The 57671-nt window shown below is 54.6% G+C and carries 53 protein-coding genes, 2 tRNA genes, 1 other RNA gene and 1 pseudogene (1 of these 57 running past the window's edge); 13 read left to right on the forward strand and 44 right to left on the reverse strand.

All coding sequences use genetic code 11. The features are described from left to right. Positions 1-127: 127 nt before the first annotated feature. The 14 genes from rpsO to rlmE all read right to left on the reverse strand — a co-directional run bounded on the left by rpsO (position 128) and on the right by rlmE (position 13576). Positions 128-397 carry a 30S ribosomal protein S15 gene (gene rpsO, locus INT20_RS05035; protein WP_018917553.1) on the reverse strand — a complete coding sequence of 90 codons (270 nt, stop codon included), beginning with the start codon at positions 395-397 and terminating at the stop codon, positions 128-130. A 144-nt stretch (positions 398-541) separates the two neighbouring features. Further along, entirely contained in the window at positions 542-1462 is a 921-nt protein-coding gene (truB, locus tag INT20_RS05040; RefSeq protein ID WP_193053251.1) for a tRNA pseudouridine(55) synthase TruB, read from the reverse strand. Next, a complete protein-coding gene (gene rbfA / locus INT20_RS05045) occupies positions 1462-1872 on the reverse strand; it encodes a 30S ribosome-binding factor RbfA (protein WP_193053250.1) in 411 nt (136 codons plus the stop codon). Before rbfA ends, truB begins: the two co-directional genes overlap by 1 nt. Positions 1873-1890: 18 nt before the next feature. Beyond that, positions 1891-4422, reverse strand: coding sequence for a translation initiation factor IF-2 (gene infB / locus INT20_RS05050; RefSeq protein WP_172117593.1), 2532 nt, complete (start codon positions 4420-4422; stop codon positions 1891-1893). 27 nt (positions 4423-4449) lie between these two features. Further along, positions 4450-5964 carry a transcription termination factor NusA gene (gene nusA, locus INT20_RS05055; RefSeq protein ID WP_172117594.1) on the reverse strand — a complete coding sequence of 505 codons (1515 nt, stop codon included), beginning with the start codon at positions 5962-5964 and terminating at the stop codon, positions 4450-4452. A 72-nt stretch (positions 5965-6036) separates the two neighbouring features. Next, positions 6037-6498 carry a ribosome maturation factor RimP gene (rimP, locus tag INT20_RS05060; protein WP_172117595.1) on the reverse strand — a complete coding sequence of 154 codons (462 nt, stop codon included), beginning with the start codon at positions 6496-6498 and terminating at the stop codon, positions 6037-6039. Between the two features lie 307 nt (positions 6499-6805). Next, positions 6806-6882 (reverse strand) — tRNA-Met (locus tag INT20_RS05065). Positions 6883-7034: 152 nt separating this feature from the next. Beyond that, positions 7035-7121 (reverse strand) — tRNA-Leu (locus INT20_RS05070). A gap of 34 nt (positions 7122-7155) precedes the next feature. Next, the gene (secG, locus tag INT20_RS05075) at positions 7156-7515 is read right to left on the reverse strand and encodes a preprotein translocase subunit SecG (RefSeq protein ID WP_172117596.1); all 360 of its coding nucleotides are present in this window, start codon (positions 7513-7515) and stop codon (positions 7156-7158) included. Positions 7516-7519: 4 nt separating this feature from the next. Beyond that, positions 7520-8269, reverse strand: a complete 750-nt coding sequence (gene tpiA / locus INT20_RS05080; RefSeq protein ID WP_193053249.1) for a triose-phosphate isomerase — start codon at positions 8267-8269, stop codon at positions 7520-7522. 78 nt (positions 8270-8347) lie between these two features. Beyond that, positions 8348-9697 (reverse strand): phosphoglucosamine mutase, encoded by a 1350-nt coding sequence (glmM, locus tag INT20_RS05085; RefSeq protein WP_172117598.1) that lies wholly within the window; start codon positions 9695-9697, stop codon positions 8348-8350. Beyond that, on the reverse strand, positions 9694-10608 hold the full coding sequence (gene folP / locus INT20_RS05090) for a dihydropteroate synthase (protein WP_226912055.1): 915 nt from the start codon (positions 10606-10608) through the stop codon (positions 9694-9696). The genes glmM and folP overlap by 4 nt, the downstream gene beginning before the upstream one ends. A gap of 97 nt (positions 10609-10705) precedes the next feature. After that, complete coding sequence (gene ftsH / locus INT20_RS05095) at positions 10706-12724, reverse strand: ATP-dependent zinc metalloprotease FtsH (protein ID WP_193053248.1); 2019 nt, start codon at positions 12722-12724, stop codon at positions 10706-10708. Positions 12725-12928: 204 nt separating this feature from the next. Further along, entirely contained in the window at positions 12929-13576 is a 648-nt protein-coding gene (gene rlmE, locus INT20_RS05100) for a 23S rRNA (uridine(2552)-2'-O)-methyltransferase RlmE (RefSeq protein ID WP_172117600.1), read from the reverse strand. A gap of 115 nt (positions 13577-13691) precedes the next feature. Between rlmE and yhbY the strand changes: the two genes are divergently transcribed. Continuing rightward, positions 13692-14018 carry a ribosome assembly RNA-binding protein YhbY gene (yhbY, locus tag INT20_RS05105; protein WP_087108709.1) on the forward strand — a complete coding sequence of 109 codons (327 nt, stop codon included), beginning with the start codon at positions 13692-13694 and terminating at the stop codon, positions 14016-14018. Between the two features lie 129 nt (positions 14019-14147). Here the strand turns inward: yhbY and greA are convergent, their stop codons facing one another. From greA to INT20_RS05130, 5 genes are all read right to left on the reverse strand, one after another. Then, positions 14148-14624 (reverse strand): transcription elongation factor GreA, encoded by a 477-nt coding sequence (gene greA / locus INT20_RS05110; RefSeq protein WP_172117601.1) that lies wholly within the window; start codon positions 14622-14624, stop codon positions 14148-14150. Further along, positions 14621-17851, reverse strand: a complete 3231-nt coding sequence (gene carB / locus INT20_RS05115) for a carbamoyl-phosphate synthase large subunit (protein WP_193053247.1) — start codon at positions 17849-17851, stop codon at positions 14621-14623. Before carB ends, greA begins: the two co-directional genes overlap by 4 nt. A gap of 69 nt (positions 17852-17920) precedes the next feature. Further along, complete coding sequence (carA, locus tag INT20_RS05120) at positions 17921-19066, reverse strand: glutamine-hydrolyzing carbamoyl-phosphate synthase small subunit (protein ID WP_193056612.1); 1146 nt, start codon at positions 19064-19066, stop codon at positions 17921-17923. Positions 19067-19580: 514 nt separating this feature from the next. Further along, positions 19581-20384: a 4-hydroxy-tetrahydrodipicolinate reductase gene (gene dapB, locus INT20_RS05125; RefSeq protein ID WP_172117603.1), complete on the reverse strand. Its 804-nt coding sequence runs from the start codon at positions 20382-20384 to the stop codon at positions 19581-19583. A gap of 170 nt (positions 20385-20554) precedes the next feature. Beyond that, entirely contained in the window at positions 20555-20839 is a 285-nt protein-coding gene (locus INT20_RS05130; RefSeq protein ID WP_193056522.1) for a DUF2218 domain-containing protein, read from the reverse strand. A 283-nt stretch (positions 20840-21122) separates the two neighbouring features. Between INT20_RS05130 and INT20_RS05135 the strand changes: the two genes are divergently transcribed. The 3 genes and pseudogenes from INT20_RS05135 to INT20_RS05145 all read left to right on the forward strand — a co-directional run bounded on the left by INT20_RS05135 (position 21123) and on the right by INT20_RS05145 (position 24054). Beyond that, the gene (locus tag INT20_RS05135; protein WP_193056523.1) at positions 21123-22250 is read left to right on the forward strand and encodes an ABC transporter substrate-binding protein; all 1128 of its coding nucleotides are present in this window, start codon (positions 21123-21125) and stop codon (positions 22248-22250) included. Further along, a pseudogene (locus INT20_RS18360) lies at positions 22240-23311 on the forward strand (FecCD family ABC transporter permease). Before INT20_RS05135 ends, INT20_RS18360 begins: the two are co-directional and overlap by 11 nt. Next, positions 23305-24054: an ABC transporter ATP-binding protein gene (locus tag INT20_RS05145; RefSeq protein WP_193056524.1), complete on the forward strand. Its 750-nt coding sequence runs from the start codon at positions 23305-23307 to the stop codon at positions 24052-24054. Before INT20_RS18360 ends, INT20_RS05145 begins: the two are co-directional and overlap by 7 nt. Here the strand turns inward: INT20_RS05145 and INT20_RS05150 are convergent. The 4 genes from INT20_RS05150 to grpE all read right to left on the reverse strand — a co-directional run bounded on the left by INT20_RS05150 (position 24032) and on the right by grpE (position 28982). Further along, a complete protein-coding gene (locus INT20_RS05150; protein ID WP_193056525.1) occupies positions 24032-24931 on the reverse strand; it encodes a DMT family transporter in 900 nt (299 codons plus the stop codon). The genes INT20_RS05145 and INT20_RS05150 overlap by 23 nt on opposite strands. Positions 24932-25029: 98 nt before the next feature. After that, positions 25030-26181: a molecular chaperone DnaJ gene (gene dnaJ / locus INT20_RS05155; RefSeq protein ID WP_172117607.1), complete on the reverse strand. Its 1152-nt coding sequence runs from the start codon at positions 26179-26181 to the stop codon at positions 25030-25032. A gap of 111 nt (positions 26182-26292) precedes the next feature. After that, positions 26293-28224: a molecular chaperone DnaK gene (gene dnaK / locus INT20_RS05160; protein ID WP_172117608.1), complete on the reverse strand. Its 1932-nt coding sequence runs from the start codon at positions 28222-28224 to the stop codon at positions 26293-26295. Positions 28225-28355: 131 nt separating this feature from the next. Beyond that, positions 28356-28982: a nucleotide exchange factor GrpE gene (gene grpE, locus INT20_RS05165; protein ID WP_193053241.1), complete on the reverse strand. Its 627-nt coding sequence runs from the start codon at positions 28980-28982 to the stop codon at positions 28356-28358. A 222-nt stretch (positions 28983-29204) separates the two neighbouring features. Here grpE and recN point away from each other — a divergent pair, with 222 nt between their 5' ends. Continuing rightward, entirely contained in the window at positions 29205-30878 is a 1674-nt protein-coding gene (gene recN, locus INT20_RS05170; RefSeq protein WP_193053240.1) for a DNA repair protein RecN, read from the forward strand. A gap of 124 nt (positions 30879-31002) precedes the next feature. On the opposite strand, the gene fur is transcribed toward recN, so the two are convergent. Then, on the reverse strand, positions 31003-31455 hold the full coding sequence (fur, locus tag INT20_RS05175; protein WP_172117611.1) for a ferric iron uptake transcriptional regulator: 453 nt from the start codon (positions 31453-31455) through the stop codon (positions 31003-31005). 72 nt (positions 31456-31527) lie between these two features. Between fur and INT20_RS05180 the strand changes: the two genes are divergently transcribed. Then, on the forward strand, positions 31528-31998 hold the full coding sequence (locus INT20_RS05180; RefSeq protein WP_193053239.1) for an outer membrane protein assembly factor BamE: 471 nt from the start codon (positions 31528-31530) through the stop codon (positions 31996-31998). A gap of 5 nt (positions 31999-32003) precedes the next feature. On the opposite strand, the gene INT20_RS05185 is transcribed toward INT20_RS05180, so the two are convergent. Next, entirely contained in the window at positions 32004-32315 is a 312-nt protein-coding gene (locus tag INT20_RS05185; RefSeq protein WP_172117612.1) for an RnfH family protein, read from the reverse strand. Then, complete coding sequence (locus INT20_RS05190) at positions 32305-32739, reverse strand: type II toxin-antitoxin system RatA family toxin (protein WP_087108740.1); 435 nt, start codon at positions 32737-32739, stop codon at positions 32305-32307. The genes INT20_RS05185 and INT20_RS05190 overlap by 11 nt, the downstream gene beginning before the upstream one ends. A 126-nt stretch (positions 32740-32865) precedes the next feature. On the opposite strand from INT20_RS05190, the gene smpB reads away from it, so the two are divergent. Together smpB and ssrA are read left to right on the forward strand one after the other, a co-directional pair. After that, positions 32866-33357, forward strand: coding sequence for an SsrA-binding protein SmpB (gene smpB / locus INT20_RS05195; protein WP_087108742.1), 492 nt, complete (start codon positions 32866-32868; stop codon positions 33355-33357). A gap of 45 nt (positions 33358-33402) precedes the next feature. Then, positions 33403-33781, forward strand: a transfer-messenger RNA (tmRNA) gene (gene ssrA, locus INT20_RS05200). Positions 33782-33963: 182 nt separating this feature from the next. On the opposite strand, the gene INT20_RS05205 is transcribed toward ssrA, so the two are convergent. The 3 genes from INT20_RS05205 to INT20_RS05215 all read right to left on the reverse strand — a co-directional run bounded on the left by INT20_RS05205 (position 33964) and on the right by INT20_RS05215 (position 36783). Then, positions 33964-35325 (reverse strand): GntP family permease, encoded by a 1362-nt coding sequence (locus INT20_RS05205; protein ID WP_192537983.1) that lies wholly within the window; start codon positions 35323-35325, stop codon positions 33964-33966. A 208-nt stretch (positions 35326-35533) separates the two neighbouring features. Beyond that, entirely contained in the window at positions 35534-35932 is a 399-nt protein-coding gene (locus INT20_RS05210) for a lysozyme inhibitor LprI family protein (RefSeq protein ID WP_192537984.1), read from the reverse strand. Positions 35933-36081: 149 nt separating this feature from the next. Continuing rightward, positions 36082-36783 (reverse strand): metal-binding protein ZinT, encoded by a 702-nt coding sequence (locus INT20_RS05215; protein WP_192537985.1) that lies wholly within the window; start codon positions 36781-36783, stop codon positions 36082-36084. A 366-nt stretch (positions 36784-37149) separates the two neighbouring features. On the opposite strand from INT20_RS05215, the gene INT20_RS05220 reads away from it, so the two are divergent. The 3 genes from INT20_RS05220 (at position 37150) to INT20_RS05230 (ending at position 39864) form a co-directional block, all read left to right on the forward strand. Then, a complete protein-coding gene (locus tag INT20_RS05220; RefSeq protein ID WP_192537986.1) occupies positions 37150-38175 on the forward strand; it encodes a CNNM domain-containing protein in 1026 nt (341 codons plus the stop codon). Positions 38176-38298: 123 nt separating this feature from the next. Then, complete coding sequence (locus INT20_RS05225; protein ID WP_192537995.1) at positions 38299-39258, forward strand: calcium/sodium antiporter; 960 nt, start codon at positions 38299-38301, stop codon at positions 39256-39258. Between the two features lie 60 nt (positions 39259-39318). Beyond that, the gene (locus INT20_RS05230) at positions 39319-39864 is read left to right on the forward strand and encodes a hypothetical protein (protein WP_192537987.1); all 546 of its coding nucleotides are present in this window, start codon (positions 39319-39321) and stop codon (positions 39862-39864) included. Positions 39865-39893: 29 nt separating this feature from the next. Here INT20_RS05230 and INT20_RS05235 read toward each other — a convergent pair whose 3' ends face one another. After that, positions 39894-41684: a TRAP transporter permease gene (locus INT20_RS05235; protein WP_193053213.1), complete on the reverse strand. Its 1791-nt coding sequence runs from the start codon at positions 41682-41684 to the stop codon at positions 39894-39896. An 85-nt stretch (positions 41685-41769) separates the two neighbouring features. Next, positions 41770-42738 carry a TAXI family TRAP transporter solute-binding subunit gene (locus tag INT20_RS05240; protein ID WP_193056526.1) on the reverse strand — a complete coding sequence of 323 codons (969 nt, stop codon included), beginning with the start codon at positions 42736-42738 and terminating at the stop codon, positions 41770-41772. Between the two features lie 494 nt (positions 42739-43232). On the opposite strand from INT20_RS05240, the gene nhaD reads away from it, so the two are divergent. Continuing rightward, positions 43233-44708 carry a sodium:proton antiporter NhaD gene (gene nhaD / locus INT20_RS05245; RefSeq protein ID WP_193053211.1) on the forward strand — a complete coding sequence of 492 codons (1476 nt, stop codon included), beginning with the start codon at positions 43233-43235 and terminating at the stop codon, positions 44706-44708. An 80-nt stretch (positions 44709-44788) separates the two neighbouring features. On the opposite strand, the gene INT20_RS05250 is transcribed toward nhaD, so the two are convergent. The 4 genes from INT20_RS05250 to INT20_RS05265 form a co-directional block, all read right to left on the reverse strand. Then, positions 44789-47395: an EAL domain-containing protein gene (locus tag INT20_RS05250; RefSeq protein ID WP_226912056.1), complete on the reverse strand. Its 2607-nt coding sequence runs from the start codon at positions 47393-47395 to the stop codon at positions 44789-44791. A 7-nt stretch (positions 47396-47402) separates the two neighbouring features. Next, positions 47403-48074 (reverse strand): glutathione S-transferase, encoded by a 672-nt coding sequence (locus tag INT20_RS05255; RefSeq protein WP_193053210.1) that lies wholly within the window; start codon positions 48072-48074, stop codon positions 47403-47405. Positions 48075-48201: 127 nt separating this feature from the next. Beyond that, positions 48202-48780, reverse strand: a complete 579-nt coding sequence (locus INT20_RS05260) for an antibiotic biosynthesis monooxygenase (RefSeq protein WP_172117621.1) — start codon at positions 48778-48780, stop codon at positions 48202-48204. Between the two features lie 194 nt (positions 48781-48974). Continuing rightward, positions 48975-49202, reverse strand: a complete 228-nt coding sequence (locus tag INT20_RS05265; RefSeq protein WP_193053209.1) for a DUF2835 family protein — start codon at positions 49200-49202, stop codon at positions 48975-48977. A gap of 126 nt (positions 49203-49328) precedes the next feature. Between INT20_RS05265 and INT20_RS05270 the strand changes: the two genes are divergently transcribed. Beyond that, positions 49329-49919 carry a putative metalloprotease CJM1_0395 family protein gene (locus tag INT20_RS05270; protein WP_193053208.1) on the forward strand — a complete coding sequence of 197 codons (591 nt, stop codon included), beginning with the start codon at positions 49329-49331 and terminating at the stop codon, positions 49917-49919. A 191-nt stretch (positions 49920-50110) separates the two neighbouring features. Here INT20_RS05270 and INT20_RS05275 read toward each other — a convergent pair whose 3' ends face one another. From INT20_RS05275 to INT20_RS05315, 9 genes are all read right to left on the reverse strand, one after another. Continuing rightward, positions 50111-50599, reverse strand: coding sequence for a C40 family peptidase (locus INT20_RS05275; RefSeq protein ID WP_193056527.1), 489 nt, complete (start codon positions 50597-50599; stop codon positions 50111-50113). Between the two features lie 64 nt (positions 50600-50663). Continuing rightward, the gene (locus INT20_RS05280; protein WP_193056528.1) at positions 50664-51293 is read right to left on the reverse strand and encodes a histidine phosphatase family protein; all 630 of its coding nucleotides are present in this window, start codon (positions 51291-51293) and stop codon (positions 50664-50666) included. A gap of 37 nt (positions 51294-51330) precedes the next feature. Continuing rightward, positions 51331-52146, reverse strand: a complete 816-nt coding sequence (phnE, locus tag INT20_RS05285) for a phosphonate ABC transporter, permease protein PhnE (protein WP_193056529.1) — start codon at positions 52144-52146, stop codon at positions 51331-51333. A 16-nt stretch (positions 52147-52162) separates the two neighbouring features. Beyond that, entirely contained in the window at positions 52163-52999 is an 837-nt protein-coding gene (gene phnE, locus INT20_RS05290; protein ID WP_193056530.1) for a phosphonate ABC transporter, permease protein PhnE, read from the reverse strand. Continuing rightward, positions 52996-53832 (reverse strand): phosphonate ABC transporter ATP-binding protein, encoded by an 837-nt coding sequence (gene phnC / locus INT20_RS05295; protein ID WP_193056531.1) that lies wholly within the window; start codon positions 53830-53832, stop codon positions 52996-52998. Before phnC ends, phnE (INT20_RS05290) begins: the two co-directional genes overlap by 4 nt. Positions 53833-53911: 79 nt before the next feature. Beyond that, positions 53912-54877 carry a phosphate/phosphite/phosphonate ABC transporter substrate-binding protein gene (phnD, locus tag INT20_RS05300; RefSeq protein ID WP_172117627.1) on the reverse strand — a complete coding sequence of 322 codons (966 nt, stop codon included), beginning with the start codon at positions 54875-54877 and terminating at the stop codon, positions 53912-53914. A 100-nt stretch (positions 54878-54977) separates the two neighbouring features. Beyond that, positions 54978-55232 (reverse strand): hypothetical protein, encoded by a 255-nt coding sequence (locus INT20_RS05305; protein ID WP_226912057.1) that lies wholly within the window; start codon positions 55230-55232, stop codon positions 54978-54980. Positions 55233-55345: 113 nt separating this feature from the next. Further along, positions 55346-56881, reverse strand: coding sequence for a TolC family protein (locus INT20_RS05310; protein ID WP_193056532.1), 1536 nt, complete (start codon positions 56879-56881; stop codon positions 55346-55348). Beyond that, positions 56865-57671, reverse strand: the final stretch of a protein-coding gene (locus INT20_RS05315; protein ID WP_193056533.1) for an FUSC family protein. Its footprint extends 1098 nt past the window's final position; the window shows 807 of its 1905 coding nt (coding positions 1099-1905); its start codon lies off the right edge, out of view; its stop codon occupies positions 56865-56867. The genes INT20_RS05310 and INT20_RS05315 overlap by 17 nt, the downstream gene beginning before the upstream one ends.

The raw sequence follows: 57671 nt of genomic DNA on the forward strand, positions 1-57671 counted from the left end.
AGTCATCCTGAGGCACCACCCTCAGGAATAGCGCCTGTTAAGGCGCTGCGCGCCATGCCTGGCGCACCATAAAAAAACGGGCAGCTCACAAGGAGCTGCCCGTTTCTCAATCTTCGCCAACAATAACTTAGCGGCGCAGACCTAAACGCTGGATCAGAGACTGATAGCGTTCGAAATCTTTACGCTTCAGGTAGTCCAGCAGTTTACGACGCTGGTTTACCATGCGGATCAGACCACGACGCGAGTGGTGATCCTGCTTGTTGGTTTTGAAGTGGTCCTGCAGGCCATTGATGTTGGCGCTCAGCAGTGCAACCTGCACTTCAGGGGAACCGGTATCGTTATCGCCGCGGCCGTATTCGTTGACGATTTCGGCTTTCGTTTCAGCGGTTAATGCCATCTGTCTCTCCAGTAAGCAATATGCCTAAAATTTAATGGGTGAGACCACGCATATTTGCAGTCTCAGGCGACTCTTTTCGACGTACTGTTTCCAGTACTATTTTCGCGCAAACCGTCACATCCTTGCAACGTTTTACCCAGACTCTTACGAGATAGCGACGGTACTTAACAGCCGCTTGGGCGCTACTTCCTGAGCACCTTTTACAACACCGAGGCCGATAAACGTCTCGGCATAATAAAGTCTTGCCAATGCATCGGGGGCCAGCGCACCAATACTCAAGTTGGCCGATTGACCGTGGGCTAGACGCCCGTAAGCCGTTTCGTCCACCTCAAGCGTCGGCAGGTGATCCACCAGCACATCAGCGGGCATTAATTCAGCCTCACGCGAGGCCTGATCCGCCAATGCTTCAAGCGCTTCCAGCGTCCACATCGCATCGCCCGTAAAAGGCCCGGTCTTGAGCCTGCGGAGCTGACTGATGTGGGCACCACACCCAAGCGCCAAACCGATATCTTCGGCCAGCGTACGGATGTAAGTCCCCTTACTGCAGGTGACTTCAAGCTCGAAGGCTTCGCCGTCAAACGCAAGCTGGCGCGCATCATACACGCTTACCCGCCGCGCTGCACGCTCTACCTGCTTACCCTCGCGGGCCAGCTCATAGAGCTTTTTGCCCTGATGCTTGAGCGCTGAATACATCGGCGGCACCTGATCGATCTCACCACGAAAGCGCGCAATAGCAGCTTCAATGTCATCCGCTGTTAACGACGGCACATCGCGGCGTTCAATCACCGTGCCTTCTGCATCACCGGTGTCGGTGATCACACCCAGCTCAACGCGGGTGCGATACATCTTGTCGGCTTCCAGCAGGTGCGCGGAGAACTTGGTGGCCTCGCCCAGGCAAATCGGCAATAAGCCGGTTGCCATAGGGTCCAGCGTGCCGGTATGTCCGGCTTTTTGGGCCTCGAACAAACGACGCACACGCTGCAAGGCATGGTTGCTGGAAATGCCCTTGGGCTTATCCAGCAGTAACACCCCATTGACCGGTAAACCGCGACGGCGACGGGCCATTAGCGCGTCTCCTCACCTTGATCAGAATCACCTTCTTCACCTGCTTGACGAGCCCGGTCAGTCGACACGGCCTCTTCAATCAGGGAAGAGAGGTGCTGCCCACGCACCACGCTCTCATCGTAATGAAAACGCAGTTCAGGGACATGGCGCAGCTGAATGCGTTTGGCAATCTGGCTTCTTAGAAAACCGGCGGCACGCTTAAGCACCTGCAGGTTCTCCTTGATACGCTCAGGCTCCTGCTCACCCAACAGGGTGACATGGATATCGGCGTAGCCAAGATCACGGCTAACGGTTACGCCGCTCACCGTGATCATGCCCAAACGCGGGTCTTTCACTTCGCGTTGAATAAGTACCGCCAGCTCCTTTTGGAGCTGGTCGGCTACTCGGTCGGTACGCTTAAATTCGCGCATGGTTGTCTCCTCGCGGCCTTACAGGCTGCGCTCGACTCTGACTTGATCGAAGACTTCGATCTTGTCGCCGACCTGGACATCGTTGTAGTTCTTCACGCCGATGCCACACTCCATACCGTTACGCACTTCTTGTACGTCGTCCTTGAAGCGGCGCAGCGATTCGAGCTCGCCTTCGTAGATGACCACGTTGTCACGCAGTACGCGGATGCGTTTGCTGCGAGACACGGAACCTTCGACGACCATACAACCCGCCACTGCACCGATCTTCGGCGCACGGAACACATCGCGCACTTCGGCAACACCGACGATCTCTTCTTTCCAGTCGGGGGCGAGCATACCGCTCATCGCCTGCTTGACCTCATCGATCAAGTGGTAGATGACGCTGTAGTAACGCAGATCCAGGCCTTCACGCTCGATAATCTCGCGGGCAGCGGCGTCGGCACGGACGTTGAAGCCGACCACGATTGCCTCAGAGGCCAGCGCCAGGTTGGCGTCAGTACCGGTGATACCACCAACACCTGAAGAGACCACAGCCACTTGTACTTCATCAGTGGAGAGTTCTTCCAGGGCACCTTTAATCGCCTCCAGAGAGCCTTGTACGTCGGCTTTAAGAACGATATTAACCTTGGCCACTTCATCCTGACCCATCTGGCTAAACATGTTCTCAAGCTTGGCTTTCTGCTGACGCGCCAGACGTACTTCGCGGTACTTGCCTTGACGGAAGTTAGCCACTTCACGGGCTTTCTTCTCATCGGCCACGACCATGAAGTCATCACCCGCATCCGGCGTACCGTCCAGGCCCTGAATCTCAACGGGCATGGCCGGGCCGACGCTCTCAACCTGCAGGCCAAGTTCGTTGGTCAGCGCACGTACACGGCCGTAGTGCAGGCCAGCCAGAACGATGTCGCCTTTCTGCAGCGTACCGTTTTGAACCAGTACGGTGGCAACGGGGCCACGACCTCGGTCAAGGCGCGACTCAACGACAACGCCTTTAGCAGGTGCCGACGGCACTGCTTTCAGCTCAAGCACTTCAGAAACCAGCTGAATCGCCTCCAGCAGCTCTTCAATACCGTCACCGGTCTTGGCGGAAACGTGTACAAACTGCGTATCACCGCCCCACTCTTCGGAAATCACGCCGTGCTGCGAGAGTTCGTTACGAATGCGGTCAAAATCAACACCAATCTTATCGACCTTGTTCACCGCAACGACCATGGGTACTTCAGCCGCTTTGGAGTGCTCGATCGCCTCAATGGTCTGGGGCATCACGCCGTCGTCAGCAGCGACCACCAGGATAACCACGTCGGTTGCCTTGGCACCACGAGCACGCATGGCGGTAAACGCCGCGTGGCCAGGGGTATCCAGGAAGGTCACGCCACCATGGCTGTCTTCAACGTGGTAGGCACCGATATGCTGGGTGATACCACCCGCTTCACCGGTGGCCACTTTGGCACGGCGAATGTAGTCCAGCAGTGAGGTCTTACCGTGGTCAACGTGACCCATAACGGTCACGACGGGAGAGCGGGTGATCTCTTCGCCTTCATAGGAGATGCCTTCAAGCATTTCCGTTTCCAGCGCATCATCTTTCACCAGCTTGACCTTGTGGCCCATCTCTTCCACTACGATGGCCGCTGTATCCTGGTCAATCGTTTGGTTGATGGTCACGGCCGCGCCCATGTTAAACATGGCCTTGATGACTTCGTTGGCCTTGATCGACATTTTGTCGGCAAGCTCAGCCACGCTGATTGACTCAGGGATCGATACTTCACGTACAATCGGCTGAGTCGGCTTTTGGAAGCCGTGCTTGCCATTGCCGCTCTGACTTGGGCCACGGCGGCCGCCACGACGCTCGGCACGTTTTACTTTCTTCGCCCCGCCGCCGCGCTTACGCTCTTCGCGATCACCACGGTCATCTTCGTCATCACGACCTTTTTTCTTCGCGACAGCTTTCTTGGGCGGTGCAGTACGACGGTCGGTACGGCCTTCTTTCGGCGGTGCTGGCGGCATTTCCTCTGTCGCTGGCGCAGCTTCGATCTGAAGTTCGGGCACTTCAAGTTTAGGCTCAGCCGCTGCTTTCGCTTCGGCTTCTTTACGCGCGGCGTCTTCCGCTGCCTTGGCTTTAGCGGCGGCTGCTTTCTCGGCAGCTTCACGTGCTTCGCGCGCTTTACGCTCGGCTTCGGCTTCGGCCATATCGCCTACCAACTGACGCGGACCTGAATGCTTAGGCTCAGCGACTTTCGGCTTATCCTCTTCGGCGCTTTTGACGTACGTTTTTTTCTTACGTACTTGCACTTCAATCGTTTTACCGCGTTCGCCGGTTTTAATACGGCTGCGCGTTTTACGGGTCAGCGTGATACGGTTTTTGCTTGTATCAGTGTCGCTGTCGCCGCCATGGCTTTTCTTCAGAAAAGTCAGCAGTTTCTGCTTGTCTTCTTCAGACACGGCATCGCCTTCAGAGGCGTGCTTCAAGCCAGCTTCTTTCATCTGTTCTAGTAGGCGGGGCACATCACGGCCCACCTTTACTGCAAAATCTTTAACTGTCATATCTGACATAGTGACCCTCCTCAGCCCGTGACCTGTTTACTGTGTGTTCGAATCCGATGCGTTATCGTCTTCAAACCAGGGCGCACGGGCAGTCATGATCAGTGCCGCTGCGCGCGCTTCGTCCAACTCCTCGATATCGACCAGATCGTCGACAGACTGCTCGGCGAGATCTTCCATAGTGACAATGCCACGGCTAGCCAGAATGAAGGCCAGATGGCGCTCCATGCCGTCCATTTCCAGCAGATCAGTTGCTGGCTGGGCACCGTCTAGCGCTTCTTCCGAGGCAATCGCCATCGTCAGCAGCTCGTCTTTCGCACGTGCACGCAGCTCTTCAACCAGATCTTCATCGAACTCTTCGATCTCGAGCATTTCTTCAAGCGGCACGTAGGCAACTTCTTCCAGGGTAGTAAACCCTTCTTCTACCAGCAGGCGGGCCACGTCTTCGTCCACTTCAAGGTGCTGAACGAACGTGTCCACCAGGCTATCAATCTCCTGCTCGCGCTTGGAGTCAGCTTCTTCTTCGGTCATCACGTTGATACGCCAGCCGGTAAGCTCTGACGCCAAGCGTACGTTTTGACCACTACGCCCAATTGCCTGTGCCAGGTTATCCTGAGCAACCGCCACGTCCATTGCGTGGGCATCCTCGTCGACAAGGATAGACCCAACATCAGCGGGCGCCATGGCATTAATGACCAGCTGGGCGGGATTGTCGTCCCACAGCACGATATCGACACGCTCATTTTGCAGCTCAGACGAAACAGCCTGAACGCGTGAACCACGCATCCCCACACACGCCCCTACCGGGTCGATGCGGCGATCATTGGTCTTAACGGCAATTTTGGCACGTGAGCCAGGGTCGCGCGCAGCCCCTTTAATCTCAATCAGCTGTTCAGCGATTTCAGGTACTTCAATTTTAAACAGCTCGATAATCAACGCCGGGTTGGTACGCGACAGCTGCAGCTGGGCACCCCGTGCATCCGGGTCAACTTTAACCAGCAGTGCGCGAACCCGCTCGTTCATGCGGTAACGCTCGCCGTGGATCATCTCATTGCGCGGCAAGAAGGCTTCAGCATTCTCGCCCAAATCGATAATCAGGCCGTCGCGAGTGGTCTTTTTGACAATACCGGCCACCAGCTCGCCTTCACGGTCCGCATATTGGCGAACCACTTCAGCGCGCTCAGCTTCACGCACTTTTTGTACGATGACCTGCTTGGCAGTTTGGGCGGCAATACGTCCAAACATCGCGTTTTCGATCTGCTGTTCAACAACGTCGCCAAGCTTCAAAGGCGGGTCGCGCTGCTCGGCGATGGTCTCTTTGATTTCGTAATCTGGCGTTTCGAATTCGTCATCTTCAACCACTGTCCAGTAGCGGAAGGTGTCGTATTCCCCTGTACGGCGGTCGATACGCACCCGTACATTGGCTTCTTCATTTTCAAAACGCTTGCGTGACGCGCTCGCAAGAGCCGCTTCTACCGCCTCGAAGATGACATCCCGGGGGACGCCTTTTTCGTTGGAGATCGCGTCAACGACCATTAAAATTTCTTTACTCATGCGTTTGCCTCGCCAGAAAACCTGTCCTTTTGTGCATCACCCCGGCAGCCTGCCGGCAGCGCCGCCACCCGGTTAATCGTCGAACTGCGGTACGATGTGCGCTGAATCAATGCTTTCAATCGGAAAGCAGAACTCCTCGCCATCCAGTTGTAGCAGTACTTCATCACCCTCGACACCTGCCAAGAGCCCCTGGTATTTGCGCCGTCCATCAAACGCCACGCGCAGCTTAAGTGCGACATGGTGGCCTTGATAGCGGGTAAATTGATCCAGGGTATATAAAGGGCGTGCCATACCGGGCGAAGAGACTTCCAGCCGGTACTCACCGGGAATGGGATCTTCCACGTCCATCACAGCACTGACTTGGCGACTAATATCAGCGCAATTTTCCACACTGACACCGCTTTCGCTTTCGATGTAAACCACCAACCGCGAATGCTTGCCTTGGGAAACATGATCGATGCCCCATAGCTCAAAGCCCATGGCGGCGACGACAGGTTCAATTAGCGCATGTAGCGCTGCGTGTTTAGTGGCCACAGACAAAGCTCCTATAGCCGTTGCATCAGGCACCTGGCCAGGAGTTATTAGAGAAGCCAGGAGGCTGATTGGCGTTACCCGGAATGTGTCTCCGGCAACTCGGACGATATCCGCTCTTGAGACACGCTTGTTAACAAAAAGCTTGCTAACAAAAAGCCCCTTCACAGGAAGGGGCTTTTCATAAGAAACCTGTAATACCAACCAGGAAACACAGCGCAGGATTTACCTACTTGGCAATTAACCCTTATCGACATCTCATTACCATGATCTGTCAGGCTAGTCGCCTATCTAACGTGCTACCAGGAAATGGTAGCGGGGACCGGATTTGAACCGATGACCTTCGGGTTATGAGCCCGACGAGCTACCAGACTGCTCCACCCCGCATCAATCTAGGTCGACGATAATAGACACTTGAACCACTTACGTCAAGAACTCTTTTCGTCTCAGGCGCTAAACCTGGGTTTCTTTATCAAAACGTTTTTTGACGAACGTTGTTTGATAAAGAGTCTGGGAAGCTGGCGAGCCAGCAAAACAGATGGTGCCGAAGGCGGGACTTGAACCCGCACGACCATACGGTCACTACCCCCTCAAGATAGCGTGTCTACCAATTCCACCACTTCGGCATCAGGGGAGGCTAAAGAAAGCGACATCAAGCATTTACTCGCTGCTTTCCTCTAGCACTGGCGCGGTATTATCCACACTTGCAGGGCTATCGTCAAGCGTTGGAACGCTTTGCTGTTGCTCGATCAGGCGTGAATCAGGAATACCCGCTTCCGGCGCCTGGCCTGCTTGCGTTGCAAAGTACGCCAGCGCCATAGAGGTTACGAAAAAACCTGCTGCCAGAACCGCGGTGGTACGCGACAAAAAGCTACCGCTACCGCGCGAGCCAAATACCGTTTGCGAGGCACCGCCTCCAAACGCGGCACCCGCTTCGGCACCTTTACCCTGCTGAAGCAGGATCAATACAACCAGGGCGACCGCAATCACCACGTGGACCATAAGAATTGCAACTTGCATGGCGTTATCCTGCTGACTGACAAATGGCGTAAAAATCATCGGTTTTGAGCGAAGCACCGCCCACTAAACCGCCGTCGATATCCGGCTGGGCAAGTAGCTCAGCCGCATTTTTTGCGTTCATACTGCCGCCGTAGAGCAACCGCATCTGCTCAGCGAGCGCTGCACTAAACTCTGCGAGGTAGGCGCGGATTCCGGCCATTACGTCCTGCGCCTGCTCGGGCGTTGCTGTCCGCCCGGTACCAATCGCCCATACGGGTTCATAGGCAATCACGACCGCTTGGCGCTGCTCGGGCGCTAAACGCGTCATCGCATAGCCTACCTGGCGCAATACCACATCCATGGTCTTCTCGGCATCGCGTTCGGCAAGTGACTCACCCACACACAGAATGGGTGTCAGGCCATTATCCAGCGCCGCCAATAAGCGATCAAACACCTGCTCATCGCTTTCACAGTACAGCTCGCGACGCTCGGAGTGACCCACCAGCACATACGCCACTTCGAACTCTTTGAGCATACATCCGCTCACTTCACCCGTGTGTGCACCAGACTCGATAGGATTGAGCGTCTGGGCGCCTAACGCTAGCGGTGTATTGCGAAACGCCTGACGCGCCGCGTCCAGATAAGGAAAGGGGGGAATAAGCACAACGTCCAAGGCTGCAGGTAACGAGACATCAGCAAACGCGCTGCCAAAATCATTTATCAGTGCAGCGGACCCGTTCATTTTCCAATTACCGGCAATTAATGGCGTACGCATGAACTCTCCTCACTCAAGGTGGAGCGAAATGGTATAGGAGCGGCCTTGACAAGACAACCGCTGACAAGCACAGCTGCCTTATTTGAGCAAGGCTTGAACACGATCAGCCAGCCCCTGAGTCAACTGATCAACATTCAAGTGACCGCAGCCTTCTACCATCACGCGAATCAATGGCTCGGTGCCGGAGGGCCGCAACAGCACCCGCCCTTGATCACCCAGCTGTTTTTCAACGTCAGCAACAGCGTCCTGCAGGGCGCTTAATGCCATGACATCATGCGCCAAGGTCCCAGCGGGCAAGCGCACATTCACCAAGGCCTGCGGGACTTTCTCAAACCCTTTCAGCAATTCCGGCAGCGATGCTTGCTCACGGATCATCAATGCCAACACCTGTAGAGCAGCGACAATGCCGTCTCCAGTGGTTTGCACATGACCGCATACAATATGCCCCGACGCTTCGCCACCCAGCTCCCACTCGTTAGCCGCCATCATCTCCATGACAAAGCGATCGCCCACCTTGGCCCGTTTAAAGGGGATACCCAGCTTTTCAAGCGCGACAGCAAGGCCAAAGTTACTCATTAAGGTGCCGACCACGCCGCCTGCTAACAGGCCTCGCTCATGACGGTCACGAGCAATCAAATAGAGAATATCATCGCCATCAATTTCGCGGCCATCACTATCCACCATCAACACTCGGTCCCCATCACCATCAAATGCGATGCCTAAATCGGCCCCCCGGTGGATGACCGCAGCACGTAGCGCCGCAGGATGTGTAGAGCCTACTTGATGGTTAATATTCAAGCCATCAGGTGACGCGCCGATAACGCTGACCTCTGCGCCTAGCTCGCGAAACACGTTTGGCGCAATGTGATAGGTCGCACCGTGGGAGCAATCCAGCACAACGTTTAGCCCATGCAGGCTTAAGCGGTCTGGCAGTGTCGATTTGCAAAATTCAATATAGCGACCAGCGGCATCACCGATCCGAGTTGCCTTGCCTAGCTGGGCCGCTTCAGCGGTCGTTAACGGCGCCTCCAGCATGGCTTCGATACGGTCTTCTGTCTCATCGGGGAGCTTTTTACCCTCTGCCGAGAAAAACTTGATGCCGTTATCATCAAACGGATTATGTGATGCTGAAATCACGATCCCTGCATCGGCACGAAACGTGCGGGTGAGATACGCAATACCTGGTGTCGGCATGGGCCCCAAAAGCGACACATCAACGCCTGCTGCTGAAAGCCCGGCTTCTAACGCCGACTCAAACATGTAACCTGAAATACGCGTGTCTTTACCAATCAACACCCGCGTCCGCCCCTTTTCGCGGCGCAATACCTGGCCCGCTGCCCAACCAAGCTTGAGCATAAAATCGGCAGTGATTGGTGCCTGTCCGACCGTGCCCCGAATCCCGTCGGTACCAAAATAGCGTCGTGTCATGAATATTTTTCCTCGTTTAGCGGCATGTCGCACCCCTCCTGGAGTACCGCCCAGGCCATATTAACGGCATCGACCGTCGGCCCCACATCGTGCACACGTAGAATTTTAGCGCCACGCTCAACGGCCATGGCAGACAGCGCAAGACCACCCGCCAAACGCTCTTCAACCGGACGCCCCAGCACTTTGCCAATCATGCTTTTACGCGACATTCCCACCAACAGCGGCAAACCAAGCGCCTGCAGGGCATCCATATATTTTAGCAGGCGCAAATTGTGTTCAACCGTTTTACCAAACCCAAAGCCCGGGTCGAGCAGCAAACGGCTGCGACGCAGGCCAGCAGCCTCGCACTCCGCGACACGCTGCGCTAGATAATCAGCGACAGCCGCTTCCACCGGCTGGTCATAAGAAGGTGACTGCTGCATATCCTGCGGCTCACCCTGGCGGTGCATTAAACAGACAGGAAGCCCGCTGCCAATGGCCGCCATTAAGGCATCTTCACGCTCAAGCGCACGCACGTCGTTAATCATTCCAGCGCCCAGCGCGCTTGATTCGCGCATCACCAGCGAGCAGCTGGTATCGACTGATACCAACGCATCCAGCTCACGAACCAGCGCTTCAACAACCGGCCCGACCCGATCAAGCTCCTCTTGAGCACTTAGCGGCTCAGCCCCGGGGCGCGTCGACTCACCGCCCACATCAATAATCGCGGCACCTTCGGCAAGCATACGCTCGGCATGACGCAGCGCGTCATCCAGCGCTACGTGCCGACCACCATCAGAAAAAGAGTCGGGCGTAACATTTAAAATCCCCATAACGCGAGGAAAAGAGAGATCCAGTACATGGCGCCCGCAACGCATGTGCACATTCTCATTCATTGCGGGTGATAAAGAGGGGTCAATTATTGATTTCATGCGGCTGCCTATTAAAAAGAAGCACTGCTACTGCCTGAATAACAGCATAACAAAAAGGCGCCCCATATTGGGGCGCCTTTGCAGTGGCCGGAGCGTATCAGGAGCCCGTTGAACCACCTAGCGGGTCAGAGGGGCGTCGGCGAGGCTTGTCATCATCCTCGTCACCCTCATCCCCTGAAGCACCACCACCAGACGCATGATCAGTGGCGTTCGGTGAATCGTTCTGCGTCGTCGGTGCGTCATCGCTAACGGGCGTGCCACCACCAGGTGAATCACCGTCGTTCCAACCTTCCGGCGGACGCGGGTCACGGCCCTCCATGATATCTTTCAACTGGTCGGCATCGATGGTTTCGTACTTCATCAACGCTTCGGTCATGGCTTCCAGCTTATCGCGATTATCGGTCAGGATCTGACGCGCCTGCTCATAACAATCGTCAATAATCTTACGTACTTCTTTATCAAGACGCGTCGTTGTGTCACCCGACTTCATCTTGCTGCCGCCCTGGCCCGGGCCACCGAGAAACTGATGTGACTCATCTTCGTCGTACATGATCGGGCCCATCTCGTCTGACAGCCCCCATTTCGCGACCATGTTATGAGCCAGTTCGGTAGCGCGCTTGATGTCATTAGAAGCGCCGGTGGTGACACCGTTGGCCCCCAGCGTCATCTCTTCGGCGATACGGCCACCGAACAGCGAACAAATCTGGCTAAGAATCTGCTGACGCGACAGGCTATAACGGTCTTCCTCGGGCAGGAACATGGTGACACCCAATGCCCGACCGCGCGGAATAATCGTTACCTTGTAGACCGGGTCGTGCTCAGGCATCACCAGGCCGATAATCGCATGGCCCGATTCGTGATAAGCCGTATTCAGCTTCTCTTTATCGGTCATGACCATCGATTTGCGCTCAGCACCCATCATGATCTTGTCTTTGGCAAGCTCTAGCTCTTCCATGCTGACCAAGCGCTTGTTACGGCGCGCGGCGAACAGTGCTGACTCATTCACCAGGTTAGCCAAATCGGCACCTGAGAAACCTGGCGTTCCACGCGCAATAATCGACGGTTTAACGTCTTCTGCCAGCGGCACCTTACGCAGGTGAACGCCCAGAATATGCTCACGGCCACGGATATCTGGTAAGCCAACGGTCACCTGACGGTCAAAACGGCCTGGACGCAGCAGCGCTGGGTCAAGTACGTCCGGACGGTTGGTCGCGGCAATCACGATAACGCCTTCGTTGGCTTCAAAGCCGTCCATCTCAACCAGCAACTGGTTAAGCGTCTGCTCACGCTCATCATTACCGCCGCCCATACCGGCACCGCGTGAACGACCTACCGCGTCAATCTCATCGATAAAGATAATACAGGGCGACTGCTTCTTGGCCTGTTCGAACATGTCACGTACACGCGATGCACCGACACCCACAAACATTTCAACGAAGTCGGAACCGGAAATCGAGAAGAACGGCACCTTGGCTTCACCGGCAATCGATTTTGCCAGCAGCGTTTTACCGGTACCCGGCGGGCCCACCATCAATACACCGCGAGGGATCGTACCGCCCAGGCGCTGGAACTTGGTTGGATCGCGCAGGAAGTCGACAAGCTCCTCCACTTCCTCTTTCGCTTCATCACAACCGGCTACATCGGCAAACGTGGTTTTGATCTGGTCCTGAGAAAGCAGCTTGGCCTTGGACTTGCCAAAGCTCATCGGGCCGCCTTTACCGCCACCAGCGCCGCCCTGCATCTGGCGCATAAAGAACATAAAGATGGCCAGGATCAACAGAATCGGGAAGCTTGCGATCAGCAGGCGCATCCAGATGCTTTGCTGCTCTGGCGCTTTACCCACCACCGTTACATTATTGCTTAGCAGGTCATCCATCAGCTTGGGGTCTTCAGCCGCCGGACGAATCGTCTGGAACTGCGAACCGTCCGTACGCTCACCGTTAATGGTATAGCCATCAATGGTAACGCTACGCACCTGCTGATTTTGCACCTGCTCCACAAACTGGGAGTAATTGGTGCTTTGGGGAGCACTTTCGGTACTAAAATTGTTGAACACTGTCAGTAGCACAGCCGCGATGACCAGCCACAAAATCAGGTTCTTCGCCATATCGTTCAAGGGGCTACCCTCATTACAAGAATCCGTCAGTTAAACGCCAATACTGAGACCTTACACCAGTACCTGGCGTTCAACCATTGCCAAAGCACTATTAACTTTGGGCCATCTGTATCACGCTTATCTCATGCGTATAATGTGACACACCTTGCGCCTGCCTGTCTGGCAATCGCGATGATAAATCTTTGCTATGCACGACCTGTCAGTTTAGCCGCGAAACCCCTCCGCTAAAAAGTAGACTTCCCGCGAACGAGCCCGCGAGGCATCTGGCTTACGGATCACGACACGATCAAAACTGCCGCGCAATTCTTTAAGGTAGGCGTCAAATCCTTCCCCCTGAAACACCTTGGCCAGAAAGCGGCCTTTGGGGGGCAGTGTCTCACGGGCGAGCTCTAGTGCCAGCTCTACAAGGTACATAGCCTGAGGCTGGTCAATCGCAGCCATACCACTCATATTGGGGGCCATGTCGGACATCACAAGGTCTACCTGACGATTTCCCAGCCGTTCAAGAATCGCATTAAGCACCGACTCTTCCGTAAAATCGCCTTGAATAAAGTCCACCCCTGCCAGCGCGTCCATCTCCAGTATGTCAGAGGCGATCACCACACCGTCCATACCGACTTTTTCAGCGGCGATCTGACTCCAACCGCCAGGTGCCGCGCCTAGATCAATGATCGTCATGCCCGGGCGAAGCAGCTTATCTTTTTCATCCAGCTCCAGCAGTTTATAGCTTGCGCGAGAGCGATAACCATCCTGCCAACTCTGTTTCACGTACTGGTCGTCAAAGTGCTCTTTCTTCCAGTTGTTGCTGGTTTTGCTCACTGAATGTTTACGACTCGGGGGCTTTTGCTGCATATCAGAATCTAACACTGCAATATAGAGATGGGCGCGTTAACGCGATAGCTTTCACTTGGTGGCATTTCACCGTAAGATGGAACGTTAAGCGCTAACCGGGATACCGCAAGATACCATGAGCTTGTCACAGGCACAAAAGAAAGCATTTCGCAGCATTGGCCACCATTTGAACCCAGTGGTCACCGTTTCTGAAAACGGCGTCTCCGAAAATTTGCTCACAGAACTCAACCGCGCGCTCAACGATCACGAGCTTATCAAGGTGAAACTTGCCCTGCCTGAGCGTGACGACCGTGCGGCCATGCTAAACGAACTGGTCACCGGCAGCCGCGCCGACGTCGTGCAAACGATTGGCAAAATGGCACTGCTTTATCGCAAAAACCCTAAAGCCAATCCGAAGCTCTCTAACGTTTCACGCTTCGAGGGTCACCACGGCCGCCACTAACGCGTTACTGTCTGGCTGTTACAAAGAGCGATAAAAAGCCCGCGATTCGGTTGATATCAACCTGATAAGCGGGCTTTTTTTATGGGCGCCCATTAAGTTGGGCACCCACTAGCTCTATAGACCTAGCGCTTAGGCATATTCAACGCTTTCGATCTCATACTCAACGTCGCCACCGGGTGTTTTCACCACGGCAACGTCGCCCTCTTCTTTACCGATCAACGCACGTGCAATAGGGGACGTGACAGAAATGCGGCCAGACTTAATATCTGCCTCATCTTCGCCCACAATGCGGTAGGTCACGCTGGCATCCGTATCCAGGTTGAGCAGAGCGACCGTGACACCAAAGATCACTTTCCCTGTATTCGGCAGCTTGGTGACATCAATCACCTGCGCTACCGAAAGCTTGCTCTCGATTTCCTGAATACGGCCTTCGATAAACCCCTGTTGTTCACGGGCAGCGTGGTATTCGGCGTTCTCCTTAAGGTCGCCGTGCTCACGCGCTTCGGCAATCGACGCAATCACTCGCGGGCGCGCTTCGCCCTTCAAATGATTGAGTTCTTCGCGAAGACTTTTTTCACCCGCAACCGTCATCGGGACCTTGTTCATTGACTTGCTCCTGCATGCAGATCCTGAAGGCGACGCACCGTAATCTCCCTACCGTACTCAAGTGCCATACAAACGGCATTAGCGCCCGCCAAGGTGGTTGCATAGGGCACCTTGCGCGCAAGAGCAGTACGGCGAATGACCGAAGAGTCATTAATAGCCTGACGACCTTCGGTAGTGTTCACGATGTAGGCGATTTCGTCGTTCTTAAGCAGATCGACGATATGGGGACGACCTTCATAGACTTTATTGACGTGCTCGACCGCAAGCCCAGCGGCTTCCAGTGCTTCGGCTGTGCCGCGTGTCGCGCATAGTGTGAAGCCTAATGTTAGCAGAGAACGAGCGACTTCGATAATCCCCGCCTTGTCCGGCTCACGCACGGAAAGGAACGCCTTGCGGTCACCCTCAAGCGCCGGGATTGCTTCGCCAGCACCCAACTGCGCCTTAAAGAATGCTTCGGCAAAGGTCTCGCCTGAACCCATTACTTCACCGGTGGACTTCATTTCTGGCGACAGAATCGGGTCAACGCCCTGGAACTTATTGAACGGGAAAACCGCCTCTTTCACGCTATAGAAGTGCGGAATGATTTCGCGCTCAAAGCCCTGCTCGGCAAGTGTCGTGCCCGCCATGCAGCGTGCCGCAATCTGGGCCAGCGAGGTACCAATGCACTTGGAGACAAACGGTACGGTACGCGACGCACGCGGGTTAACTTCAATCACGTAGATCTCGCCATCCTGCCAGGCCAGCTGCACGTTCATTAAGCCCTTTACGCCCAGCTCCACGGCCATCTGCTTGATCTGCTCGCGCATCTCATCCTGTACATCGGCGGGTAGCGAGTAAGGCGGCAGCGCACAGGCGGAGTCACCGGAGTGAACGCCCGCTTGCTCGACGTGCTGCATAATGCCGCCAATGACTACCTGCTGGCCGTCTGAAACCGCATCAATGTCGATCTCAATGGCAGCACTCAGGAAGTGGTCCAGCAGCACCGGTGAGTCGTTGGAAACCTTGACCGCATTGGTCATGTAGTTCTCAAGCTCAGAGGCGTCGTAGACGATCTCCATGGCCCGACCGCCCAACACGTAGCTCGGGCGCACGACCAGCGGGTAACCAATGGTTTCCGCCTTGGCGAAGGCTTCTTCAAAGCTGCGTGCGGTAGCGTTAGGCGGCTGTTTCAGGCCGAGCTTGTCGATCATCACCTGGAAGCGCTCGCGGTCTTCAGCACGGTCAATCGCATCCGGTGTGGTGCCGATAATTGGCACACCAGCCGCTTCCAGCTCACGAGCCAGTTTCAGCGGCGTTTGACCACCGAACTGAACAATCACGCCAACCGGCTTCTCTTTGTCAGCAATTTCAAGCACGTCTTCAAGCGTCACCGGCTCGAAGTAGAGGCGATCAGAGGTGTCATAATCCGTCGACACGGTTTCCGGGTTGCAGTTGACCATGATGGTTTCATAGCCGTCATCGCGCATGGCGAAGGCGGCGTGCACACAGCAGTAGTCAAACTCGATGCCTTGACCAATACGGTTCGGCCCGCCACCCAGCACCATGATCTTCTGGCGATCAGATACGTCCGCTTCACACTCCTCTTCATAGGTGGAGTACATGTAGGCGGTATCAGAAGCGAACTCAGCGGCGCAGGTATCCACGCGCTTGTAGACCGGACGAACACCAGCGGCCTGACGCGTTTGGCGGAACTCTTTTTCGCTCACGTTCAGCAGCGTGGCCAGGCGCGCATCGCCAAAGCCTTTGCGCTTGAGCTGATAGAGTTCGCGCGCAGAGAAATCGCTTAGTGAGCGCTTGGCAACGGCGGCTTCGGTCAATACCAGGTCTTCCATCTGGACCAGGAACCAGGGGTCGATATTGGTCAGTGCGAAGACGTCATCCACGCTCATACCTGAACGCATGGCATCGGCCACATAGAAGATACGCTCAGCGCCTGCCGCCTGAAGTTCTCCCTTGATCAGGGCCATATTTTCCGGGTTGAAATCGGTAATAATCGGGTCGAGACCGTCGTTACCGGTTTCCGTACCGCGCAGCGCTTTTTGCAGCGACTCTTGGAAGGTACGGCCAATGGCCATGACCTCGCCCACCGACTTCATCTGAGTCGTCAGGCGATCATTGGCCTGCGGAAACTTCTCAAATGTGAAGCGCGGGATCTTGGTGACCACGTAGTCGATAGACGGCTCGAACGACGCTGGCGTGCGTCCACCGGTAATATCGTTTTGCAGCTCATCCAGGGTGTAGCCAATCGCCAGCTTGGCGGCAATTTTGGCAATCGGGAAGCCGGTGGCCTTGGATGCCAGTGCGGAAGAGCGTGACACCCGCGGGTTCATCTCGATCACGACCAGGCGGCCGGTTTTCGGGTCCATACCGAACTGCACGTTGGAGCCACCGGTTTCTACGCCAATCTCGCGCAGCACCGCAAGGCTTGCGTCGCGCATGATCTGGTACTCTTTGTCCGTCAGCGTTTGCGCCGGTGCGACAGTAATCGAGTCGCCGGTATGCACACCCATCGGGTCAAAGTTTTCAATCGCACAGACAATGATGCAATTATCTTTTTTGTCGCGAACGACCTCCATTTCGTACTCTTTCCAACCCAGCAGCGACTCATCAATCAGCAGCTCGTGGTTGTTGGAAAGCTCGAAACCACGCGTACAAATCTCTTCAAACTCTTCCTTGTTGTACGCCACGCCGCCGCCGGAGCCGCCCATGGTGTAGGAAGGCCGAATAATGGTCGGAAAGCCAAGCTCGGCTTGAATTTCCCACGCTTCGTCCATGGTGTGCGCGACTTTCGCTTTCGGGCACTCAAGGCCAATACGCTTCATGGCCTGGTCAAACAAGTCACGGTCTTCGGCCATGTTGATGGCGTCGGCGTTGGCGCCGATCATCTCCACGCCGTGCTTTTCCAACACGCCATGTTTTTCCAGATCCAGCGCACAGTTAAGCGCGGTCTGACCACCCATGGTGGGCAGAATAGCATCGGGCTTTTCAGCCTCGATGATCTTCTCAACGGCCTGCCAGGTAATCGGCTCAATGTAGGTAGCATCCGCCATGGCCGGGTCGGTCATGATGGTGGCCGGGTTGGAGTTCACCAAAATAACCCGGAACCCCTCCTCGCGCAGCGCCTTACACGCCTGGGCGCCGGAGTAGTCGAATTCGCAGGCCTGGCCGATAACAATCGGGCCAGCGCCAATGATCAAAATACTGTTTAAGTCGGTACGCTTAGGCATAACGGTTCCCGCAAAAAATGGTGACGAAGAGCGACAAAAGCGGCATACAGTGATGAAGCAGAGCCTGCGTTAGCGGCGTGCCTGCATCATCGTGATGAAGCGATCAAACAGCGGCGCTACATCACGCGGGCCGGGGCTGGCTTCCGGGTGACCCTGAAAACTAAATGCGGGTCGGTCGGTGCGCTCAATACCCTGCAGCGTGCCGTCGAACAGCGAACGATGGGTGGCGCGCAAATTGGCCGGCAGGCTCGTTTCATCGGCGGCAAAACCATGGTTCTGGCTGGTGATCATCACAGCGCCCGTGTCCAAATCCTGAACCGGATGGTTAGCACCGTGGTGGCCATGGTTCATTTTGACGGTTTTGGCACCCGAGGCGAGCGCGAGCAACTGGTGGCCCAGGCAAATACCGAACACCGGCGTGTCCGTTTCGAGTACGTCCTGAATGGCTTTGATGGCGTAATCGCAGGGTTCGGGGTCACCTGGGCCGTTGGCCAGGAAAACGCCGTCCGGATTCATCGCCAGCACATCAGCGGCGGGCGTTTGCGCGGGCACCACCGTCAGGCGGCAGCCGCGGGCAGCCAGCATGCGCAGAATGTTGAATTTCACGCCGTAATCAAACGCCACAACATGGTAAGGGCGCTCGCCTTTCGTTGCATCCGCATAGCCTTCGCCCAGCGTCCACTCACCTTCTGTCCACTCATAAGCCTCTTTGCAGGAGACTTCTTTGGCCAGGTCCATACCTTTCAAACCAGGAAAGGCGTTGGCGGCCACCAACGCGCGCTCAACGGCGTCATCACCTTGTGCGTCTTCGCCTGCCAAAATCGCACCGTTCTGGGCACCCTTATCGCGCAAAATACGCGTCAGGCGGCGGGTATCAATATCAGCGATACCCACAACGTTTTGGCTTGCCAGGTAGTCAGACAGCGTTTGCTCAGAGCGGAAACTGCTGGCCATCAGGGGCAAGTCGCGGATTACCAAACCGGCGGCGGCAATAGAAGCTGACTCAATGTCTTCAGCGTTAATACCGGTATTGCCGATATGGGGGTAAGTGAGCGTTACGATTTGGCGGGTATAGGAGGGGTCAGTCAGGATTTCTTGATAGCCGGTCATGGCTGTATTGAACACTACCTCACCGCTTGTTAATCCGTCCGCGCCAATGGCGATTCCATGAAACACGCTGCCGTCTTCCAGGGCCAAAATCGCAGGTTTGCTCAATGCGGGGTTATTCAAGTCAAGGTCCTCCCATGCTGGTGGGAGCCTGTGGGCGCAGGCTCAGCGATGCTGGTTGAAAGCATCCGCAGGATGCCCTCACCAGAATCGAGATTAATGTTTGAAGTCTGGTTTTTTTAAACCCGGCGTTGAAACCCAGCTACCAAAACTTCAGTATCAAATGCTTAAAACTCGGGTCGTAAAAAAGCGGGACGAAGCCGATAAAGAAAAAATCGGTTTCATCCCGCTTGTTGTTCTGGGCATCTCAGGTCTGTGATCAGGCCTATATGCCAAAGGCAATACAGACGCTGTAGCTAATTTCGCTGTCACTAAATTCGCACTAACGAACCTGAGCAGGCAGTGGGCTGACCAACGCAACAAGCGCGCCGTCTGTTTTTCATGGGCCACCCGGCCAAAATTTATGGAATGTTACAGCATATTCTGGCCTTTGACTACCCATAAAAACCCGCAACGCGTGGTGCGCTTCTAAAGCGGGCCAAGATCGATGCGATGCTTCTCACTAAAGCCCTAACACATCTTGCATGTCGTAACGGCCATGCTTTTGGCCTGCGACCCAGCGCGCCGCCCGTACAGCCCCTTTGGCAAACGTCATGCGGCTGGAAGCCTTGTGGGTAATTTCGATGCGCTCGCCTTCGGTGGCGAACATCACCGTGTGCTCGCCGACAATATCGCCCGCACGTACAGTGGCAAAGCCAATCTCTTTATCGGTACGCGGACCACACTGGCCTACTCGCTCAAACACGCCGTGCTCTTTTAAGGTACGACCGAGGCTATCGGCCACCACTTCGCCCATTTTAATCGCAGTGCCGGAGGGCGCATCCACCTTGTGGCGGTGATGTGACTCGATAATCTCGATATCGTAACCTTCATCACCCAGCGCTTTAGCGGCGGTTTCCAGAAGCTTGAGCGTGAGATTAACCCCAACGCTCATATTAGGCGCGAACACCATCGCCACTTTATCGCGGTAGCTATCCAACTGGGCCAGCTCATCATCGCTCATGCCCGTGGTGCCAATCACCATGCACTTATCGTGCTTGGCACAAAATGCCAGATTCGCCAGCGTTACCTGAGGCGCGGTAAAGTCAATCAGCACATCGAAGTCGTTAACGATTGCATCAAGGGAGTCGACCGCGCTAACACCGCGCTTGCCCACGCCCGCTAACTCACCAATATCCGCACCTGCCAACGAGCTGCCTGGCTCGACAATTCCACCGGCGAGCGTCGCGCCAGCATCCTGTTCAATAGCGCTTACCAGCGTACGGCCCATTCGGCCAGCCACGCCTACAATGGCAACTCGGGTCATGCGAACTCCTGCATTTTGCGATCAATTACGTCGAATCAAACTGAATAGTAACCAGGCAGCCATTATAACAGACGCTTCAAGCAGTGCTGTGCTTGTGTTTCAGGCAGCCTGACTTTCCTTGCCGCTGGTTTTCAACGCGCTAGCGTCTAAAAGCATGCCTTATAAAAGCGTCAGTTTTGCCAAACGACAATCAGTTCCTCGTCTTTCGCCATGCGCACAAGGTGATCTTCCACCACACCTTCCAACTGATCCAGATGCTCCTCTTCCAGAGCTTCGATAGACACCAGCAACTTGTCAGCTTCTGCGTGCAACAAGCAGGTGCCTTTGTCAGGAAATACAATCCTGCCCTCCTGCTGGCTGTGCTCAACCTCCAACTTATGCGCCCAGTGCTTGCAAAGCCGGTTAATGATGCGCTCGCCTGATGCAGTCGCAATTTCAGCACGTGATAAAGGCATAGTATTCTCCACTGGATAAAGGGTGTTACCTCTAGCTTATGGGTAACAGGGATAGCCGCCAAACAGTTAAATGCCTTGATAGCGCAACAGCGTGTTCAGCATCTCTGAAAAATGTTCTCACCGTAACAGATGTCATCTCGACAGCTACATCGGATTCCATGATAATGCATCACTATGAGAATGCGAATTATACCCAAAAACTTCATGTTCGATGCTATGCGCTGACACCAGCTCCAGCCTGGCGCACTGACAACCGACCCACCCACAAGTGATCAATACGCTTATGACGTCCTCTCTTTTAAAAACGCTGATAGGTACGGCAGCGGTTGTGAGCTGCACTACGGCAGCGGCAGACCCTGTTACCGTTACCGATGTTACCGGCCGTGAAGTCACACTGGAGGCGCCCGCTGAGCGTGTTATCCTGGGTGAGGGTCGTCAGATCTACTTGCTCGGCCTACTGGAGCCTGAAGCCCCGTTTGCGCATATCGTCGGCTGGCGCGAAGATTTTTTCCAAGCAGACCCTGATAACTACGCCCGCTACGCGGAACGCTTTCCTGAAATTGAAGCTCTGCCAACGTTTGGCGGCTTTAAAGACGGCACCTTCGACGTTGAGCAGGCCGCCTCGCTTAACCCTGACGTGGTCTTTATGAACCTTGAGGCCAAAGCCGCCACCGAAGATGCCGCCTATGATGACAAACTTGCTCAATTGGGCATTCCGATCATCTACGTCGATTTTCGTGAAGACCCCATCGAGCACACCATCCCCTCCATGCGCATCATGGGCCAGGTCATGAACGACGAAGCGGCGGCTGAGGAGTTTATTGACTTCGCTGAGGCGCAGCTGGCGCGGGTGACCGATGTCATTAACGAAGCGAACCCCGAGCGCCCCAGCGTCTTTATCGACCGCGCGGGCGGCTACTCGGATGAGTGCTGCATGAGCTTTGGGCCCGGTAACTTCGGCGAGTATGTGACACTGGCAGGCGGCATCAATATTGCCGACGGCATCATTCCCGGCAGTTTCGGCACGCTAAATCCTGAGCAGATCATTGCTGCAAACCCTGATCACGTTGTTGTGACCGGCGGTAACTGGGACGCCTACGTACCCGGCGGTGCCTGGGTAGGTGTAGGGCCCGGCTCTGGTATGCAAGCCGCTCACGCCAAGCTTGAAGCGCTGACCTCGCGTACCGCCATGACCGGCATCCAGGCGGTGGAAGATGGTAACTTTCACGCTATTTGGCACCAGTTTTACAACAGCCCCTACTACTTCGTAGCCATTCAGCAGCTCGCCAAATGGCTGCACCCAGCACTGTTTGAAGATTTAGACCCTGAAGCCACCCTGCAAGAGCTTCACGACCGCTTCTTGCCTATTGATTACGAGCCGGGTTACTGGGTATCGCTCCATGACGACTGAGACTATCGCCGCCGACAGCTACTCACAGGGGCGCGCCTTCTACCGCACTCAGGTATTCCGCCGCCAGATGATTCTTCTGGCGCTGGTGGTGGCGCTGTTATTTAGTCTCTGCGTTGATTTGGCACTGGGGCCAGCCCGCTATAGCCTGGGCGAAGTAGTCTCCGCTCTGCTGACACCCCAAAGCGTCAGCCAGCAGGCACGTGTCATTCTCTGGGAAATCCGCATGCCGGTGGCGCTGATGGCCCTGGTGGTGGGCGCCAGCCTTTCGGTAGCCGGCGCGCAGATGCAAACCATTCTAAGCAACCCGCTGGCCAGCCCCTTTACGCTGGGCATTTCCGCTGGGGCAAGCTTTGGCGCCGCCCTTGGGCTAGCCTTCGGCGTGGCGATTGTGCCCACTGCCATTGAGTTCGTGGTGCCGCTCAACGCCTTTATCATGGCCATGTTCACCGCGTTTCTCATCCACGCGCTGAGCCTTAAACGCGGCGTGACGGTGGAAACCATCGTACTGCTCGGCATCGCCATGGTGTTCATCTTCAACTCACTAATGGCGCTGATCCAGTTTTTTTGCAAGCCAGGAAGCCGTCTCGGCAGTGGTGTTCTGGACCATGGGCAGCTTAACCAAAGCGACATGGCCCAAATTCTGGATTGCGCTGGGCATTCTTGCCGCTGTTATGCCGCTGCTTGCCCGTCACGGCTGGGCGCTTACCGCCATGCGCCTGGGCGATGCCAAGGCCGAAAGCATGGGCGTTAACCCGCGTGCGCTGCGTTTGGAAGTGCTGGTGCTGGTATCGCTGCTTGCCGCAGTGGCCGTGGCGTTTGTAGGTACTATCGGTTTTATCGGCTTGGTGGGGCCGCATATTGCGCGCATCCTGCTCGGTGAAGACCAACGCTTCTTCCTGCCGGGTTCAGCACTTTGCGGTGCACTGATTCTTTCGGTGGGCTCGGTGATCTCCAAGATTATTATTCCAGGCACGATTATTCCCATCGGTATTATCACATCGCTGGTGGGCATTCCCTTCTTCCTGTTTCTGGTGCTCAACCACAAGAAGGCTTCATGGTAACCCTACAGCTAACCCGCGTTTCGGCCCGCTACGGGCGCCGCTCAATTCTGGAAGATATCACGACACCCTGCTTTCAAGGCGGCCAAGTCGTTGCTCTGCTGGGCCCTAACGCCGCCGGAAAATCGACGCTTTTCAGGCGTATTCTAGGCCTGCTGAAAGGCGAAGGTCACGTCGCTATTCGCCATACAAGCGCCGAGCGCCCGGTGGCCTATATGCCCCAGGACACCGGCGCCAAAGCGGTGTTGACGGTTTATGAGTCGGTGCTGCTCGCACGCATGCAAGGACGCAGCCTGAAAGTGCAGCCAGAGGATCTGGCCCAAGTGGACCGGGCACTTGAAGAGCTTAATATCACGCCACTTGGCGAGCGTGACATTGGCGATTTAAGCGGCGGCCAACGCCAGCTGGTCAGCGCGGCGCAGGCACTGGCACAAGAGCCCGAGATTCTGATGCTGGACGAGCCAACCTCAGCGCTGGATCTTAACCGCCAGATCAATCTGCTAACGGTGTTGCGCCGCCTGGCAGATGAGCGCCAGATGCTGATTCTGGTGGCGCTCCACGATTTAGGCCATGCGCTGCGCTTTACCGATGCCTCCATGGTGCTTGAAAACGGCCGCCTGATCGCATGCGGCCCCACCGAAGAGGTCATTACTCCTGAGCTTTTGCGCCAGGTGTACAAGGTGGCGGCACGTATCGAGCCGTGCTCGAAAGGCCACCCCCAGCTTATCGTCGAAGAAGCTGTCTAAACCGCCGCCCTTCCAGGGCGGCGAGCGCCACCCCACTGAGCATCAAGGGAAGCGCCAGCAAGAAATTACTTGATACCGGAATACCGAACAGCACCCAGTCGGCGGCTACTGGCCAAATCAGTGCAATGTACTCAAACGGTGCTAGCCGCGATGCCTCGGCATAGCGAAGTGCCAGCGTCATGGCAATATGCGCCGCACCACCAAACAGCCCCGAGAGCACCAACAGCCAAAGGGCCTTTGTATCCAGCGCCGACCATCCCAACGGCAGCGTGGCCAGCCCTGCAAGCGCAGACACCAAAATAAAGTAAAAGGCGATAGAAGCTGCTGTTTCAGTACGTGAAATGCGCCTAACGGTAAGCAGCGCCCCTGCCGTTAAAAGTGCGCTTAGCGCGCCCAACACATAGCCGGTCATCAGGCCACTTTCAGAGCTGGCATTAAGGCCTGGCAGCACCAGCACCGCCATACCGGCAAGCGCCAACAAAATAGCCCCAGCGCGATAAAACGAGAACCGCTCACCCAGCAATAGCACCCCGCCCACTGCCATAAACACCGGCGTTAGCTGAGCCAACAGCGTTGCCTCGGCAACGGGCAGCAGTGCGACCGCCGCAAACGAGGCAAACATCGCCGCCGCCCCCAACCCCGAACGCAGCGCATGGCCCAACGGACGACGCGTCGCCAGTCCTCCCGGGAATTCCCGGCGAATCATCAGAAAAACCATAATCGGCAACAGCGCAAACAACGAGCGGAAAAACACCGACTGCCCCACCGGCACGTCATCACTCACCGCTTTAATACACACCAACATGCCGGTAAACAGCAGACCGGAAAGAATTCTGAGCCAAATGCCCAACGTGGGTTTGTCCTGCAAGCTATCCATTACGCTTTATGTTCCTTAAACGTCAAAAACCCCCGGCCTGGGCCGAGGGTCTACGGAACCTAACATTGTACAATTACGTTAGGGCAGTCACACCAATATCAGGACTTCATCTCTTCAAAGAACTTCTTCACGCTGTCGAAGAAGCCAGTTTTCTTGGGTGAGTGGCTATTACTGCCTTCCAGGCTTTCCTGGAATTTACGCAGCAAATCGCGCTGCTCTTCACCCAGGTTGACCGGGGTTTCGATAACGACTTTGCAGAGCAGGTCGCCCGGCGCACCACCGCGCACTGGTTTGACACCTTTGCCGCGTAGACGGAAGAGTTTGCCGGTTTGCGTCTCCGGTGGAATCTTCAGCTTCACACGGCCATCCAGCGTAGGCACTTCAAGCTCGCCACCCAGGGCTGCATCAACAAAGTTGATCGGTACGTCGCAGTGCAGGTTTTTACCATCGCGCTGGAAGATATGGTGCGCTTTGATAGAAACCTGAACGTAAAGGTCGCCCGCTGGGCCACCATTAACGCCGCTTTCGCCTTCGCCGTTCAGACGAATGCGATCACCGGTATCAACACCCGGTGGAATCTTCACAGAGAGCGTACGCGTTTCACGCACACGGCCTTCGCCGTTACATTTGTGGCACGGCACTTTGATGTGCTGGCCGCTACCGTGACAGGTCGGGCAGGTTTGCTGTACTGCGAAAAAGCCCTGCTGCATACGCACTTGGCCGTGGCCATGACACGTGGGGCAGGTTTCCTTGGAAGAGCCTGGCTCAGCGCCGTCGCCATCACAGCGGTCACACTCAATGTGGCGTGGCACACGGATGTCGACAGTGGTACCGGCTACCGCACTCTCAAGGTCCAACTCCAGGTTGTAGCGAAGGTCGGAGCCACGTGCGGGCGCATTAGGACCACGGCGGCGGCCGCCGCCCGCGCCACCGAAAATATCACCAAACACATCGCCGAAGATGTCGCTAAAGTCACCCGCGCCACCACCACCGAAACCGCCGCCGCCAAAGCCACCGCCCTGGCCATCAACACCGGCATGACCAAACTGGTCGTACGCCGCACGTTTTTCGCCATCGCTAAGCACTTCGTAAGCTTCTGACACTTCGCGGAATTTTTCCGAGGCAGTATCATCGTCCGGGTTTCGATCAGGGTGGAATTTTTGCGCCAGGCGGCGGTAGGCCTTTTTGATCTCTTTCTGATCGGCCCCTTTATCGACACCCAGGACTTCGTAATAATCGCGTTTGGACATGGGTCCTACGCCTCCTGGTTAACTATGCTCTTGATTAGGCGTCTTGACCGCGGAAACAGCAACGCGGGAGTCTCCTCCCGCGTTACCTTCTTCCTTGGTAGAAAGAGGATGTTACGACTGTTTTTTGTCGTCGTTGACTTCTTCGTACTCGGCGTCAACCACGTCATCTTCCTGCTTGGTGCTGGCATCCTCAGCACCTTCATCCGCCTGCTGAGCAGCTTCCGCCTGTTCGGCGTACATCTTCTGCGCCAACTGACCAGACGCTTCGGTCAGTGCATCCAGTTTCTTCTGGATGTTGTCCGTGTCGTCAGTCTTGACGGCTTCTTCCAGCTCGCTGATGGCGGTTTCGATGGCCTGTTTCTCATCATCCGTCGCTTTGTCGCCCGCTTCTTGCACGGTTTTGCGCGTTGCGTGGATCATGCCGTCGGCCTGGTTACGCAGCTGTACCAACGCTTCGAATTTTTTATCTTCGTCAGCGTGGGCTTCAGCATCGCGCACCATTTGATCGATCTCTTCATCCGTCAGGCCGCTGGACGCTTTAATGACAATCGACTGCTCTTTACCGGTCGCTTTGTCTTTGGCAGAAACGTTCAGAATACCGTTGGCATCCAGGTCAAACGCCACTTCGATCTGCGGAACACCGCGCGGCGCAGGCGGAATATCAGACAAGTCGAAACGACCGAGCGACTTGTTCTGCGTCACTTGCTTACGCTCACCCTGAACGACGTGAATGGTCACGGCCGTCTGGTTGTCATCCGCCGTGGAGAAGGTTTGCGTCTTCTTCGTCGGGATGGTGGTGTTCTTGTCGATCAACGGCGTCATCACGCCACCCATCGTTTCGATGCCCAGAGTCAGCGGGGTAACGTCCAGCAGCAGTACGTCTTTTACGTCGCCGCCCAGAACGCCACCTTGAATCGCTGCACCTACGGCAACCGCTTCGTCAGGGTTAACGTCTTTACGCGCTTCTTTACCGAAGAAATCAGCGGCTTTCTGCTGCACCATCGGCATACGTGTCTGGCCACCGACCAGGATCACTTCGTCGATTTCAGACGCAGACAGACCCGCATCTTTCAGCGCCATTTTGCAGGGCTCAAGTGAACGCTGAACCAGCTCTTCTACCAGCGATTCCAGCTTGGCACGAGTGACCTTAACGTTAAGGTGTTTCGGGCCAGTGTTGTCAGCCGTGATGTAGGGTAGGTTAACGTCGGTCTGCTGGGCGCTTGAAAGTTCAATTTTGGCTTTTTCAGCGGCTTCTTTCAGACGCTGCATGGCCAGGTTGTCACCCGACAGATCAATACCGCTGTCAGACTTGAACTGGTCGACCAGGTAGTTGATCAGCGCCAAGTCGAAATCTTCACCGCCCAGGAAGGTGTCGCCATTGGTGGCGAGTACTTCAAACTGGGTTTCGCCTTCAACGTCGGCAATTTCGATGATCGAGATATCGAACGTACCGCCACCCAAGTCATAAACGGCGATGGTTTTATCACCGCGTGACTTGTCCATACCGTAGGCGAGTGCGGCTGCGGTCGGCTCGTTGATAATACGCTTAACGTCCAGACCCGCGATGCGGCCTGCATCTTTAGTGGCCTGACGCTGGCTGTCGTTGAAGTAAGCCGGTACGGTGATAACCGCTTCCGTTACCGCTTCGCCGAGGTAATCTTCGGCGGTTTTCTTCATTTTCTTCAGCACTTCCGCACTTACTTGCGGCGGCGCCATTTTTTTACCTTTTACTTCTACCCACGCATCGCCGTTGTCTGCTTCAGCGATTTTGTAGGGCACCATCTTGATGTCTTTCTGAACAACGTCGTCTTTAAAGCGACGGCCGATCAGACGCTTGATGGCGTAAAGCGTGTTTTCCGGGTTGGTAACGGCTTGGCGCTTGGCGGCCTGGCCTACCAGAGTTTCGCCGTCATCGGTGTAAGCGATGATCGAAGGCGTGGTACGGCCACCTTCAGCATTCTCGATAACTTTAGCACTGTCGCCATCAAGTACTGCCACACAAGAGTTGGTAGTACCCAGGTCAATACCAATAATGCGTCCCATAGCAAAAACCTCGAATTCAGTTGTCTCAATACTTAAAACGTGTGCGGGATTTCCCCGCGGGGTTGACCTTTATCTGGGGGCCGCCAGTGACTTTTCAAGGGCTTTTTTACGCTTTACGTCACTAAATCGGCTTAATTTGCCTTCTGACTGACCACGACCATCGCAGGACGAACCAAACGACCATTGAGCAAGTAACCTTTCTGCATCACTTCCATTACGGTGTTGGGCTCAAGTTCGGGGTTCGGCACCATCGCCATGGCTTCGTGCACTTGGGGGTCAAAGGGCTCACCTTGGGGCTCAACGCTTTCAACACCAAACTTATTGAGCACCCCTAGCTGCATGTTGAGCGTCATGGAAACGCCCTCGCGGTGCGCCTCAGAGGCGTCGTCCTGCATGGATTCAAGCGCTTTTTCCAGGCTATCCACCACCGGCAGCAGCTCTTTTACAAATTTTTCCAAGGCAAACTTACGCGCCTTGTCTGCTTCCTGTTCGGCACGGCGGCGAACATTCTGCGCTTCAGCGGCGGCGCGCAACGCCTGGTCCTTGGCTTCTGCCAGGTTTTGCTCCAGCTCATTTACCTGAGCGGCGAGTACATCGGCCTCCGGGTCGGCGAAGCTGCCTTCAAGCGGCGCCTCGTCGTTAATCAGGCCTTCCAGTTCCCCATCAATCAAGCGCTCTTCAGACTCCTGGTCCATATCGGCCTCACGCTGTTGGCGAGCGAGTTCGTCATCTAATGGAGTTTGCGGTTCTTTTGCCATGCCATGCTCCTCAAAAGGGTTCGGGCTTTTTCTGCCCAACACTGCTCATAAAAAGTAATCAATAAATCAGTTTTAAAACAGCCTTAAACACGTATAGAGGCTATATGGGGGCCATAAAAGCCATCTCAAGAGGAGCATTGAAGTCAGTTATCGACTACTGTATAAAACAACATTTATTGGATAAGTATCCAGCTTCTGTGTCGCACCGCCTCAGGAGGCATCATGCTTACTCAGCTAGCGATTCAAGATTACGCCATTGTCGACCGCCTTGAGCTTGACCTGACCCACGGCATGACGGCCATTACGGGGGAAACAGGTGCAGGCAAATCCATTCTCCTAGGCGCACTGGGCCTGTGCCTGGGTGAGCGTGCCGATGCTGGCAGCGTGCGCCACGGCTGCGAGCGCACCGACCTATCGGCGCGTTTCGACATTCAACACCTGCCCGCCGCCGTCGAGTGGCTAACGGCCCGCGAGCTCCCCACCGACGAATGCCTACTGCGCCGTGTAGTGACCGCCAGTGGACGTTCAAAAGCGTGGATTAACGGCCAACCAGCGACCATTTCGGACTTAAAATCGCTTGGCGAGCAGCTCATTCAAATTCATGGCCAGCATGCCCATCAAGCGTTAATGCGTGAAGAGGTGCACCTGGCCCTGCTGGATGACTATGCCGGGCTACGGGAGGCTCGCCAGCAACTGGCAGAAACCTTCCACGAATGGCGCAATGCGCGCCGACGGCTTAAAAAGCTCAGTGAAGAAGGCAGTGAAGTAGAAGCCAAGCGCCAACTGCTGCGCTACCAGGTTGAAGAGCTGGACCAGTTGGACCTGGGCGAAGGCGAACTACAGACGCTTGAAGAGGAGCAACTGACCCTTGCGCATGCCGAAGAGACGCTGCGTGAAACCCAGTTGGCTGCCGACTGCTGCGCCAGCGATGACGGCGGCGCGCTGTCGCTTCTTAATCAAGCTTATGCACACTTAAGCGCCCTACCGGGCAGCGATAAGGGCACACTTGCCAATACGCTCGCCATGCTCAGCGATGCGCGCATTCAGGTGGAAGAGGCCTCAAGCGAGTTGCAGCGCTTTGCCAGCAGCACCGAGCTCGACCCAGAGCGCCTGATGTGGGTGGAAGAGCGTTTGACGGATATACACCGCATTGCGCGCAAGCATCACGTCGCCCCTGAAGAAATTTACGCCCTGCATAGCACCCTTCAACGTGAAGTGGCTCAGTTGGAAGCCAGCGATGAGGACCTTGAAGCGCTGAGTGGACAGGTCGCCGAGTATCGTGAGCGCTACCGCAGCGAAGCCAAGAAAATCAGCGATACACGTCAAAAAGCTGCCCTGCGGCTGGGCAAAGAAGTTCAGCAGCAGTTGGCCTTTTTGGCCATGGGTAAGGCGCGCTTTGAAGTGGCCGTTGCTTCGCGTGAAACGCCTACGCCTGAAGGGCTGGATAGCGTACAGTTTTTGATCAGCGCCAACCCAGGCCAGCCTGCTCGCCCGCTCGCCAAAGTTGCCTCTGGGGGTGAGCTTTCGCGTATCAGCTTGGCGATTCAGGTGGTGGCCGCCTCGCACTCGACGATTCCAAGCCTGGTGTTTGACGAGGTGGATGTGGGTATTTCAGGCGCCACGGCGGAAATTGTCGGCCAGTTACTGCGCAAGCTAGGTGAGAACGGCCAGGTAATGACCGTGACGCACCTGCCCCAGGTGGCCGCGCAGGCGCATCAGCACCTGCATATTGAAAAGCGTGCCAAGCGGGATACTACGCGTACCTATATGGCCTTGCTGGACGAGCGAGGCCGCATCAGCGAGCTTGCACGCATGCTAGGCGGAGTGACGCTCTCTGACCAAACACTGGCTCATGCCCAGGAAATGCTGCATGCCAGCCAGCGCCCGCCTCATTAAGAGCTTTCTCAAATCACTATCTAATTAACGGCTACCACGCAAAATACCCCCATGCTGCTCCCTGTAGTAACAAGGAGCGGCATGAGGGTTTGCATCACGGCCAAAACAGGTTTTGCGGGAAACCCTATTTTTTATTGATCGGCACGTTAACCTGGCGCGTTACGTCCGACCCGCGAGGGCGTACGTAGAGTACCAGAGCGTGATCGACAAGCTCGTAGCCGTGCTCTTCTGCAATTTCTTGCTGGCGTCGTTCAATGATGTCATCAAGAAACTCGATGATTTCACCACTTTCTAAACACACCATATGGTCGTGATGATCTTCTTGCGTCATCTCAAAGACTGCGTGGCCACCGTCAAAATTATGACGAATTACCAAACCTGCTGATTCAAATTGCGTCAGCACGCGGTAAACGGTTGCCAAGCCAACATCCTCGCCCGCATCAATCAGTGTTTTATACACTTCTTCTGCGCTAAGGTGGTGTTGACCCGAAGCATTTTCGAGAATCTGAAGGATCTTGACGCGCGGCAGGGTCACTTTCAGCCCGGCTTTGCGCAGTTCATGGTTCTGATCGGCCATGGTTGCTCTTCGCAGTAACAGGTTAGGTCGGGTATGATCGACCGAAACCACGATAGTGAAGAACAGGTCCAAATGCAAAAATTGACTCGCATCATTACGCTTTCCGTTGCCCTTACTGTTGTAAGTGGCTGTAGTTACGTCGGTGTTTACAAACGTGACATCCCTCAAGGCAATCTGGTAACCGAAGAAATGGTTAGCCAGCTTCAGCCGGGCATGACGCAGGAGCAGGTCACCTACGTTATGGGCCGCCCTTTGTTGGAAGCCCCGTTTGATTCAAACCAGTGGGATTACGTCTATCGATTGGACGAAGCGTACGGTGGCGTTGTACAGCGACGCGTCACACTTACCTTTGACCCGATGGGCCGCTTAGCCAATGTTCAGCAGCAGGGCGATTTTTCCACCGATCTTCCGCTAAGCACCGACACCAGCCTGGGGCCTGCCGTTGAAGGCGCTGACCCGCTGAATGCGCTTCCCCAGGAGAATGTAAGCACGCAAACACCGGAGACAGCACCCGCGCCTCAGCCCGTATTGCGCGCTGAGTAACAGCGTTACTGGCCGCTTGCTTGGCGTTTGGCACGTTCCAGACGGGCGGCTTTAGGGTCGATCTCAAGCGGGCGATAGACTTCGACACGATCCCCGGTGCGCAATGTGTGCGTCTCGGGGTTGCGTAGCGCTTTGCCAAAAATACCCAGCGGCGCCTTGCTGAACGTGTCTTCGGGCAACTCCGGAAATAGTTGAGGCAGGTTGGCAAGTGCTACCGCCTGCCGGGCAGTGGTGCCCTCAGGCACTTCCAGCGCCACCAGGCGCTGTTTGGCAGGCAACGCAAAGGCAACCTCTACTTGAAGGCGATCACCGCCCATACAGCTCATCAGCACGCTTAGTGAAGGCATCGACCAATTGACCGGCGATTTGCTGGAACAATCGACCAAAGGCCATGCTGAGCAGGCGGCTGGCAAACTCAAACTCCATTTCCAGACTCACCTTGCAAGCATCATCTCCCATCGGAGTGAACCGCCAGTGGCCTTTCAAGCGCTTAAATGGCCCTTTTACCAGCGACATCTCGATTTGCTCGGGGGCAAACAGGTCGTTACGTGTAGTGATCGTTTGCTCTATCCCCGCACGGCCCAGCGTCATTTCCCCAATTAAATGGGTGGCGTCACGCTCTACCAGACGCGCCTGACGGCAGCCTGGTAAAAACTCGGGGTAGTGTTCGAAATCGTTGACCAGATCGAACATTTGCTGGGGGGTGTGCCGCACCAGGGCGGAACGATTGACGGTTGGCATTGACCTCTCCGCTGACTTCACAGTGCCCAAAGCGTATCATGGGAAACATTTATTCAGACCTTGAATGGTATCACGCCTCCCCATATAACGAAGGGGGTGCCACCGACAGATTATAGATGAGGTTTCATGGCCACTAAGAAAGGTAACAGCAAGGGCCCCGGCAGCAGCGTTATTGCCCAGAATAAGAAGGCAAGATTCGAATACCATATCGATGAGACCTTTGAAGCGGGTTTGGCACTCGCCGGCTGGGAAGTCAAAAGCCTGCGTGCGGGTAAAGCTCAGCTTACCGACACCTACATTCTGGTGCGTAACGGCGAGGCCTTCCTGCTTGGCAGCCACATCATGCCGCTTAATACAGCAAGCACTCATGAAATTGCCGACCCTACCCGCACACGCAAACTACTGCTGCATCGTAAAGAAATCGCCAAAATCTTTTCGATTACCCAAGACAAGGGCCACACCTGCGTGCCGCTTAAGCTCTACTGGAAGCGCAATAAGGTGAAGTGTGAATTGGCGCTGGTGACCGGTAAGCAGCTGCATGACAAGCGGGCGACAGAAAAAGATCGTGACTGGAGCCGTCAAAAAGGACGAATTATGCGGGAACATAACAAGGCTTAACTGGTCAATCAGGTGTGAGCACGTTAGAATGGTCATCTGAAAGAAGGGGGCGACATGGTTTCGACGCCGGTGACAACCCTTGCGGTGCATGCCGAGAGCGTGATGTATCTCGTAAATCCCACATCACGAAAAAATAGTCGCAAATGACGAAAACTACGCTCAAGGCGCGCTAGCAGCTTAAACTGTTAGCTTCTTGTCTGGCCCCAAGGTGATGTGCCTATTCATCATTGAGGGGATACGAGCTAAAGCTGATAGGACCGCGTTTGGTGGTGTCTTCTCGCCAAGCGTTAAACTTTAGAAGGCTCGCGTTGCTGAATCCTGATCGTCGGAGTCAGTGGCGTTAAAACAAATGACGAAATCTAAGCATGTAGAGCCAATAGGCGCGTGCTGGCGGACGCGGGTTCAATTCCCGCCGCCTCCACCAGACACCCCTACAAATCAAGCACCTAGCGGTGCTTTTTTTGTATCTGGAATATACAAAAACTCCCAATAAATATTTAACACGTGTTAGACGTAGCTGCCCAATCACCTCGTATCGACATTAGCCCCTGACCACAAGGTTACGTGTAGCCAAGGGCAACGCAGATATAAAACAGTCGCTGCTACTTACAACAGTATCAACGATAGTCCGTAAACCAGGAGCATTGCAGTAACACCCTGAACGAGCGTCGCCATCGTCTGTGCCCGGTAGGCTAACCCTACGCTCATACGGCTAAAGCGCGAGACGACCCAGAAGAAACTATCATTGGCATGCGAGACCGTCATGGCGCCTCCCCCGATGGCCATCACCGTGAGTGTACGGCCGATATCGCTCCCCAAGCCTAGCGAGTCGAGCATTGGGGCTACTAATGCAGATGTCGTCACGAGCGCAACGGTTGAAGAGCCCTGGGCTGTTTTCAGCCCGGCCGCGACGATAAACGGCATCAAAATACCGATACCCAGCGTTGATAGCGTACTGCCCAAGTAATCGCCCAGCGGCGAAGCGCTGAGCACGGCACCAAAGGCACCACCGGCACCGGTAATCAGCAAAATCGGCGCCGCTGCCAGGATACCTTCGCTAATACGCTCGCTGAACTCCGCGACCTTGTCATCGCTTTTTAACAGCGCGCAGGAAAGCAGTAGACCAATCAGCAAAGCCGTTAACGGTTGGCCAAGCAGGCTGAGTACTTCCATTGCCGTACCTTCGCCAACCGGTGCTGCCGGTAGGCGGGCAATCGTTCCGATACAAATGAGTAAAATAGGCACGGCGATAGGGGCAAACGCTGCCATAGGCTTGGGCAAGCGGCCATAACTGGCTTTAAGCGTTTCCCAGTCTTGCCACTGCTCATCTGGCTTCTGAGACATGTCGTGCAGGTCGGGAGCCGTATGCGCAAAGCGCTTCGCCCAAAACATACCCGCAATGGCGGCGACCGCAGCAATGGGAATACCCGCAGCAATGACTAATCCAAGGTTAGACTCAAGTCCCAAGTTGCCTGCCGCTGCAATAGGACCCGGCGTTGGAGGCACAAAGGTGTGCGTGGCATAAAGGCCGGTAGCCAGCGCTACGCTCATCGTAATCGACGAGGTATGCAGCTTTTTAGCCAGCGACTCCTTGAGCGAATTGAGAATGATAAATCCGGAATCGCAAAAGACCGGGATCGAGACAATATAGCCAATTATCGACATCGTAAGCGTAGGAAAGCGGTCCCCTAGCCGGGCAATAATGAAATCGGCCATGGTAATAGCCGCCCCGCTTTTCTCCAGAATCACTCCGATGATAGTTCCCAACACGATTACGAGGCCTATATAGCCCAGAATTCCGCCAAATCCTGAGGTGATCGTACTGACGACCGTATCTATGGGTAACCGATACGCAAAGGCAGCGATAAAGGCCGCGCCCAGCAGCGCCAGGAAGGGATGTATTTTCCACTTGCTGGTGGCAAGTACAATGAGCCCCACCACTATGAGTAATATTAAAACCAGCCCCATGATATTCCCCTAAGCAGTTGTTTATTCAACGTGACGCATATCCCTGCTTACCTAAGCAAGCCAGCACAATGTACCCGAAGCGGCGCGAGGGCGTACACAATAAGGAGAGGAGTAGGCTGTCGCAGAGAACGATATACCTCAACAACCGCTATTTACCCCCCCTCAGCCGAGGTGCTTTTCCGTATCGAACAACCGCCTTGGCACTTACTTACCTTACACAGCTAAGGTCGCCCTCTTCGCAGCTGGCATGCTCTTGCAGGCTTTGCGTACGTGCTTTGGTGAGCGCTTCAAGGCAGCTATTACGTACTATGGGCTGGGCGCTTCCCCCTTCGACCGCGCTACTCTCGAACGCACATTCGGCGTCACGAAAATCAATCCACTTGCGCTGGGCCACTCTGAGCTTTTCAAGCGATAAAGCATTACTATCAAGCCTTCCAATCAATGTCTGATAAGCCTCATTAAGCGCATCATCGGCCGCTTGATACGTTTTCGCTGAACACTGCGTCATTTCCGCTTGGGTTTCAGGGCTAACACACTCTTCATTAGCGCTTACCAAGCCGCTGAGGATCAAAATCCCCATGCCTGCCCATCGTGAAAGTAGTCGCATCGTCGTACCTATTCTGGTGGATAAAGCCAACGTGGTAACAAGAACGCTATCTGCCTTACAGGTTAGCCTCTTTTCATGCGCCCATAACGGCAAAACGCCAGCATTTCTGCTGGCGCCCGTCGACTAGTTATAAAAAAGGTGGCTCGACCTTAATGAGCGGTCATTTCTTCAGCGATTTCATTACCGTCTAAATCGGACGGGTAGTAGGTCGGCCAGTGAGAGACTTCTTCCAGCAGTGCTTCGCGATCATTGCCCCAGTAAAGGTGAAAGTGATGCGCGTCGGTTGGGTAGATAGCGTGGTCGCTGAATTGAATGTACTGAGGAAGATTTTCAGCGCTCTCACCCTCTAACTCGAAAATAAACCGCACGCCACGATTGCCTGCGTCGTAGGTTAAAATCTCGTAGCCGTCGTATTGATACTCGCCCGTGCTCTCTTCGCCGTTTTCGTAGAAGGTAATGTTATTGCCTTCAATAATGATACGGTCAACCGCTGTTTGGTAACCGGTGTCGTAGTACTCCTTGTACTCTTCAGCCGTTTTATCGCCATGCTCGGCTTTATGAGCAAATACCTCATCCAGCGTACCATCTTCTAAATAGGGATAGACGGACTGCCAATCGCCTTCCCAGTCGGATAGCGGGCGGTCCGCCACTTGGTCATCACTGAAATGTCCGGAGTAGATATCGCTGTTGTGGTCGTGGTCATGAGAGTGATCGTGCGAATGATCATGAGAGTGGCCATGATCATGGTCGTGGTGTTCATGCTTGTCATCTGCAACCACCGGCTGAATACCCGCCAATGCCAGCAAGCTGATGGCTAAGGCGCTGAGTGCTTTTGATGAAAGTAATGGCATTTTTCAGACTTCCTTTTTCAGAGAATGAATGGTTCTTAAATCAGCACAAAAGATACACTATAACATAACATAAATCAAACAAAGCATGTTGGCCTGAAACGTTAAAGCACCTAACGCTTCTTGGCGGCAAGCGGGTCGACCATCATCGTACCGGCCATGCCAGGTCCAGCAAGCACAACGGAGCAATTATCACTAGTCAACCAGTCGCCAAACTTGGTCGAAGTAGAAATCATTTTCGAAGAAGTTATGCGTTATATAGCTTTTATTAAAACAACATAAATTAGAAGTCGGCGCCATTTCATTGACAGTCAAAACAGCTTAACTATAAAGAGCTTAACGCTCTCTTTATTTGGCGAGACATTATATATGGTGCTCTTAACAATCATTGTTATTTTAACTATTTCCGCTTCTTTCCTTTGTTCGATACTTGAAGCCTCATTGCTGTCGATTACACCAAGCTATATTGCTCAGCTTAAAGAAGAGCGTCCTAAATTACATAAAGCACTTGATACATTAAAAGCCAACATCGACCGCCCGCTTGCGGCCATTTTAACGCTTAACACTATCGCTAATACGGCGGGCGCGACGGGGATAGGCGCTCAGGTAGCCGCTGTATTTGGGGATGTGTATGTCGCTGTCGCCTCGGCAGTTATGACCATTCTCATTCTGGTATTTTCAGAAATTATCCCTAAAACGTTAGGTGCCAACTACTGGCGCCGTTTGGCTCCTTTTCTGCCTCCTATTTTGAATACCTTAATGGTGGTGTTAATGCCCTTTATCTGGCTATCAAAAATGATTACTCAACGGCTGGGTGAGGCAGATGAAGGCATTGATGTGCGCAGTGAAATAAAAGTATTAGCGCGCGCAGGCCTGGAGGAAAAAGTGATGGATAATGATGAAACACGCACGATCACTAATATCCTTAATCTGCATGAGATTCCGGTGACCAAGGCGATGACACCACGCGCCGTCAGTGAAACGGTCACCCCAGAAATGACGGTGAGCGCTTTCGATGATCGCTTCGGCAAGCTCTCTTTTACGCGCTACCCTGTGATGGATGCAAACGAGCAGGCGTTAGGCTATGTACACAAGCTTGATGTTTATCACGCCGAGCCAGGCCAAACCATGCAAACGTTGATGCACCCAATGGGGACCATCGCCGATAGCGCAAGCGTTGAGCAGGTATTTACCGACATGCTAACCAGCCGTCACCATATGCGTGTGATCCATGATGAACATGGGACATGGCTTGGCATTATTACCCTTGAAGACGTTATCGAAACGATCTTGGGTCAGGATATTGTGGATGAAACGGATAAAATTCAGAACCTTAGAAACCATGCAAAGCAGCGTTGGCTCAAGCAAGTAACGTCCGATACGCCCCTTCACTAGCTGACCCTTAGCGAATATTTTAACCCCCTATGGCTGAAAAATAATGTGTCTCGCCACGTACCGAGTTTACGCTTATAGTCACTAACAATAAGCGCTTAGGCTACATGGTGGAGGCCCTTTATGCTGCTTTATGGACTGAGTTTATTAGCCGGTATTGTGCTTTTAACGCTAGGTGGCGAAGGATTGATTCGCGGCGCCGTCGCCGGGGCCAAACGGCTGGGCGTATCACCGCTGTTTACCGGATTGGTGATTGTCGGCTTTGGTACCTCATCGCCTGAACTGGTGGTCTCGATCCATGCCGCCATGAACCAGCAGCCCGACATTGCGATTGGCAATGTGGTCGGCAGCAATATCGGCAATATCCTGTTGATTCTGGGCCTTTGTGCACTTATCTGCCCGCTGACCACCCAGCCCCAAGCGCTTAAGCGCGATGGGTTGGTAATGATGCTCGCCACTGGGCTGTTTATTCTTTTAGCGTTTAACGGCAGCCTGGGGCGTTTCGATGCAGCGGTGCTACTCGCAAGCCTGGCGGCTTATCTGGTATGGGCCTACCGCAGCGAAAGCGGCCAGCACTCCCCTTCTGCCGAGCTACACACGGCCGAGGCAGAAGAAGTGACCCAACTGCCCAGCAGCACGATGTTTATCGTGGTGGCTTTAATCGGCGGGTTGGCTCTACTGATCGGCGGCTCCCAATTGCTGCTTTATGGCGCCGTCGGCATTGCTCAGGCGCTGGGGATTTCAGAAGCGGTTATCGGGCTTACCATCGTGGCTATCGGCACCTCACTACCTGAACTCGCGGTATCAGTGATCGCGGCGCTGCGGCGTCATGCTGATGTGGCAGTGGGCAACATTCTGGGCAGCAATATCTTTAATTTACTCGGCATACTGGGCATCTCCGCCTCTCTTCAGCCGCTACCGCTTGTTGAGCGCATGGCATCCTTTGACCAGTGGGTAATGCTGGGCGCCTCTGCGCTGCTGATTGCTTTCCTCTATACCGGCCTACGTTTATCACGTGGTGAGGGGTTATTGCTCCTGGTAGGATATATAGCGTATTTAGCGGCCAGTTTTACGGTGATTAGTTAGGCTTTTTACGACAACGGCTTGCGCTCGACTATAACGGCATTAAAGGCATAAGGAAGCACAATGATCCTTGGTACTCTGGGGCCTGAAGGCAACAATCATGCGTTGATTGCTGGGCACTATCTCAAGCGTCGGGCACCGCAAGGCGGCCAATGCATTTTCTTCGACACGTTTGAGGCGGCTTTCGAGGCACTGCTGGCCGGAGAACTAACCCATGTACTGCAATGTACGGCCCACTTCAGCCATGCCGACTGCGTAGGTCGCTATATGCATCGCGCCTTTCCAGTCGATACGTTTATTGCGGGCAGTAAGCCGCTGGCGCTGCTCGCCCGTCGTGATGCTTCCGAACCAGAACATATCGCGCTTCAGCCTGCCACGCGTTACTACACTGATTTAAGCGCGTTCAAGACGATCATTGAGGCACCGACAACCGTCGACGTTGCCAATGGATTGATTGAAGGTCGTTATCAGGCCGGTATTTGTGCAGAAGAAGCACTGGCCCAGGCACCTGATACGCTAACCTTGGTACGCTCGCTAGGACCGGCCATTGATAGCTGGGTTATCTACGCCACCGAAGCGCTGAATGAGGATTCGCCGCTGCATTTATAGCGTGTATTGGCAGCGGCGAACCCGGCAAGCTAGAGTGCGAAGATAATCAGCGCGCCCACCACCACAAGCGCCAGGCGCAGCCAGAGCGCTTTATGGGCAATGATGCCAAAGGAGATCGCCCCCAAGCCTATGGCCACCTTGGCGGTATCGAACAGCGCACCAGCGGGGTCAAAGGCAAGCCGAATCATGTCAGGATTAGCGACCATTGCTAACGGAATGATATAAAGCCCAATGCCCAGCGCCATGGCCTTCAACGCTACCTTAAGCCAGTTCTCTCCCACCATGCCCGCCGCGATAAAGACACCACCACACACCGGCGGTGTAATCGTCGACAGTAGCGCATACCAGAAGACAAACAAGTGCGCGAGTAACGGCTCAAGCCCCAGCGATGTCAATGCAGGCCCCGCCACCGAGACACAAATGACATAGGCGGCCGTGGTGGGGACTTCCATGCCCAGAATCAAACACGCCAGTGCCGTCAACAACAGCGCCGGCCACAGCATATCGTTGGAAAGCGACAGGATACCGGAGGTAATTTTTACCCCAAGCCCAGTCAGCGACAGCACGCCTATCACCAGCGAGGCGCAAATAATAATCGCGCCAATCATCGCAATCTGCCGCCCAGCGGTCACCATGGCAAGCATAAATCGGGTTATAAAACCGGAAAGAGAAAAACGCAGTGTGACGTTAAAAAACAGCAGGGCCAAACTGGCGAAAATGGCAATGCTCGCCGCATACTGAGGGGTGTATCCGCTGATAAAAATACACGCCAGCAGCAACACAAACGGGACCGCAAAAAATAGCGAGGTAATCAGCACCTCTTTACGGCTGGGCTGATCGCTTTTATCCAAAGGCTGCAAATCATGCCGAGTCGCGTAAGCATTAATCCCCATCCAGACCGTTAGAAAGTAAAGAAACGCCGGTAAAACAGCCGCCGCCATAATCTGTGTGTAGGGGGTTCCAGTGAGCTCCACCATGACGAAAGCCCCCGCTCCCATCAAGGGCGGCATGATTTGCCCACCCGAGGAGGCCACGGCTTCCACCGCCCCTGCCAGGGATTTCGGATAACGCAAACGCACCATGGAAGGAATGGTAATGGCCCCGGTAGACGCCACATTGGCGGAGGCCGACCCGGAAATGGACCCCATCAGCGCCGAAGAGATCACCGAGACTTTCGCCGCGCCACCGGTTAATCGGCCCGCCACAGCACTTGCCAGATTCATAAACCCTTGGCCTGCCTCGCCCGCGTTAAGCACCGCGCCAAAAATAACGAAAATCGCGACGACGCCCACACTGACACCGGTAAGCGATCCCCACAGCCCGCCTTCGGCAATGGTCAGCGAGCCCACCATGCTTGGCAGGGGAATACCTGGGTGACCAAACGTGCCAGGAACATACTGTCCAAAAGCGCCATACAGCAAAGCGAGCAACGCAACCAACGGTAAGGGCCAGCCAATAGCACGGCGCGCCGCCTCAAGCGCCAGAGCGATCAAAAAAAGCCCAATTCCCATCTGCAGATGGCTATCGATAAAACCGTACTGGTTGGCCAGTGATGCTTCGTTAAGGGCGATATAGCCACAGGCCGCCACACCCAGTAGTGTCAGCACCCAGCCGCTCGCCTGCTGCCAAGGCGTTTTGGCCATAAATATCAGCACCCAGGGCAGCAGTAATGCCATATGCAGCGGTCGACTAATTAACGCAGGCGTTAACCCGTAAAAGATAAGTCCCATGTGGAAAACCACGCTTAAGGTGCCTAGCGCTACCCAGCCACGCGCAGCGGGCGCCTCGTCGTCTAGCGTCGAAGTTGAAAAAAGTGTCATGCCCTATGCCTATCAGAAACGAGTCAACAACAAATAGCGACGCCACGAAGCGGACCTCGTGGCGTCGGCACTGCCTGGGAGAGAATTAACGCAGCGATTCGGGAACGTCGATGCCGGCTTCCTCGTAATAGCGCAGAGCACCGGGGTGCAGCATACCTGCCATATTGTCGAGCTGGTCCGGAGTAATACCGCCCCACCACGCGGTCTCTTCAGCCATGGCGTCACGGCGTTCCCAGAAGGTTTTGGTCAACGTATACGCGGTTTCGTCATCCATTTGTGACGTGGTATACGCCATGACCGGCAGCGACGTGGTTTGTACGTCCTCATCAATACCTGGGTAGGTGCCGCGAGGAATTATCTGACGCGGTGCGCCGGTCATGTCGATCTGCTCGTCAGTGAGACTCACCATCGAAATCGGCATGCCCGCAGCCACTTCGATAATATTGGGCGTTGGGTAAGAGCTGGCGGTTACAAAGCCGTCAATCTGCCCATTTTTCAACGCGTCGGGGCCGCTACCCAAGGCAGCATCGGCGACCTGTACACTCTCTTCCAATCCAAACAGCGCCAGGTAACGCGCGGCTTCACGTGCGCCGAACGTGCCCCGGCCAATCAGGATATGCTTATCTTCAAGTTCCTCAATACCCACGACACCTTTATCCTCACTTAGGATGAAGTGCATGGTAATCGCTGGAATGGGAAACAGGCCGCGGATCTCCTGAAAACGTGGGTTCTGACGTTCAGCAAAAGGCCCTTCACCCGCCATGGCCTGGTCAACCAATGCAGGCGGCGTGGTAAAAACATAGTTACCCTGGCGCGCCATGACTTCCATCACGTTTTGCACCGAGCCTTGGCTCTCCTCCAGGGTAAGAATAATAGCGTCATCCGTGCCTTGGCGAATGGCTTCTGATAACTCGACGCCCATCTGATAATAAGCCGTTCCCGCCGTTGCCGACTTATAGGTAACGCGGGTTTCCGCTTGGGCAGCCAGGCTAAGTGAAAGCGTGGTGGCTACGAGTAAGGGCGTGCATAAAGCAGAGCGTATAAAGGGGAGCATGTGTCAATTCCTGGTATCCAGCGACCTCAACGGCCTGATTTTTTTGTCGCGCTGAAAGAATAATAAACGCCAGCGGGCCAGGTCGTGCACAGTGCCCCGCCTAGCGCCGCTAACATTAGCATGTAATACGCCGAGCAGGAACGCTGTGCCTCAACGGAGTAGCCCGATCAAGACAGCCCGAATTCGATGCATAGGCAGCACCGACGGGCAATAATGGCAAACAGAGTATGGCACTCATCGTTCGTCTTACCGCATCGCTTATCGCTTGCAACTTTGGTTTATTACCATAAAGATTAATCGCTGTTAAAATGTATCGCACTTTATCAACAAACTTACTATTAGCTAAATGGGTAATTTGCTAAAAAAAGATGCCATAGCGAGTTAATAAACGATCCTTATTCGGTTTTATTCTTTATTTAGAAAACAGGCAATTTGTTATACTTAACGCCGCTTATTAACCCTTCCTACCACCTTTAAATAAGGATAAACGCATCATGTTGACGCAGGATTGCGACCCAGGCCAGCCGAGATTTTCTCGTCGCTGGCTTTTTTTGTTAGCCCCCTTACTATTTTTCTATAGCGTGTCGACCTTTGCTGTGACAGGTGAGATTGATTTAACGACATCTTTTATCGGTTTTTTTGCTGTCGCCATTTTTGTTTTGGCATATGCCTTGGTGATGGCAGAAGAAAAGATTCATATGCGTAAATCAAAGCCAGTGCTAATAGCGGCAGGTATTATTTGGAGCCTCATCGGCTGGGTGTATGTTCAAAACGGCATGTCAGAAACCTCAGAATATGCGTTTCGCATGACCCTTTTAGAGTTCACCGAGCTGATGCTGTTCCTGCTGGTGGCCATGACGTATATCAACGCCATGGAGGAGCGTCGAGTATTTGATGCTCTGCGCTCCTGGATGCTGCGTAAAGGATTTAACTATCGCACGCTTTTCTGGCTGACCGGCGGCTTGGCATTTATTCTTTCACCGATTGCCGATAACTTAACCACCGCGCTGCTAATGTGTGCCGTCATCACCAAGGTGGCCGAAGGTGACAAGCGCTTTATTAACCTGGCGTGCATTAATATTGTGGTCGCCGCCAACGCGGGGGGCGCCTTTAGCCCATTTGGAGACATCACCACGCTGATGGTATGGCAGGCAGGCATTCTTCAATTCCAGGAGTTTTTTACTCTTTTCCTCCCTTCGTTGGTTAACTTCCTGATTCCGGCCATGATCATGAGCCTGTTTATCAAGGACCAAAAGCCCGGTAGCGTGTATGAGGATGTGCAACTGAAACGCGGTGCACGACGGATTATCGTGCTTTTCTTACTGACCATTTTAACCGCCGTCATCTGCCACACCTTCTTACACTTGCCGCCCGTGCTTGGCATGATGACAGGGCTTGGTTATCTTCAGTTCTTTGGCTTCTACCTACGCAAGAGCCTGCCCCGTTCGCTGGAGCGTAAGCGTGAACGCTACAGTCGTCGTGGGGATAACAAGAAACTGGCGCAGTTAGGTAGCGTGGTACCGTTTGACGTATTTAACCGCGTGGCGCGGGCCGAGTGGGACACACTGCTGTTTTTCTACGGCGTAGTGATGTGCGTAGGTGGGCTTGGCTTTATGGGCTACCTTGGCTTGCTGTCCGAGGCGCTTTATACCAACTGGGATGCTACGTGGGCGAACATTGTGTTGGGTGTGGTCTCCGCTGTGGTGGATAACATTCCCGTGATGTTTGCGGTGCTCACCATGCAGCCTGAAATGTCTGACGGGCAGTGGCTATTGATCACCCTAACCGCTGGTGTTGGAGGCAGCCTGCTCTCTATTGGTTCAGCAGCTGGCGTTGCGGTTATGGGCCAAGCACGCGGCGCTTATACCTTTATGGGCCACTTACGCTGGGCGCCGGTTATTCTATTGGGCTACATCGCCAGTATTGCCGTTCATTTATGGCTTAATGCAGGAAGCTTTACCGCCGCTTAAGACAGCTTGATACGCTGCTTTTAACACACCTCCTCACCACAATAGATAACGCCCTTATCCAGGGCGTTATCGTTTAGCTTTTAATAGCTTTCAAACAAGCGATCAATGGATGTCGGGCGGCCAAACAGGTAACCCTGATAACGATAACAGCCATGACCTTTTAGCCAATCCAACTGCTCCTGCTTCTCGACCCCTTCGGCTACCACCGTTAACCCAAGACTCACTGCCAACAAGATGGTGGTATCGACGATGGCCGCATCCGCTTTATCGGTTAAAAGCTCGCGGATAAACGACTGGTCAATCTTTAGCTCATCCAAGGGCAGTCGTTTAAGATAGCTTAACGACGAGTAGCCAGTACCAAAGTCATCAATCGCAAAGCGAACCCCTTGCGCGCGCAATTTGAGCATTGTATTGCGCACGCGTGTTGGATCTCGCATTAACAGGCTTTCGGTGACTTCCAACACCAGCCGCCCAGGTGGCGCTTGGGTCTGAGCAAGAAGACCTTCCAAATTGCGTACAAATTCAGGCTGCTGAAACTGTACCGAGCTCACGTTAACGGAAATCGTCAGCGCAGCATAAGGGGCCTGGTTGGCCCACTTAGCAAGCTGCTCGCAGGCAGAATGAAGCACCCAATAACCAATGGGTATAATTAACCCATTCTCTTCTGCTAGAGGAATAAAGGTCGAGGGCGGCACCCAGCCACGCTGGGGGTGATACCAGCGTAAAAGCGCCTCCACACCGGTGGTAATGCCTTGATGGTTCACCTGAGCTTGATAGTGCAACGTCAGCTCATGACGTGCCAGCGCATGGTGTAAATCGGCCTCAAGGTTGGCCCGCTCGATCAAGCGTGTTTGCATACTGCGATTAAAAAAGCGCAGCGTATTCCCACCCGCTGCTTTCGCCTGCTGAAGTGCCAAATCGGCCTGTTGGAGCACGCTGTTCATACTATGATCAGCGCCATCGAATAGCGTAATACCAATACTGGCGCTGACGGGCAGCGAACGACCCGTACGCAGTTTGGCGATAGTGTCCAACAGCTGCTTGGCTGTGCGTTCAGCGCTTAACGCAGCATCCGCTTGGTGCTCGCCCAGCTTTGCCAGGAGCGCAACAAACTCATCCCCACTAAAGCGGGCCAACACAGCCCCTTCCGGTAACAACGGCCGCACCTGCTTGGCCACATCAATTAACAACTGGTCGCCACTTTCATGGCCCTGAATATCGTTAACGAGATGAAAGTTATCCAGATCAATGGTCAGCAGTGCGCTATAGAGATGGGGCGTATTCTTCTGCTCAATTTTCCCGCTTAACGACTCCATCAATAAGCGTCGATTAGGCAGGCCTGTCAGCGCATCGTAAAACGCCAGATGATTGGTACGCGATTGCAGCTCAAGGTAATCGGTTAGTTCAGTGGAAATACCGCACAGACTCGCGGGCTCGCCTGGGGAGAGGGACAACGGCATTTTAATAGTAACAAACGTGCGAACCTTATCGTTGTGCCGTAGTACGTTACTCTCTTCGAGCGTTATTTTTTTGCCTGATTCCATCACACTGCGGTCAATCTGGGCTATTTCATTCGCGGTTGTGCGATCAAAAAATGCCTCGTCGCTCTTACCCAGAATTTGCTCTTTCGGCAGCCCAAAGAGCTCAACCACCCGCTGGTTGACAAACTGGTAATGTAACGAGGGTGTTTTGATATAGATGTAGGCGTCCACGTTATTAAGAATAGTGGCCAGCATGGCCTCATTAGCATCGAGCTGTGCCCTATTTAGCGTGACACGCCGTTTAAGCCACCATGCACTGCCTAGTGCCACAGCAAGTAGCGCCGTTAACAGGCCAAGCCCGCCCCATAACCAGCTAGAGATCGTATCGGGTGGCGTTTCGGCACGCCAGGAGCGCAGTATCCTAAAATAGGCTGAACGTGGATTTTGCTTCCAACCAAGCAGCACATCGTCGATACGGTTCAATATGGTTGCCGACAAAGTAGGCGACCCGGCATAGAACAGCCGGATAGGTTGAAAGATGATGGGCGTTTCATATAGCCCATAGTCCTGCGCGCGCCAGTCTCCGAAGATATGGTCGGTAACCGCCAGGTCCGCATCCCCCATAGCCACGGCTTGAAAAGCATCCGCATAGCTATCAACGGGCAACCAGGTGACCGCAACACCAAAGCGTTCTGCCACGGCGCTCAGGTAGTTCTGTTGAATAGAGCCATCTACAATGGCGACGCGTTTTTGTTCAAGGTCAAGAATCGCCTCGACCCGCTCGTTTTCGCGCTGATAAATCTGCGACCAGCTTTGGATAATCGGTTCACGATGAAACGCGATACGTTCACCACGCTCTTCACCCCAGGCAGTCCCGGGCAATATATCGATATCACCCTGTTCAAGCAGGGTAAGACAGTGGTGGAATTCGCAGGCAATACTCTCAAGCTGCCAACCCTCTTCTTGTGCAATCGCTGCAAGCAGCTCACCCAAAATACCGCGCAAATGCCCCTGGTCATCCACGAATATTTTTGGCGGATTGTTATAAACGCCCACCAATAAGGTGTCGCTGGCCATGCTTGAAAAAGCCAAACTCCAGAGGCCCAGCAACGCAGCGGCCTTAATAGCGCCTCTGCGTGTACGAGCAAGCAGTCGTCCTGACATCAACCACAGCGGGTGAGTAACGTATCCAGCCTTATCCTGCATCGTCCTGTTACTCGCCTGGCATAGTGAGCGGGCCTGCGCGCTCGACGACACGCTGCCAGGCAGGGTCAGCATCAATACGCGCTACAAACCGCATAATGGCGGGATACGTTGTCAGCGTTTGGGTGGCAGCTATGGCCTGAAGAGGAAAGCTCATTTGAATATCGGCCCCGCTTGGCCACTCTCCTGCAAAGTTCTCTTTACGCGCTAAATGATCTTCGATAAAGCCCAGATGCTGTTTAAGCTGAGGCGCTAAAAATTGCTGACTAACCTTATCGCCAATGCCTTTAGCGAGCGGTTTAATTAACCAGGGAGACTGTGCGGGTATCTTTTTAAACACCAGTTGCATCACCAGCAGTGGCATTAAAGAGCCTTCGGCATAATGTAGCCAATAGCGGTAATCAACCCAGTCGGCGATATTATCGGCAGAGGGTTGCAAGCGCTCTTTTCCGTAGGTGTGTATTAAGTAATCAATGATTGCCCCTGACTCTGCAATCACTAACTCGCCATCCATAATGACTGGGGATTTACCTAAAGGATGAATGTTTTTTAGTGCTTCAGGCGCCTGATGAGTTTTACGATCACGCTGATATACATGGATGTCATAGTCCAACGCAAGCACTTCGAGAAGCCATAAAATTCTATGTGAGCGTGACTTTTCCAAATGATGGACGTGAATCATAAAGTACTCCATGAAGGCGATGTAATACGCAGGCGCTAGGCCTGCAGCAGTTGTCCTTTTACTGCAAGCTTAGTTAGCGTAGCAGCGTTGCCCCTCATGGAGTACATATATCCAGGTAAAAAAAGCCTTATGTTCGATTAATGCGCCGCACATGTATCCACCTATCCATTGGTGACCACTTCCCTTGCAGCCAAGGCGACAGTAACCGTGTGGAGAGTGGAATAAACACAAACACCATCACTGGCGTTAATATCAGAGTGCTCACTAACACGCGCGGGATCAGTGCCCAATCGGCCAACATACCGCCAAATACCCACTGAAAGAGTAACGAGATAGGAAAAAAGGCCAACCAAACGGCAACGGCCTGCTTCCAGCGAGGCGGCACACTGCCTGAGCCGGTTTGAAACCAGGCATCCAACCCCGTGGCACGGTGCTCATGAGGCGCATCATAAAGCCCCTTGCCGCGCACAAGCCAGGCATGACGTGAAGCCGAGTGCTCCCATGCATGAAGCGTTTCACTGCTGCTAAAGCGGAAAATAATCTGATATTCATCGTGATGCTCGGGTGGCGCAAGCACTCCTGAGCCCAGATAACCTGGAAAATCAGCCGCTAGCTCGCGACCTTCGTTCAACCACCGATTAAAATCATGGTAACGGCCACTGGCAATGCGCCGAGCTACCATCAATGTGACAGGTGAGGCAGACATGGTATATCTCCTGATATAACCACAACCAATGCTGGGTAAGCAGGTTGTAAACGACCCGGCGGATAAGCCTGATCGCGTTAACGGCATAAGCGAGGGATACCGCTTATGAGATGACGTAATTATATAGACAATAGCAATGCCATGTGGGTTATTTAACAGGTGACGTTAAGCACTCTAAGCGTGCAGCCTATGCATTAACGATAAGAGAGCGGATGGATGCTCATAAAGCGCCCTTGCGCTGAGAACTCCAGCCGGAAAACACCATGAACACCGTTTTTTCCTACCACACGTCGAATAGCGTCGGAGGGAAACACCACCCAACGCCCATCCACGCTGCGGGTACGCACGTTGGCAACGCGCCCTTCATAATGGGCCAAGCATTCATCGGGACTAAGATGGAGAATCACATCAATGGACGGCATAGCGGTATCAGTTAAAAACGGTTATCCAGCAAGTGACATGCCCTTGCACGCTTCTATTGGTTTACGAATGCGCTATAGTAACGCAACCGTACAATAACGTAATGACTCAAACGGCGGTAACTGCTTATGGATGCGACCATCAGTGCTTTTTCCCCGGTTGGGGCAGCATATACCACGGCCTCCCATCGTGGGTCGTCGACTGACGACACCGAGGACACGCTAAAAGCGCCTTCCACCTCCGAAGACGAAACGGCCAAAACAGATAATGAGGTGGCTGCCCCTACGCGCCCCGATGGAACGCCTCTAGCGCCGGAAGAAATCAAGCTGATTGAGCAGTTAAAGCAGACCGACCGGAATGTTCGTCAGCATGAGATGGCTCACCAGATTACTGGCGGGGCCTATACTGGCGGCGCCACTTACGAATATGAAATAGGCCCGGATGGAAAGAAGTACGCCGTTGCGGGTGAAGTGCCTATCGATTACGGCCCTATCCCGGGGGACCCACAGGCCACCATCGAGAAAATGCAGACGGTAATTGCTGCCGCGCTGGCGCCAGCCGACCCGTCGCCAAAAGACGTGCAGGTAGCCGCTCAAGCCCGCCAATACTTGCTGGAAGCCCGCCTTGAGGCTTCCCAGCAAGAGAGCGCCACAAGATCTGCGCAGAGTGAACCTGAGCAGAACGAGCCTGAAGCGGCCGACTCGGGACAAGCCGCTTAACCGCTGCCCCGAAGCCGCAGTGCTTATGGAAGTTGTGTAAGCGACTGCCAATCGGCTCGTAACGGCCATCGCAAAAGCCAAGCATTAGGGCTACTTTTTTCGGCCCGGAGAGAACTCATTAAAAAGCGACCTTACGTCCCATAAGGTGGGATGTAATCGTAAGTAGGTGCGTTAAAGGTGCAGGCCAGGTATCAAGGAGCAAGTGCAGCGGCGCCTAAAAAGCGCTGCTGCCAGTAGTCGACATCCAAGGGAACGCTGACCACGGCGCGACCACTTCCCGGTGCATGGATCATCTGCTGGTTGCCGCGATAGATGCCCACATGCGTGGCCTTGCTACGCTCTCCAAAGAAGAGCAGGTCGCCAGGCTTGGGGGTATTGGCTGAAGGTAGCGCACGGAACTGTGCGTCTGCGGTGCGCGGTACGCGCATACCGGCCGCGCGATACGCCATTTCAACAAGCCCCGAGCAGTCGAGGCCGTCGGGCGTATTGCCGCCAGAGCGGTAAGGCGTGCCAATGGCCTGCTGAGCATGGGCCAGGATCAGCACGCGCTCCATGGAGAGCCCTTCGCGGGATTCGGCGGGCGAGGAAGGGGGTGCGATAGCGACATCACGGCTGGCACAGCCCGAAAGCCACATTAACATCATCAAAGCGAACGTAAACCTTCCCAGCGTGATGGGCATTAGCAGCTCTCCTTGTGGCAATGCCCTTATCATGGCGCAAACGGGAGGGCAGCGCCAAGTTCAACTAACGGCCAATCCACTCAATAAAGCTGGTTTCGCCTAACGCATGGCGTTCGTGGCGTACACGACTCATCGCAGCGTAAGGCAAATCCATCGCCAATACACGCCCTAACGGTTGCCCCAGCACCTGGCGCAGCAGGCCATTGCAAACAAACAGATGCGCCACTACCAATACATGCTTACCAGGCGGGTTTGCCAGCACGTTTTGCCATACTTCAGCAAGCCGTGAATCAAAAACATCCATCGCCTCGCCCTGCGGTGGTGATACAGTCTCAGGGCTGTTCCAGAAAGCGCTCATCGGTGCGGAGCCCTCCTCGCTAAACACCTCAGCGTGGGTTTTGCCCTCCCAACGTCCCAAGTGTAATTCAGCGAGGTCGTCTTCAATCTGTACTGGCAATTCAAACTCTTCACCTAACCACAACGCAAACTCACGACAGCGCATAAGCGGCGAGGTAAGCACCGCATCATAAGGCGGCCTGCCGTCAACGGTATGGCGCATAATGGCATCCGTTACCTGCTGCCAGCCGGTTTCACTCAGCGGGTGGTCAGTAGAACCGCGCAGCATACGCCCGCCAACGGGTTCGCCATGGCGCAGCAAATCAATAGTGGTGACATCAGCATCAGGAAAGCGCATTCAGAACTCCTCGCTTGGCGATTTATCAATCCGTGGGTTAAATAATCGCGTGGCGGACACGGGCGGATATCCATTCCGAGACCAATACCGTGGCGAAGATCATGACAAAAATAACGCTGACCTGATTCCAGGCGAGCATATTGATAGAGGCATTCAACTGAAGCCCGATCCCCCCAGCGCCCACCAGGCCAAGCACGGTGGATTCACGAATATTGATATCCCACCGGTAAACACTGATACCCGCAAACGTTGGCATGACCTGAGGCAGAACGCCGTAGTTCATGACCTGTAAACGGCTAGCACCGGTTGCGCTAATGGCCTCGACAGGCGTCGGGTGAATTTCCTCAATGGCCTCATAAAGAAGCTTGCCCACAAACCCAATAGAGCGCAGCGCAATGGCGATAATGCCCGCCAGGACGCCTGGACCCAAAATCGTTACCAACAGCATGGCCCAAATCAGCGAATTGATAGAGCGTGACGACACGATAACCATCAACGCCAGGCTTCGCACTAGCGGATGCGGCGTGGTGTTACGCGCGGCGAGAAACGCCACAGGAAACGCCATAACAATCCCCAAGGCGGTGCCCAGCGTGGCAATGTTCAGCGTATCCCACATGGGTTTCCACAGCACATTGGCGTATTCCCATTTAGGGGGCATCATCCGGCTTAAAAGATCACTGCCCTGGCGTCCAGCATCCTCAACAAACACCCACATGGTGTTGTCGGAAATCACCTTCCAGCAGAACAAGAACAGGCTAATCCCTACTAGCCACGCACTAAATTGCAGCCACTGGGCACGCGTGGTACGTAGCCGCCATACCGGGACCCCTTGCCGGGAGATTGAAACAGGCATATAGATTCTCCGGAGATTACTGCGTCCAACGGCGGACGTGGCTTGAGCTGTATTCGCACAGCAGCACAATCGCGATGATGATCAACAAAATGGCGGCTGACGTGTCGTACTCATAGCGGCTAAGCGAGGTATTCAGCGTGGCGCCTATTCCGCCTGCACCAACAATGCCGATCACTGACGATTCGCGAAAATTGATATCCAAACGGTACATGGAAAGGCCAATTAAGCGCGGCATGACCTGGGGTTGAATAGCGTGATTCATGGTTTGCCACCAGCTGGCGCCGGTCGCTCTCACCGCTTCTACCTGGCGCCAGTCGAGGTCTTCAACATCTTCGGCCAACAGTTTGGCCATAAAGCCGATAGTCGCAAACGCCAGCGTAATCATCCCCGCCAGCGGGCCAAAGCCAAACATCACCACAAACAGGATCGCAATAATGATCTCTTGAAAGGTACGTGAGACGGCAATGATGCTACGGCACACGAAATAAATCGGCAGCGGCGCAATGTTGCGTGCAGCGCCTAGTCCCACGGGAATCGCGAGCGCTACCCCAATGACCGTGGAGGTAAGCGTCATGGTCAAACTCTCGACCAGCCCATTGATAATATCGTTACCACGGCTGAAAAAATCAGGCTGCGCAAACGCGCTAATGAAACGCAGGCCTCGGCTGGTGCCTTCCGCCACACGTGCCCAATTCACCTCAACAGAGGCCAGCGCCAACACCAGGTAAGCCACCACCCCCAAGACAATGGCCCAACGCAACCACTGGCTATGCACAAGGGGTAACCGACGCCAATGCCCCTGGCGGGCCGCGTGTTGGCGGGCTTCAAAATACGCAGAGCGCTGCTCACTCATGGCGCTACCCCAGCCATCTCAACTGCGACAGAGCGACGCTCACAGGAAACGGCTTCACTGTCAGGCTCATCGGCAGGTTCAGGAGAGGTATCCCAATCCTCTTCGCCATAAATGGTGGTGAGAATCTCGCTGGTTAGCTCGTCAGGGCGGCCATCAAACACGATCTGGCCAGCCCGCAGGCCCACAATACGGTCCGCAAACTGCTGGGCGAGCGCCACGTCATGAATATTGATAATCGTCGCCAACTCGCGCTCAGCACACAGTTCACGAATCAGGCGCATAATCTGGCGTGAGGTTTTGGGGTCCAGGCTGGCGGTTGGCTCATCTACCAGTAACAGCTTGGGGCTTTGTAACAGTGCCCGGGCAATCCCCACTCGCTGGCGTTGGCCACCGGACAACGCATCAGCACGCTTATCAATAGCGTGAGGCAGGCCTACCCGCTCAAGCAGACGAAACGCTTCAGCGACGGCATCCTGCGGGTAGCGACGCAAAAAGCTACGCCAGAAGCCCACGTAGCCAAGCCGTCCGGAAAGCACGTTTTCCATCACTGTCAGGCGGTCAACCAGCGCATACTCCTGAAAAATCATGCCCATTGAGCGGCGTGCCTTACGCAGGCCGCTGCCCGAAAGCCTGGTAAGCTCTGTTCCTTCCAGGCAAATGCTGCCCGCCGTAGGCTCTACCAAGCGATTTACACAGCGAATCAGGGTACTTTTACCCGCACCAGAGGGGCCGATAAGCGCCATCACCTGGCCTTTAGGCAGGGTAAGTTCGATATCGGTAAGCGCACGGTCCCCGGTTGGATAGCGTTTGGTAACGCCGCTGAGTGTCAACATCGCTCTACCTCATCTACATAATGTAACGGCCAGAAGGGATTAACCTTCTGGCCGAGTAACTGCAAAATTAAGGGCTTACTTAGTCACATTCGTACGTCACACCGTTAGCATCGGCGATCGTGCGGATAACGGACCAGTGCTCTTCATAGGTAATCGGCATAAATTGCGCTTCACCTGAGTTGGCAAACTCAGCCTGTAGCGCAGAACCCTCCCAGTCGTAGCTGAAGAACGCGTCTTGGATCTGTTCAGCCAGTTCAGGCTTCAAGTTATGCGCCAAACCGTACGCTGTGGTGGGGAAGGTTTCTGAGGTGTAGATAATGTCGTAGTCACCTTCATTAACCACGCCTCGGGCAATCATGCGCGTGCCGACGGAGTTCGCAATGGCCGCTGCGTCGTAGTCTTGATTCACAACGCCCAGAATGGAGTTATCGTGGGAACCCGAGAACGCTGTCTCGAAGGCTTCCCCTGCTTCCATGCCATATTCAGAGCGCAGCAGCGCAGAAGGTGCCCGGAAGCCTGAGTTAGAGGTCTCAGAGGTAAACGCCAATTGGCGGCCTTCGAGGTCTTCAACCGACTCAATACCGCTACCTGGATAGGTGATGATTTCCATTTCATAGCCATAGCTGCCGTCGTCTGCTGCCATAATGGCAAACGGACGGAAGCCACCGCAGTTTACGGCAACCGGAACACCACCGGTGTTAAAGCCCGCTACATGCAGGCGGCCAGCGCGCAGCGCTTCTTGCTGTGCCGCGTTGGACTGCACTGGGAAGAACTGAACGTCTTTGCCTGTGGCTTCACTCAGATGGTCCAAAAAACCGGCCCAAACATCCGCGTAAACAGCCGGGTCTTCAACCGGTGTATAAGCAAATACCAACGTATCGGGGTCGACCCACTGCGACTCGTCCGTGGGTGCATCCGCTACCATGTCGCCGTCGTTATCAACATAGCGCGCAGAGAGGTCTGCCGATGCATTAACGGCAACCAGAGCAAAGGCACTGACAACAGCAGCGCTGATCAAAGTACGGGGAAGAGTCACAGCATGCATACGTCACCTGGAATGTTGTTCAAAGATAGCGCCATCCTGCCGACGCTAGATGACAACACCGCGACACTTAAGTGACCACTTGATGACGGTTGTAAAACACTTAATGCAGCTCTACCAATTGCCCTGCCTGCATGGCCACATCAAACAAGCGCAGCGGCGATGTTTTAGGCCCACGTATCAGCCCTTCATAGCCGTAAATAGAGTGCTGGCTGGCATCCGCGATGGGTTGAAACAACACGTGCAGATCTTCTGATTCAATAATACGGTTAAGCCATTGAGCTTCCTGGGCGGTCAACGGCTGAATGCCTCTTGTATTAGAGACGGTGTTAGAGACGATGTTAGAGGCAGTTTGCAAAGGCTTTTTACGAGGGCTGTCTAGTTAGTAAGCGTGCGACTTTTTTATGACATTGGCGTGACAGTTAGCGCGCTAAAATAGCTTACGTGTGAAGGGTGGTGGGCGGACAAGCGTCAGGGAATAGCCTCTAAAGGGGACGTGCTTGAGGTCATGGCGCCAAGCGTGAACGCAAGCGTCGATGCTGCAATCAGGCTTGCCGCATGTGCCTCGGAGCGTGCCAACCTTGCATCCAGCAGACCGGACTCCGCCGCAGTAGCCTCAGTGATAGTGCCTACCCCGTTGCGATAAGCATCAAAGGCCGCGTCGTAAGTCACCGCTGCCGCTTCGGTCAACGCATCAGCGGCGTCAAAAGCCGCCAGTGAGGAGCGCAGTGCATCAGCAGCAACCACCATCTCGCGCATCGCCGTGTTGCGAATTTTCTCGAATGCCGCTTCGGCTGAAGCCGTGACAGAGACTGCCTGCTGGCGTTTGGCGGCAAGAAGGCCGCCATCATAGATAGGCATTGTCACCCCCAAGAACACCCCGGTGCCTGTGGTCTGGTTGCCAATACTGGGCAAATGACCAATGCTCAGATTTTGCTTGTTGGTTCCCGTGGCGGCGGCAACAAATACCCGGGGCATGAAGTCGGCACCGGCGGCACGCTCTGTCGCTTTGGCAGCTTGCAGCTCAGCATAGCTGGCCAGCACATCCGGCCGCTTGCTGAGTGCCGCCTCAATCGCAGAATCCACCGATGCCAACTCGTCAATACCCGGTAGCGGGCGATTCGACGCGCCAGCCACCTCGATTTGGGTCGTCGGCGAAGCGCCGAGAGCACTCAGCAACTCCTGATACTGATCGCGCAGCATACTCTGTGCCTGCACCATCCGCAGGTTGGATTGGGCGACAAGCTGACGGGCTTGAGCAACAGCGATACTGGTGCCGGTGCCATTGGCGTAGCGGGACTCAGCCGCATCCTGCAGAAGGCGGTTGTTGACCAGCACCTCCTCAGCAATTGCCAGCCTGTCCTTGGCAGCACCGTACTGGTAATAGCTACGCGTCACGTTGTAGATCACCGCCTGGTGGGCGCCATTGAAGTTGACGTTGGCCGCATAGGCATTGTGTCGGGCGGCATCGCTGAGCGCCTCGCGCCGACCAAAATCAAACACTAGCCACTGCAAAGCAAGGTTCGGTGCCACACCGCTGACGGTGGTATCGACATGGTGAGTGTCACCATCCAGCAATCCGCGATAAGGAATGCTGGTCTGCTGCCTGCCCGCAAACACATTGGCGGTCAGGATCGGCAGAAACGTGGCCTCGACCATTCCAGAGGCCAGCGCCAGCTGGCGCGCCTGTTCCCAGGCAATTCGGGTTGACGGGTTATGGCGTTGCGCAAAGTCTATCAGTTCGGGTAACTGATAAACCTTGTCCGCCTGTAGATCCTGTGACACCGGGTCTGGCAGCAAGCCGATATCAGTTGAACCTGACACGGAAAAATCGCCAGACAGCGCGGACTGACCTTGAGGCACCCAGGGTGTACTGGGGGAGGCGGAAGTATTCTTTAGCGCATCCGTTGCACAGCCCTGCAGGCCCCCTATAGTGCCAAGAACAACGCCCAGAGCAATACAGGTTCTGAGCTTGGCTAATCTGAACACGCTAGCTTTTCTCAACATGCACAATCCGCTCTATCCGAGTGAGTTGCCGTTCTATATCACTATACGCGCCGCCGTCGAGGGGAGAGCCCTCGTAAGTCGAAGACGCCCTGTTACGTCGGTTTTCAAGCTCAGTGACCAGCTGTGACTTGAGTCGCTGCAGGCGCTCTTTGATAGTGCCGTCATCCTGTTCTGCCATGTAAAGCTGGCCGGTGAGGTCATTGAGCTCTTCAACAATTCTCTCCACGCGCTTCAGCTCATCAGTGCTGGCACGCAGACGTGACGGCTCGAAAGGCACCATATCGAGCAGTTCTTCGGCCTGGCCCAGTGCAAAATATGCAGTAGATGCCGCCTGGGTGCGCAACTGTTGATCCTGCCTGGAAAGCGTACTGAGATCGCTCAAGGCATCCAGCACATCGTTGAGCTGCCGTGCCACCTGATTGATGACGCTACGCGGCCAGAACTGGGTAAAAATCACATAGATGACAAAAATACCCAGCAGGATGCCGTAGATACGGTTGCTGGCCTGGGAGATATCAAAGCTGGGGCCAAACCCGTTGAGAGTGGTCAGCAAGAAAGCCAAGGCGATCTGCACGCCGGCATAATAGATCCGCTCAGTACCTGATGACACCCAGGCACCGATCAGCACGCCAAAGAACACCAGCCCCATCAGGCCACCGACGGAGCTCAGGTGCGGCATGATGAAGGCTAACGAAAAGATCCCCATCGCTGCGCCAATCAGACAACCGACGATCCGCAACGTCAGCTTGCGCAGTGTTTCCCCCGTAGTGCCGAGCGCGGCCACATAACA

Source organism: Halomonas citrativorans, assembly GCF_014898005.1.
Classification (GTDB): Bacteria; Pseudomonadota; Gammaproteobacteria; order Pseudomonadales; family Halomonadaceae; genus Vreelandella; species Vreelandella citrativorans.

Excerpts from the sequence above, each read along its gene's own strand:
- rpsO (WP_018917553.1), bottom strand. The coding sequence starts at position 397 with ATGGCATTAACCGCTGAAACGAAAGCCGAAATCGTCAACGAATACGGC.
- truB (WP_193053251.1), bottom strand. The coding sequence starts at position 1,462 with ATGGCCCGTCGCCGTCGCGGTTTACCGGTCAATGGGGTGTTACTGCTG.
- rbfA (WP_193053250.1), bottom strand. The coding sequence starts at position 1,872 with ATGCGCGAATTTAAGCGTACCGACCGAGTAGCCGACCAGCTCCAAAAG.
- infB (WP_172117593.1), bottom strand. The coding sequence starts at position 4,422 with ATGTCAGATATGACAGTTAAAGATTTTGCAGTAAAGGTGGGCCGTGAT.
- nusA (WP_172117594.1), bottom strand. The coding sequence starts at position 5,964 with ATGAGTAAAGAAATTTTAATGGTCGTTGACGCGATCTCCAACGAAAAA.
- secG (WP_172117596.1), bottom strand. The coding sequence starts at position 7,515 with ATGCAAGTTGCAATTCTTATGGTCCACGTGGTGATTGCGGTCGCCCTG.
- tpiA (WP_193053249.1), bottom strand. The coding sequence starts at position 8,269 with ATGCGTACGCCATTAATTGCCGGTAATTGGAAAATGAACGGGTCCGCT.
- glmM (WP_172117598.1), bottom strand. The coding sequence starts at position 9,697 with ATGACACGACGCTATTTTGGTACCGACGGGATTCGGGGCACGGTCGGA.
- folP (WP_226912055.1), bottom strand. The coding sequence starts at position 10,608 with ATGAAATCAATAATTGACCCCTCTTTATCACCCGCAATGAATGAGAAT.
- rlmE (WP_172117600.1), bottom strand. The coding sequence starts at position 13,576 with ATGCAGCAAAAGCCCCCGAGTCGTAAACATTCAGTGAGCAAAACCAGC.
- yhbY (WP_087108709.1), top strand. The coding sequence starts at position 13,692 with ATGAGCTTGTCACAGGCACAAAAGAAAGCATTTCGCAGCATTGGCCAC.
- greA (WP_172117601.1), bottom strand. The coding sequence starts at position 14,624 with ATGAACAAGGTCCCGATGACGGTTGCGGGTGAAAAAAGTCTTCGCGAA.
- carB (WP_193053247.1), bottom strand. The coding sequence starts at position 17,851 with ATGCCTAAGCGTACCGACTTAAACAGTATTTTGATCATTGGCGCTGGC.
- dapB (WP_172117603.1), bottom strand. The coding sequence starts at position 20,384 with ATGACCCGAGTTGCCATTGTAGGCGTGGCTGGCCGAATGGGCCGTACG.
- INT20_RS05130 (WP_193056522.1), bottom strand. The coding sequence starts at position 20,839 with ATGCCTTTATCACGTGCTGAAATTGCGACTGCATCAGGCGAGCGCATC.
- INT20_RS05135 (WP_193056523.1), top strand. The coding sequence starts at position 21,123 with ATGACGTCCTCTCTTTTAAAAACGCTGATAGGTACGGCAGCGGTTGTG.
- INT20_RS05145 (WP_193056524.1), top strand. The coding sequence starts at position 23,305 with ATGGTAACCCTACAGCTAACCCGCGTTTCGGCCCGCTACGGGCGCCGC.
- INT20_RS05150 (WP_193056525.1), bottom strand. The coding sequence starts at position 24,931 with ATGGATAGCTTGCAGGACAAACCCACGTTGGGCATTTGGCTCAGAATT.
- dnaJ (WP_172117607.1), bottom strand. The coding sequence starts at position 26,181 with ATGTCCAAACGCGATTATTACGAAGTCCTGGGTGTCGATAAAGGGGCC.
- dnaK (WP_172117608.1), bottom strand. The coding sequence starts at position 28,224 with ATGGGACGCATTATTGGTATTGACCTGGGTACTACCAACTCTTGTGTG.
- grpE (WP_193053241.1), bottom strand. The coding sequence starts at position 28,982 with ATGGCAAAAGAACCGCAAACTCCATTAGATGACGAACTCGCTCGCCAA.
- recN (WP_193053240.1), top strand. The coding sequence starts at position 29,205 with ATGCTTACTCAGCTAGCGATTCAAGATTACGCCATTGTCGACCGCCTT.
- fur (WP_172117611.1), bottom strand. The coding sequence starts at position 31,455 with ATGGCCGATCAGAACCATGAACTGCGCAAAGCCGGGCTGAAAGTGACC.
- INT20_RS05180 (WP_193053239.1), top strand. The coding sequence starts at position 31,528 with ATGCAAAAATTGACTCGCATCATTACGCTTTCCGTTGCCCTTACTGTT.
- INT20_RS05185 (WP_172117612.1), bottom strand. The coding sequence starts at position 32,315 with ATGGGCGGTGATCGCCTTCAAGTAGAGGTTGCCTTTGCGTTGCCTGCC.
- INT20_RS05190 (WP_087108740.1), bottom strand. The coding sequence starts at position 32,739 with ATGCCAACCGTCAATCGTTCCGCCCTGGTGCGGCACACCCCCCAGCAA.
- smpB (WP_087108742.1), top strand. The coding sequence starts at position 32,866 with ATGGCCACTAAGAAAGGTAACAGCAAGGGCCCCGGCAGCAGCGTTATT.
- INT20_RS05205 (WP_192537983.1), bottom strand. The coding sequence starts at position 35,325 with ATGGGGCTGGTTTTAATATTACTCATAGTGGTGGGGCTCATTGTACTT.
- INT20_RS05210 (WP_192537984.1), bottom strand. The coding sequence starts at position 35,932 with ATGCGACTACTTTCACGATGGGCAGGCATGGGGATTTTGATCCTCAGC.
- INT20_RS05215 (WP_192537985.1), bottom strand. The coding sequence starts at position 36,783 with ATGCCATTACTTTCATCAAAAGCACTCAGCGCCTTAGCCATCAGCTTG.
- INT20_RS05220 (WP_192537986.1), top strand. The coding sequence starts at position 37,150 with ATGGTGCTCTTAACAATCATTGTTATTTTAACTATTTCCGCTTCTTTC.
- INT20_RS05230 (WP_192537987.1), top strand. The coding sequence starts at position 39,319 with ATGATCCTTGGTACTCTGGGGCCTGAAGGCAACAATCATGCGTTGATT.
- INT20_RS05235 (WP_193053213.1), bottom strand. The coding sequence starts at position 41,684 with ATGACACTTTTTTCAACTTCGACGCTAGACGACGAGGCGCCCGCTGCG.
- INT20_RS05240 (WP_193056526.1), bottom strand. The coding sequence starts at position 42,738 with ATGCTCCCCTTTATACGCTCTGCTTTATGCACGCCCTTACTCGTAGCC.
- nhaD (WP_193053211.1), top strand. The coding sequence starts at position 43,233 with ATGTTGACGCAGGATTGCGACCCAGGCCAGCCGAGATTTTCTCGTCGC.
- INT20_RS05250 (WP_226912056.1), bottom strand. The coding sequence starts at position 47,395 with ATGCAGGATAAGGCTGGATACGTTACTCACCCGCTGTGGTTGATGTCA.
- INT20_RS05255 (WP_193053210.1), bottom strand. The coding sequence starts at position 48,074 with ATGATTCACGTCCATCATTTGGAAAAGTCACGCTCACATAGAATTTTA.
- INT20_RS05260 (WP_172117621.1), bottom strand. The coding sequence starts at position 48,780 with ATGTCTGCCTCACCTGTCACATTGATGGTAGCTCGGCGCATTGCCAGT.
- INT20_RS05265 (WP_193053209.1), bottom strand. The coding sequence starts at position 49,202 with ATGCCGTCCATTGATGTGATTCTCCATCTTAGTCCCGATGAATGCTTG.
- INT20_RS05270 (WP_193053208.1), top strand. The coding sequence starts at position 49,329 with ATGGATGCGACCATCAGTGCTTTTTCCCCGGTTGGGGCAGCATATACC.
- INT20_RS05275 (WP_193056527.1), bottom strand. The coding sequence starts at position 50,599 with ATGCCCATCACGCTGGGAAGGTTTACGTTCGCTTTGATGATGTTAATG.
- INT20_RS05280 (WP_193056528.1), bottom strand. The coding sequence starts at position 51,293 with ATGCGCTTTCCTGATGCTGATGTCACCACTATTGATTTGCTGCGCCAT.
- phnE (WP_193056529.1), bottom strand. The coding sequence starts at position 52,146 with ATGCCTGTTTCAATCTCCCGGCAAGGGGTCCCGGTATGGCGGCTACGT.
- phnE (WP_193056530.1), bottom strand. The coding sequence starts at position 52,999 with ATGAGTGAGCAGCGCTCTGCGTATTTTGAAGCCCGCCAACACGCGGCC.
- phnC (WP_193056531.1), bottom strand. The coding sequence starts at position 53,832 with ATGTTGACACTCAGCGGCGTTACCAAACGCTATCCAACCGGGGACCGT.
- phnD (WP_172117627.1), bottom strand. The coding sequence starts at position 54,877 with ATGCATGCTGTGACTCTTCCCCGTACTTTGATCAGCGCTGCTGTTGTC.
- INT20_RS05310 (WP_193056532.1), bottom strand. The coding sequence starts at position 56,881 with ATGTTGAGAAAAGCTAGCGTGTTCAGATTAGCCAAGCTCAGAACCTGT.